Source organism: Campylobacter concisus (genome assembly GCF_003048875.2).
Lineage (GTDB): Bacteria > Campylobacterota > Campylobacteria > Campylobacterales > Campylobacteraceae > Campylobacter_A > Campylobacter_A concisus_AU.
This window is the reverse complement of the sequence record NZ_CP049264.1, coordinates 746,250-802,897: the sequence shown is the minus strand read 5'-3', so window position 1 is coordinate 802,897 and position 56,648 is coordinate 746,250. Positions and strand designations below refer to the sequence as shown.

Below are 56,648 nucleotides of genomic sequence, written 5' to 3'. Positions count from 1 at the left end.
TCCGCATCATGCTCCATTAGATAGTCTAGCACCTCTTTTGCAGCCTTGCCGCTTATCGTGCCATCTTCTATACGTTTTAGTAAATTTATCATCTTGGCGCTGCTAACTGGGCTTGTCTCGATCGTTACGCCGTTATTTAAGCGACCAAGAAGCTCGACTATGAGCCATGTAGTAGCAAGCTTTGGCTGAATTCCAGCAGCGATCAGCTCTTCAAAATATCTAGCCATCTCAACGCTTTGGGTTAAATTTAAAGCATCACTCTCTTTTACGCCTAGCTCGCTAACATATCTTGCGACCTTTTGCTCGGCAAGCTCTGGGATTTTTATAGCTTCGTTATACATCTCTTCTGGCACTTCAACAGGGAGCAAGTCAGGGTCAGGAAAGTACCTGTACTCCGCGCTATCCTCTTTGCCACGCATCGATCTTGTCACTAAATTTGTCGTGTCAAACAGCCTTGTCTCTTGATAGACCTCTTCGTCATATTTGCCATCTTCCCACGCTGCACTTTGGCGTTCTACTTCGTAGTCGATCGCTTTTTGGATAAATTTAAATGAATTTAGGTTTTTTATCTCAACCCTTGTGTAAAGCTTGGTATCGCCTTTTGGACGGATAGAAACGTTTGCGTCGCAGCGGAAGCTACCTTCTTGCATATTTGCGTCGCTGATGTTTAAAAAGCGAAGGATCGAGTGTAGTTTTTTAAGATAAGCCACCGCCTCGTCGCTACTTCTAAGGTCTGGCTCGCTAACTATCTCAAGAAGCGGCGTGCCGGCCCTGTTTAGATCGACTAAGCTCTCGTTTTCTTCGTGGATGTTCTTGCCAGCGTCCTCTTCAAGGTGTGCTCTAGTTACGCCGATGCGTTTTTTAGTGCCGTTTACGTCGATGATGAGCTCGCCACCTTCCACGATAGGTATCTCAAACTGTGAAATTTGATAGGCCTTTGGAAGGTCTGGGTAGAAGTAGTTTTTTCTATTAAAGACTGATTTTTTATTTATCTTAGCGTTTATCGCCGTGCCAAAGCTGATCGCCTTTTTGACCGCCTCTTTATTTAGCACAGGTAGCGCTCCAGGTAGAGCTAGGCAGGTCGGACAAACGTGAGTATTCGCTTCGTCGCCAAAGCTAGTAGAGCAAGAGCAAAAAATTTTAGTTTTTGTATTAAGCTGAGTATGGACTTCTAAACCGATAACGACTTCAAACATATTTTTACCTTTAAATTTATGCAAATTTTTAGTGCGTATTTTAGCGATACTTTCTTTTAAAATATCTAAAGGGGAGCTTTGGTGATATATTTATATAGGTTAAAAAGGTTTTTGGAGAATAAATTTAAAAAGAGAAAAGCCATATAAAAATATGGCTTTAAATTTTAATGCTCGTGCTCGCTAATAGCGACTGCGCCAGCTAGATAAACGTAAGTTAGCATCATGAAGATAAATGTTTGCAAAACAGCCATAAGTGTTAGAAGTGCAAAGGCTGGAAGTGGAGCAAACCAAGGTGCAAGTGTAAGCATCGCAAGTAAGAACAAGTCATCGCCCTTGATGTTACCAAAAAGACGGAAAGATAGCGAAACTACACGTGAAAGATGTGAGATGACTTCAACTGGAAACATTATCGGAGCTAGAAATTTGTTTGGTCCCATGAAGTGTCCAAAGTATTTGAAAAAGCCATTTTCTCTAATGCCCTCAAAGTTGTAGTAAATAAATACAACCAAAGCCAAAACTAGAGTTAAATTTAAGCTTGAGCTTGGTGACTCAAAGCCAGGGATGATACCGATAACGTTTGAGAAAAATACGATAAAGCCGATAGTTGCGACAAGTGGAAGGTATTTTCTAGCTAGCTTTTCGCTACCTAAAGTATCCTTGCCCATAGAGATAACACCCTCTAAATAAGCCTCAACTATGTTTTGAAGGCCTCTTGGCACAAGCTGCATTTTACTCCTTGCGATGTAAGCAACGATGAGGATGATCAAAGCTACAAGGCAAAAGTGAAACGCATAGACAAAGGCATGTGAATGGTTTAGCAAATTTGAGAATAGAAACAAATCTTTCATTGATTTACCTTAGATTTAGAATTTTGCGTGATTGTAACAAAATTATTGTTAAAACATTTTTAATTTTAAGCTTTGAAGTAGTCAAAAAGTAGTTTGCAAATGGTCGCTGCGACAACTATCAAAAACATCGTTCTAATAAATTTAACCTCTTTTTTGATGACTAAATTTGAGCCAAAATATGCTCCTAAAATTTGTCCCACAGCCATCAAAAAGCCAACTAGCCAAAGTATCTGCCCGCCAGCTATAAAAACGCCAAGTGCTACGATGTTGCTGGTAAAATTTAAAGCTTTCGTGTGAGCGACCGCCTTTTTTAAATTTAGCCCGATAAGTGCCACCATCGCAAACATCCAAAATGATCCTGCTCCTGGGCCAAAAAAGCCATCATAAAAGCCAAGAATTAGTCCAAAAACGACATAAAATAGCCTCTCATTCATCTTTGCAGCCCTGTCGCTCTCGCCTATTTTTGGCATAAAAAGCGTATAGATAAAGATGGCGATTAGCAAAAATGGGATGATTATTTTTAAGAAATTTGCATTTAAAAATAAGATGAGCGTTGCGCCGATGAGGGCTCCAATAAATGTAAAAACTATGCCAACAAAGCACTCTTTGTAATTAATCAGCCCTTTTTTAGTGAAATTTAGCGTTGCCGTGAAGCTGCCAAATACGCCTTGAAGCTTGTTTGTGCCAAGGGCTAGATGAGGTGGCACGCCCATAGCCATGATGGCTGGCAAAGTGATCAGTCCGCCGCCTCCTGCGATCGCGTCGATAAAACCACCCAAAAACGCGGCGACAAAAAAGACAGAGTAGCTAAGTAGGTCAAATTCCATTTTTGTTCTTTGTAAATTTAAGTTAAAAAGCGGATTGTAGTTTAAAATTTTGAAATTTCATCTTAGAAACGGGGGTTAAATTTGAGCGCTAAATTTAAAAAAGCCTTTAAACATATAAATTTAAAGGCTTTTTGTGAGGCTTTATTACTTAATAACGCCGCAAAGCATTCTAGCACCGCCACCGCCAAGTGCTTTTGGCTGGTCGCTGTGGTTGTCGCCACCGACATGAACCATTAGTGAGTGACCTTTTAGCTCGTCAAGGTTTTTTATCTTTGGAGCTAGCACTGGGTAGTTTGCATTGCCCTCAGCATCTACGTAAAGCGCTGGTAGATCGCCTTTGTGACCCTTATCATCCCATGCAAATGAGTGCATCTTTGTCTCAGCTGGATCCCAGTGGCCGCCTGCTTTCATACCAAGACCTTTTTCAGTCGCGCCACAATCGGCATTTTGATGAACGTGGAAGCCATGAAGTCCTGCAGGAAGACCTTTTAAATTTGGAAAAAATGCAACACCGTAGTTTGTCTTAACAGCTACTACTTCGCCAACGCTCTTATCGCCCTTTTCGCTTAGCTCATTAACAGGTATGGCTAGATGCTCGCCAGCCTTTGGATCAAAGTGATGACCATCGTGAGCAAAAAGCAAAGTTCCTAAAACTGCACTTAGTAAAACGATTTTTTTCATACAAGCTCCTTATGGATAAAATTGTATGGTAAGTCTATCCTAAATTTAAAAATTTAGCAATAATTTTTATTTTTTAAGATTTTTTACGATAGTTTCAAGCTCTTTGCTCTGCCCTATCCTGTAAAGTGCAAAGTCGTATTTTATCGGGTCTAGCTCGTCAAATTCTCTAAGTTTTTTTGTAAGCTCCATGACCGCTTTAAAATCATAGCTCTTTCTATTTATAAGCCCTAAATTTAATGAAACCCTATGTGTATGCACATCAAGTGGCATCAAAAGTCTATCTTTTGGCAAATTTTTAAATAGTCCAAGGTCGATGTCGCTATCTCGCACCATCCAGCGAAGGTACATATTATAGCGTTTATATGGACTTTGTGGCTCCCTCTCAAAACTCTTGCCAAAGAAAAACTCATATCCGTCCGAGCGGTAAGAATTTAGCCCATAAATAAATTTAATAAGCTCATTTACGCCCTCTATCATCTCGCCGTTTTTTGCCAGACCTTGGCGCAAAATTTCTTCTATGTTAGCCTCTTTTTTCAAGCGTGAAAGCGTGATGAAAATTTCTCTCACATCATTTTCATTTTGAAAGCGGTACTTGAAATTTGATAGATTTTTCTTGATATTTTGCTCGCTCTCATCAAGCAGTCTAAATTCAAGCGAATTTAGAAATTTCACTATCATTTTTGCGTTGCCATAGGCAAATAACGCACAAATGAGTGCTATGTTTGGCTCTTTAAATTTAGTAGCTACTTGAAGAGGATCTGGGGCGTCAAATAGCCCCGAATTTGTATTTTTGCTAAGTACGTGTGCGTCTAAAAGGCTCTTTAGTTCGCTCATTGTTTTAGTGAAAGAAGGGTGTCAAGCATCTGATCAACGGTCGTGATGATCTTTGCTGCTGCGCCGTAGCTTGCTTGAAAGCGGATCAAATTTGTAAGCTCTTCGTTGGTATCTACGCCGCTTGTTGATTGAAATTCCTCTTCAGCAGTCCTTTGCAAAGATGTATTTGTGTCGTGGATAGTGTTGTTCGCCTCGGTATCGCTCGCCATATCGGTCGTAAAATATCGGTAATATCCCTCGATCGTCTCATCTCTATCAAGCGCAGTGCCACTTGAGTAAAATGTCTGCTTTTGGTACTGAAGCTGGATCATCTTGTTTGCAACTTCGTTGTTTCCCACGACTGGCTTTGAGTAGGCACGAAGCTTTGTGTGATCTTGGGTAAAATTTTGATTGATGCCGATTGTATTTGAGTTTGTGCCAGAGAAAAATCTGTTAATACCAACAACACCTGGGAAATTTGTGCCGTGATCGACTATTGAGATACTATAAAGCCCTTGAGCTTGCTTTGGTATGAGCGCAAATGTGCCTTGGTGCGTGTTTTTATCATAAAAATACGACGCTTCAAAAAAGTCATCGACGTCATTTAGCATGTTGTTGTCGTTATTATCGTCTGAATTTGAGTTAAAATCCTGCACAACAGAGTTGCCGTATTTTGTATCATTCATCGTCGTTGTGCCGTTTATCTCGATAGTCTTTTTAGCTACGACGTTACCCTTGTTGTCATAAACGATAGCATCAAAACTGCCGTTTCTTATGCTGTTGTCGTGGTTCATCAGCGTCTTGTCATTTTCTAGGTAGCTGATCGGATCTGAGTTTGAAATTTCAACTGCAGACTCGGCATAGACATTGTTTGTGCTAGTTATTAAAGTTTTTGAAAATGTATTTAGATTGTCGATATATTTTTGGATGATACCATCGCTAAATTTATCATTGTCTGGCTCGTAGTTGCGACCTCTAAGATCAAGCGCAGCGCCTATCTTGCCATTTGTGATCTTCTCCTCCATAGGGATGCGTCTGCCATCTTCTCTTTCATAATAAATTTTCGTGTATTGACCACTCTCGGTTGAGCTCATAGAAATTTCATGAAAATTTACGCCATCAACGATGCTCACACCGCCGATATTTAAGTTGTAGTATCTTCCTTGATCGCTTATGCCTGTATCTATCCTTGACTCGCTTTTTAGATCGCTTTTATAAACAGCTGTATTTACTAGCTTTGACATAGCAAGCTCTAGCTCATCGCGCTTGTCGCGAAGATCGTTTGCATTTATCTTGATGCCAGCGTCTGCGCCAGATTCAACTCTTTGAATTTGCTTATTGATGTTTGCTATTTGCTTGCCAAGTGAGTTTATCTCGTTTATATTTATCTTTATGGTCTCATCTATCTGCGTGTGCATATCATAAAGCATCTTTGATGAGCGGTTGATGCTAGCTGTTAAAACGCTAGCTTTGTTTATCAAATTTACCTTTTGAGCGCCCTCGTCTGGGTTTGAAGCAAAGTTGTTCCACGCAGCAAAATACTCCTGTATATCTTTTACCATGCCGTTATCTTTTAGGTCTGGGAAGTATTTTGTCGCCTCTTGTAAAATTCTTTGCTTATAGCCTGTATTTTCTAAATTTGATGATGAATATTTTAATCTTGAATAGGCAAACTCGTCGTGAAGTCTTGTCACAGTATCTACTTGTGTGCCTGTGCCAACTCCGCCAGGGACTGTGTTCATCGCTGGAGATGCTGACTGGACTACACGCTGCCTTGTGTAGTAGTTACTATCGGCGTTTGTGATGTTGTTTCCAGTTGTGCTTATTTGCACTTGGGCTGCATTTAGCCCTGAAACGCCTGTGCCTAATGACATAAAGATATTAGCCATTTGTTAAACCCTTGATTTGTAAAAATTATTATCTGTGCCGCTGCCGTCTTGGCCGTATTCATTAGTTTGAGTACCAAAGACTTTTTTGCTAAGTGAGTCAAAAAACTCCTTCACAACAACGACGTGTCTTGCATATTCTTTATTTACTTTATGCAAAATTTCGAGCTTTGAACGCATAAGCACTAGCTTTGACTTCACTTCATCATCTAAAACATTTGCAAGTGTCGTAGTGCCACTCTCTTTTGAGACCCTTAGTAGCTCTTTATCCAAAGCTCTTTTGGTATCTTCAAAAGCGCGCACGAGAGCATTTTTCTTCTTCACGCTCTCATCAACGCTTGAGTGCTTCGCCTCTTTTATGTTGGCGATATCTTGCATCGTTAAATTTATAAGCTCGTCTAGCTCGCCTATGGCCTCGTCCAAAAGCTTCTTTATCATTTAAATTCCTTTAAATTTAGAGCAACGCATCAGCCACAGCTTTTGCTGTTTTAGAGATATCTACCTGATAGGTGCCATTTGCTATTGCATCAGCTATCTCTTTTACCTTTGCGTTTTCGTTTGTTTTTACTTCTTTGTTTTCATTTTCAACTCTAGCATCGCTATTTTTATTTAGCGTATTTGCCTGGTAGTTTGGTCTTTGGTTCAAAGGAGTTATCATATCCATACCTCTTAAAATAAAATGTTTATATCACTACATCGGCAAAATATAAATTTACTTAAGAGTCTCTCTTCAAAAAATCGTATAAAAGTTCTGAAAAACCTAAATTTCCACTCAAAGCTTTGCTCATAGCGTCGTTATACATAGACCTGTAAATATCGCTGCCAGCGGCTTTTGGATAGAGTGAGTTCTTATCATCTTCTTTTAAAGCGATATCAAGAACAGCTTTTACCATAAATGCTTCAAAAGCATCAGTTTGCTCTTTCAAAAGTGCATCTTGTTTGGCATTTGCATTTTTTATCTTGTTTGCTGAGATGTCACTATATGAATTTAGTGCTAAGGTGTTGTCTATTTGCATTATATTATCTCCAGATCGACTTGTATCGCACCAACTCGTTTTAAATTTTCAAGTATCGAGATGATGTCGCTTGGTGTTGCTCCAAGCTTGTTTAGCGCTCTTGTTACGTTTGCAACGGTTGTTTTCTCACCTGAAATTTTAAGTAAATTTTGACTAGGAGCCACCGAGGTGTCGCTACCTATATTTACATCATTTTGCGCCGCCTCTTCGTAGCTATTTGGCTCTATCTTTATAGTTATGGCGCCATGAGTTATCACAACTGGACTAACTACCGCGTTTATACCGCTAACTATCGTGCCAGTTCTCTCATCAACTACGATCTTTTCATCTGGCTTATACTCGACATCAAGATCAAGCACAGCGCTTGCAAGCTCGATGATGCTAACATCATCTGGCTTTTTGACGATAACCGTTCTTGGATCGATCGCCTTTGCGGTGTCGTCTGAAATGTTTGCATTTATAGCGTTTTGGATATCAAGAGCGGTTTTAAAATTTGTATCTTTTAGGCTTAGTTTTATGCTATCTTGATTGTAGATATCGTAAGTGACCTCGCGCTCCACAAGGGCACCATTTAGGATAGTACCAACGGTTGGGTGGTTGCCGCCACTTCTGCCTACGCTCTTGCCACCGATACTTAGAGGTCCTTGAGCCAAAGCGTAGATATCGCCATCAACGCCTTTTAGCGGAGTCATAAGAAGGGTGCCACCTTGCAAGCTTTTTGCATCGCCGATAGATGAGATCTCGATATCAAGCTTGTCGCCATGCCTTGCAAATGCAGGTAATTTTGCCGTCACCATAACAGCAGCTGCGTTTTTAGACTTGATATCATCTGGATTTATCTTGACATTTACGCCTTGAAGCATGTTTGATAGCGACTGGATCGTAAATTTTGACGTTGAGCCATCCCCTGTGCCGTTTAGTCCGACGACTAAACCATAGCCTATTAGCTGGTTATCCCTTACGCCAACGATGTTTGCAAGCTCTTTTATCTGCGTAGCAAAGGCTGAAGTAGCTATCACTGAAGCTGCTACAAAAGATAAAATTTTTTTCATATTTTTTCCTAAAATTTAGCTATTTTAGGTTTTTAAAGCAAAAGATGTTCCAAATTTTACTGAAAATAAGAGAGAGAAGTGGCTCCAAATTTTTTAAATTTAACAAGCTTGTATGCAGAAATTTCATCGCCAAATTTAAAGTCGCTGTTATGCTCAAAAACTATCATATAAATTTTCTCTTTTTTTAGCTTCGAGATCAAATTTACAAGCTTTTCGTAGATATCATCAAAGCCAGCTCTTATGTCAAATGGCGGATCAAGATATAGTAAAACCTTGCCATTTTGCGAATTTACAAGGTCAGGCAAAAGCGCAAAACTGTCGCCATTTATCGCTTTTAAATTTGTACACTCCAGGCTTGCAAGGTTGCTTTGCGTGATCTTAAAAGCGGCTCTATCTTTTTCGATAGCGATGGCCTCGTGCGCTCCGTTGCCAACAGCCTCGCTTGCCATCACGCCGCTTCCGCCAAAGCCCTCTATAAATGTAAGCGAGTAAATTTCATCTCTAATGACGTTGAAAAAGGACTCTTTTACGATGCTTTTTGTGCTTCTTGTCGTGCTTAGACTTGGTAGCTCAAGCCTTTTACCTTTAAATTTACCACTTGAAATTTTGGTGTAGAGCTTCACTGATTTGCCCTTAAAATTTCAAGCAGATCAGCTTTAAATTTATCTATTAAAAGTGATACTTTTTGCTCCAAACTCTTTTCATTTACTATCTGATCTGGCTCTTTTGCCTTTGAAATTTGCGTGGCTGAGTAAAACTCCTCGAGTGTATCAAGAAGAGTGGCTCTTGTGAATGGATGAGAAAGATGAGCGTTCTTACCTATTATAAATAGCGGTTTTTTTGTGACGATCTCACGGTCACTTACTACAAAATCACAATCCTTATGATGAGCGGCTAAATTTCCACAAAAAAGCAGCAAGGTCTTTTGCAGCAAAATGCAGTCGCATTCAAATGAAATTTTCATATCCCGTCCTATAAATTTTGCTAGATTTTAACCTAAATAATCAAAAATTTATATAAATACTAAAGGAATTTAAAATTTTACCGATGTAGGAGCTAGCGTAAGTTTTAAGGAGTAAAACTATGGAAATTTTCAAAGCAGCGGCAAATCAAACACTTGATGCAAACATGAGCACGTCGACTCAGCGTCAGATAGACAGCAGACCTATCGAGCACTCTGATGTCAAAGTAAATGCCGATAAAAACGGCAAATCAAAGGATGTTAACGAGCTTGACGGACTTAGCAACGAGGATCTTGCTAGAAAGACAAGAGAGGTCACTGATAGGCTAAACTATCAGATGCAGCAGCTCGATACTAATGTAAGATTTGCTTACAACGAGAAGTTAAATTTAATGGTAGTGCAAGTAAAAGACGCCAAAACAGGCGAAGAGATAACACAGCTTCCGAGCAAAGAAGCTATAAAAATTAGCGAGTATTTCAAAGAAAGTATCGGAATACTTTTTGACAAGGAGAGTTAAAAATGGCAGTAGGTAACGTAACAAATTTAGGCATCGGTACAAAAAATAGCGGCCTAAACGATGAGCTTATCAAAAAACTAAAAGAGGCTGATGAGGCTGGACAGATCAAACCACTTACAACAAGGCTGGAGAAAAACGAGCTTAAGCAAAAGGACCTTGCGGCTCTAAAAACTCTTGTTAGTAACGTAAACGTTAGTGGTAAAACACTTGGTGGCGAGGCACTTTATCTAAAAAGAAATACAAATAACGCCGGCAAAAGCGTCACAGCTTCTGCTGCAAACGGCGTTAGCGTGCAAAGCTTTAGTATCGATGTGCAAAAACTTGCTCAAAAAGATACATTTCAAAGCAAAAATTTCAAAAAAGCTTCAGAGATAGTGGGCGCAACAAGCACTGGCTCATTTGACGTTGAGATCGACGGACAAAAGTTCTCTATCGGCGTGACAAGATCGACAACATATCAAGATATCGTTGATAAGATAAATGACGTAAGCGGTGGCAAGTTGCAAGCTAGAATTTTAAATGTTGGTGGCGATAAACCAAATCAAATAATGCTTCAATCAGGCAGCACTGGCGCTACACAGACTATCAAATTTTCAAACGACACAGCTGGCATCTTAGACAAGCTTGGCTGGGATGATACGCAGTTTCAAGACACAGACGAGCACGGCACAGCGCTAACAAATCCTGATGGCTCGCCAAAGATGACATCAAATTTGGAGAAAAATAGAATTCTAAAAGCGCAAGATGCAGAATTTACATATAACGGCGTAAATATCAAAAGAAGCAAAAACAGCTTTGATGATCTAAGACCTGGTATAAATATCACTCTAAATGAGACTGGTAGGACAAATGTCAGCGTCTCTCAAAACACTGAAGAGGTTGTGAAAGCGGTTGAAGAGTTTATAAAAGACTACAACCTAATGACCATGAACCTTGAGATCGCTACAAAGTATGACGAAGAAAAAGGCGCTGGCACTTTTCAAGGTGTGAGTGAAATTTCAAGCCTTAGATCAAACATCGGACGTCTAGTCAATGGTCAAGATAGCGAAGGCAAAGCGCTAAGTAAATTTGGCATAGTGCCAGATAAAGACGGTCAGCTTCAGCTTGATCTAAATAAATTTAACGCAGCTCTTAGCAAAGATCCAGAAGAAATTCAGAAATTTTTTATGGGTTCAAGCAAGACTGAGCCGATAAGCTACATGGGTAACTCAACCGTTAGCGCAGGTGCGTTAAATATCCAAGCTGGCGATCTAACGATAAATGGCAAGTCAGTTATATTTTCAACCGCAGCTGGCGGGACAGCTGAGGATAACGCTCTAAAACTTCAACAAGCTATCAATGACGCTGGTATCGACGGAGTCACAGCTAGCCTTGATCAAAGCGGCAAGAGGATCATCTTAAAAAGAAGTGATGGCGAAAATATCGAAGTAAAAGGCAAGGCTTCTGCACTAGCAACTCTTGGTATGAGTGAAGCCACTGTAAATCCAGTGACTAAAAAAACTGATGGTCTATTTACAAAGCTAGCTAAGATGCTTGATGGTGCTGTTGGCAAGAAAGGCACTATGATAGCTATGCAAAATCAGCTAAAAGACGAGAGTGAGTCTATCACTAAAAATAAAGAGAGCACTCAAAAGCTTTTAGATGAGAAATATACAACGATGCAAGAGCGCTTTATCAAGTACAACGCTATCATCGCAAGTTTAGAAAATCAGTTCTCAACTCTAAAATCAATGATAGATGCTGAGATAAACAGTAGAAAATAAGAGAGAAAAATGAATCAAAGTGCATATAGTGCATACGCACAGTCGAGTTTCGGGGGCATCGAGTCCCCGACTAAATTAATAGAAATGCTTTATGACGGAATTTTGAAATTTATATTTCGCACAAAAAAAGCGATCGAAGCTGGAGATATAGAGAAAAAAGTCTATTATATAAACAGAGCAAACGCTATCTTTGTCGAGCTTTTAAACTCGCTTGATTATTCTCAAGGCGACGTGGCTCACTACCTTAGCGGACTTTATACAAGACAGATGCAGCTTCTTGCTATGGCAAATATCCAAAACGATATAGCAGCGCTAAATGAAGTAACAAATGTCGTAAAGCAGTTATCAGAAGCATGGAGGGAGGTAACATCAGGTGAATAGCTGGATCAATGAATTTAAGCTAGCGTTAATAAACGAAGATACAAGAAAGCTAGCTGCACTATCACAAAGCTTTAGCGAAGATATGTTTAAAAGCTTAGCTTCAGCTCAAGAAGCACAAGCGCTAATCGGCGGTGCGATAGAGCTTTTTAAAACTAAATCTTCACACATCCAAAACGAGCTTACAAAACTGCAAAAAGCTCAAAAATACGTAAAAAATTAATCTAATCTCAAACTTTCAAGGCATGGCAAATTTGCCGGTTTTGTCTTGAAAATCTTTTAAATTTACCAACTGCTTACTACTTGAAATTTACTCTAAATTTAAGCGAAGGCACGGCGTTAAGCCGAGTTCTGTCTTGAGCGATCATTTATCTACTCTTGCTTTTACAAACAAGCTCTAGCGAAGGGTTTTAATATAAGACCAAAACCATCCCTTCTTGCTGCAAGTTGGGTTTATATGGCCGCGCAAGTTACCAAGCGCGCCGGTGGGCTCTTACTCCGCCGTTTCACCTTTACCGCCGAAGCGGAAGTTTGCTTTCTGTTACACTATCCCTTAGGTTTCCCTAGCCATCCGTTAGATGGAACTTTGTCTTATCGCAGCTCGGACTTTCCTCTTTTGCAAGATGCAAAAGCGACCGCTTACCGTGCCAGAGCGTGATTATATTTAAAAATATATAAATTTACCCTGCGACCAAATTTCTCATCAAAATTTTGCAAATTTATCTATGAAATTTTTTGATTTTTGAGCCTAAATTTTGTCACAACTTGGTATGAAATTAATTTTTTTATTTAATCTTTTTAAAATTTCTTCACAAAATCAAGAGTAAAACACTCCAAATTTCACTTTTTTGTTATTTTGCTTTGAAGCTTAAACCAATCTAATAAAATAGACAATAAATCAACAAAACGATACAAATTTAAATTTTAATCCCTCAAAAGCGCAAATTTCTTGCTTTTGCCAAACTATAAATTTTACTTAAAAAGCTAAATTTAAATAGCAATTTTTTATAAATTTTTACTCCAGTTTCATAAAAGTTATAATTATAAATACAAAGCAAACAAAAATTTAAAATTCGTTATTTTTCCCCTAAATTCTATATGTTTTACGAGAAAAAATTTGTATAATAAACCCTTAAAATCTAAACCAAGGAGGATATAGATGAATTTGCGTAGCATCTTAGTCAAGGTCTCAGCGATCATCGCTTTAGTTCTTGCCATTTGTATGGCTTGCTTTGTATTTTTTATATCACATGTCTTAGAGCGTGAGATCAAGGAGGGAGTAGAAACAACTATCCAGCAAAACGTTGCGCTTGCGATGGACACAGTTGAGCTATTTGATGAAGACAACGAAAAAAATGCAGTACTCTCTATGCATATCTTAAAAGAGGCTTTAGGCAACATAAGAGCCACTAACCAAACCATAAAAACAGAAAATGACGATGCTGTAGAGCTTATCTCAGACAAAATGGGCGTGCTAAACAACGACCATGGGATATCTGATAAGATCAAAAAGCTAACAAACGGTGGCATCCCAACTATCTTTGCAAAATCAGGCAATGAATTTGCTGCTGTCTCTACTTCACTTTTACTAGATGATGGCAGTAGAGCGCTTGGTATGCTAAATAAAACGATCTATCCAAAGATGATGAACAAAGAGACATATATAGGAGCCATCAATATTTTTGGCAGAAACTATATGTGTGTTTATGAGCCAGTCGTTCAAAACGGCGAGGTTGTAGCTGTTTTATTTATAGGTTACGACTTCACTGAAGGCTTAGAAGATCTTCAAAAGACAATGGCACAAATGAAGCTAGGCGAGCGTGGATACTTCTCTATCTTTAATACAAAGACAAATGTCTATGACATCCACCCAAGACTAGCTGGCAAAGCACCAGAAGGTCAGCTAAAAGATATAGTTGATGACATAGTAAAAACTAAAGAAGGTGTCAAACTCATAAATACTGACGGAGTTGAGAGAGTGGTTGCTTTTGAGCCATTTGACAAGCTAAACTGGATCGTGCTTGGCTCAGCTGTTACTGATGACTTCTTGACACCTCAAAAAGTAGTTAGCAAAAACTTCATCATCGCAAGCATTATAGTTACATTGCTTCTTATCATAGTATCTATCTTCTTGCTTAAAAAGCTAGTTGCAAATCCTATCGATAGACTAGGAGCAAATTTAAATGCTATAACATCTGACTTTACACTTAAAATCCCAATCTACGGCAAAGACGAGATAGCTAAAATAAGCAATGATATAAATAACTTTATCGAAAGAATAAGAGTGCTTATAAGCGACACTAAGAACCTCTCAAGTGAAAACAGCTCAGTCGCAAATGAGCTAAGCTCTACCTCACTTCAAACAGGCAAACGCGTAGAAGAATCAACCCAGATCGTTGAAGAGACAAATCAAAGATGCAAGTCTATGCAAGAAAGCATGAAAGAGTCACTTTCAATAGCTCAAGCTGGTAAAGACGACCTTCAAAAGGCAAGCACTCATATAAAAACAGCAACTGAGGCTATCAGAGCCCTATCATCTCAGATCATAGACTCTGCTAATGTAGAAAATCAAATGGCTGGCAAGATCGAGCAGCTTAGCCGTGATGCTGAGCAGGTTAAATCAGTCCTTGTTGTTATAAATGACATCGCTGATCAGACAAATTTACTAGCACTTAACGCTGCAATAGAAGCAGCTCGTGCAGGCGAGCATGGACGTGGCTTTGCAGTCGTGGCTGATGAAGTTAGACAACTAGCTGAGAGAACTCAAAAGTCTCTAACAGAGATAAACGCAACTATCAACGTTATCGTTCAAGCGATCAATGATAGCAGCGAGCAAATGGGCATCAACTCTAAACAAATTCAAGAGCTAACCCATGTAGCAAGCGATGTTGAAAAGACTATAAATGATATGAGCGCAACGATGAATAACGCCATAGCGATGTCTGATAAGACTATGCAAGACTACATCGCAACTGGTAAAAACGTAAATGAGATCATGGATGGCATCTCAGAGATCAATCAAATTTCATCTGAAAATGCTAGAAGCGTCGAAGAGATAGCTTCTGCGGCTGAACATCTAAATAAGATGACAGATGCGCTAAATACTAAACTTAGCGTCTTTAGAACTTAAGTTTTTACCTCTTAAATTTAATCTTTTAGGTCTAGCTTTGGCTAGACCCTTTTAAATTTAAACTGGCTAAATTTAGCCAGCCACCCTTTTAAATCTATCCTTAAATTTACACTACTCAAATATATTTTTATGCAAAATTTCTTCTAGCACAACTGTGGCGTATGAGCCCTTTTGAAGTGTGAAATTTAAGCTAAAATGAGCGTTTTCTTCGTTGTATTTGTAGCTTGTATTTTCAAGATACGCCCAGTTAAAGCGCCTTGAGCCAGCGATCTTTGAAGTAAGCGAAACCGCCTCAGCGAAAATTTCATCCTCAAGCTCTTTTGCCAAGCCGCTTGCTTCATAGGCCTTTGCACCGACAATGAGACCAAGGCTTGTGATATCACGCCTAGCAAATCTTTGCGCCTCTTGATCTAAATTTTCACACAAAAAGAGCTTGCCAAATGGATAGTGTCCCAAGACCTCTCCAGGAAGCAGCTTAAAAAAGCTCTCCTGCGCCTTCATCGCCTTTAGATCATCTTTGCTAAATTTTTTATAAATTTCGCCTAGCTCATTTAGGCTAAAGTCACTTACAAACCTTGAAATTTCGACCCTTTTACTAAGGTAGCGGTTAAAAAGATCACTTTGATAGGCTGAGATCAAAAAGTCATTTAGCTTTACGTTTTTGCTCTTTTTGCCATTTATCGTGCCGTTTTTAAGAAGTTCTAGCCCGGTTGCTGCGTTGTCGCCAAATTTACCAAAACGCTGATAGCCAAAGTAGTTTGCATAGCCCATTTTATCGATATTAGTAAATGCCTGCTCGAGCTTTTTAGCGCTACTTGGCAGCACCTTTTTTAGGCGGATGAAAAAGCTATTGCCTTTTAGATGTCCGATGCGAAGCTTGTTTTTATGCACGTTTAAATTTAAAATTTTCATCTTTTCATGGCTAAAGTTTGCAAGCGCGCTCTCAAATTTACGAGGCATTGATATAAACTGCGTAGTCATCCCCTGCTTGTCCTTTAGCCCAGCATAGCCAAAGTCGCGCATCTTTGCCCCTGTAACCTCGCTTAAAGCGTGCAAAGCGTCGCTTGTCGTCATATCTTTTTTAGAAATTTCAACGATCAAGTGCTCGCCGTCGCCGCTAAATTCATAAAGCGGTATCTCGCGCACGACAAAATCATCTGAATTTTTAGAAAAATATGCCTCAATGGGCGCATGAGTGAGCGCATAGAGTGACTTAAAAGTGGTGGCTTCTTGCATTTTGTCTTAACCTTTTGTGTGAAATTTTGGCAAAAATCGTGATCTTTGTCCTAGTTTTTGCAGCGATCCTTTTAATAGCGCTTAAATTTTTAGGGCTAAAGGTAAATAAAACCTCATACTCCTCGCCGCTACTAAGCTCAAATTTGCTTAGCTTTTTTGTAAATTTAGCTCCCTTTTTACTAGCCTTTAAAAGCTTGCCAAGGTCGGTTTTTAGCCCGTCTGAGATATCCATGGCAGAGTTTATAAGATGAGCTGCTTTGTAAAAAAATTTATCTCTTAAGATAGGTCTTTTAAATCGTGAGTTTTTAGAAATTTGAGCCAGTCTTAGAAGCGAGTTTAGCCCCTTTTGGCTGCCTCCAAGCTTGCCTGTAAATGCGACTAGATCGCCAAATTTAGCATTTTTTCTAAGCACAGCCCTGCCCTTTAGCTCGCCGATCACGCTAACGCTTATGTTTAAAATGGAGCTACTTATCGTGTCACCACCGATTATCTTTACGCCAAACTCCTCGCACGCCCTATTTATGCCCCTACTTAGCTCGCTGATCTGGCGCGGCGTGAAGCTCTTTGGCAGACTAAGCCCAAGAAGAGCAAATTTAGGCTTAGCGTTCATCACGACCGTGTCTGAGAAATTTACGATCATCGCCTTGTAGCCGATCTCTGCAAGGCTTAGCCAGCCAAGCTTAAAGTGCGAATTTTGTGCAAAAATATCCTTGCTAAAGACCATTTTGCCGGCAACCGCCGCATCATCGCCGATATATGCGTTACTAAAGCGTTCAATCGTGAAATTTTCTTTATCCATTGAGCTATTATAATGAAACTCCTTTTAAATTTAGGATAAAATAAGCCCAAAAAAAGGATAGAGATGCAAAGAGTTGAGATTTTTAGATTTGACGCAAAAAGAGATGTTTTGGCATATTTTAAGCCCTATTTTTTAGAGATTTCAGACTTTGCAAACTTAAACGAGCTTTTTGCCCACGTAAAGAGCATAGACCCCTACTTTAGCCCATTTGAAGGCTTTGTCAAGGTAAATGACGTCGTAGTTAGCACCGCCCAGCCACTTGCAAATTTAGCTCAAAAACTTGGTAGCGAGCTTTGCATAGCCCCGCTTGATGAAAAAAGAGTGGTTTTAGATCTTGCTATAAACGATGATGACTTTTGGGCGAAATTTGAGCCATTTGCTAGCTTTTGCAAAAGGGCCGACAAAGAGCTTTACGCTAGCTTTAAGCCCTATTTTTACGCTGATTTTGTAAAAGACTACGAGCCAAATTTTATAGGAGCTGCCGCGATAATGCTAGCTCATCATCTTTACAAAAATGAGAAAAACGATGAAATTTTAAAGCTTATTAGCGGTAAAAACGGCGTTTTGATAGCCTGTGAGCTTGATGATCTACTCTTTGAAGGTAGCGAAATTTATAGCGAGGCGATTAGATTTTTCAAAGAAATTTTAGGCATAAAAGTTGCGCCAAAATATGAAAACGAGCTTGAAAAGATAGAAAAACTTAATAAATTTAAAGAGTTTAAGATAGCCATAAAAGGCAAGCTGCCAGCAAATTTAAGCGCATACAAGACAAATTTTATAGAGCTAAACGCCAAAACGTCTTGTGGATATGATCTTTTAAAGACCGATGAAGAGCTAGCTTGCAAGCTTGCTAGTAAGATAGTTTTTGCTGCATTTGACAGTGGGGCTGACTTTTTGCTAGCTAGCAATGAGGCCGAGTTTCATATCTTTGACACACTAGCAAAAAAGCTTGAGAAGTCTGCTAATAGAAGCTTGCAAAACTTTTACGTCCTAAGAGCGAGCGAGCTAATGGCGTTTGAAAATGGCGAGATACCAAGCGGACTAAAAGAGCATGTTTTAAAAGTAGGCCTAGTAAATTTGTGAGCTAAATTTACTAAGTCAAATTTAAAGCATTATGGCACTCGTGCGATTTTAAATCTTGTATTTAGGGTGTATAATTTTTCTAAAAAAAATAAGCTATTTTAAACGCTTGATTTACCAAAGCTGGCATAGCATATCTTTTTTTAAAAAACACACCTGTAATCTGCTAACTTTATTAAATTGAAAAGTTTTGACGCTTCTAGTTATTTAAATTTAAAAGTTTTTACACTTCTGATCTTTTGAATTTAGATGTTTTATGCTCGCATAACAGATCAAATTTAATTTTCACTTGTCTCTTACTCCAAATTTTATCTCTCACAAGGCAAAATCATATTATTTTACGTAAATTTTTACATATTATTTTTAGTATTTTAAGAAATTTGAAGTGTTAAATTTAAAAATATGTAGTTACAGGTGTAATTTTCAAGCCAACCAAGAAAAACAGATAAATTTAACTAAAAATTTTCATAAAAATGGCAAGAAATTTATGCCAAAGTATAAAAATAGCCTTAAGTTAAGCCATTTTTAAGCACAAAAACCAATCTTTTAAATTTAAAAGCAATTTTAACAAGCCAAAAAGCTAAATCAAATTTAAAGCTTAATGATCAAGAGCTTTGCCTATACTACCAAGAGCGAACTTGAGCGATCACTGGCTTTATGCGCCAATCGAGCCATTTTTAGCGATGGATACGGCCAGCAAACAGGGGCCAACATTTCACACGACTGCGACCGGCAAGTAACCGCTTGAAAATAACTATATGGGTTAAAAAAGGGGGTGGGTGGGTGGGCAGCTGAGCGCATCTTTCGCCACTTTTGCGCACGAGCGTGCAAAGCCACTATGCTACGACCCTACCCAAATATTTCAAATTTATGAAATAGCTCTGACTCATCTTTTACTACGCCACGCTTCACAAGCTCAGCCACCACTTCGCGATCGCAATCAGTTTGCATAGGCCAACCACGCGTGTAGCCCTCAAGCTCACTCTTGCTCGTCGCATCCACGCAGAAATTTTCACCATCTATGTAGATATCACGCAAAGCATCTATGTTATTTGTCACGCGCCAAAGCAGCATATATGGGTTTTCTAGGTAGTTTTGCATATCCACTACGACCAAAAGCTTGAAAAACTCCCTAAATTCTAAAAGCTTATAAAATAACTCTTTTACAGGGCGATCTTTTTCAAATTTAATCACGCAAATAGGCGTTTTACTCTTTTTTTTAAACTGCCTAAGCTCCTTAACATTTGGCGCAACGCTTTGAAATTTAGCCAAAAGTTCATCATCGCTTAATACTGCAGGGCTAAATTTACAAAAGTCTTGCGTCGCGTCGATGCCTAGCTTACCGCCAAAGCACGAGTTTGGACTAGCATGATCGAGCTGGTCGCACACGCCTTGGCTTATCAGCACACTCTCACTGCCAAATTTATCAAGCACAAAGTCCGTAAATTTGTCGTATTCTTCTAGCTCTGGTGCATCGCTACCCACAAAGATCGCGTGCTTTACAAAGCTCATCTGCCCAACACCCCAAAACGCGTGCATCGCCTGCTTTGCGTGCGCTGGATAAAGGGCGTTGATCTTAGCTAGGATAAGGTTGTGAAAGACGCCATTTTCAGGCATATTGTAGTCTAGTAGCTCTGGCACGGTCGTTCGCAAAAGCGGCAAGAAAATGCGCTCAGTCGCCCAGCCCATGTACTTATCCTCAAGTGGCGGCTTGCCAACCACGGTCGCGTGAAAGACAGGGTCTTGCTTGCTCGTTATCGCCGTGACCTCCATCACTGGAAACGGCTCAACCGGCGTGTAAAAGCCAGTGTGATCGCCAAATGGCCCCTCAAACTCGCTCTTAGCAGTATCCACAAAGCCCTCTATCACGTAGTCGGCGTCGTGCGGGACGTAAATTTCATTAGTGAGCGACTTTACAAGCTTGGCTGGCTCTTTGCGGATAAAGCCGTAAAGTAGCAGCTCAAAGACGCCCTTTGGCAGTGGCGCCTGACCGCACCAGATATAAAGCGGATCGCCGCCGATCGCCACAGAGACTGGCATCTTACGGCCTGCGCGCTTATACTCATGAAAGAAATTTGCGCCGTCTTTGTGGATCTGCCAGTGCATGCCAAGGCGATTTTTATCATAAATTTGCAGTCTGTACATGCCTAAATTTTGCAGCGCGCCATCAAGACTTTGCGTATAGACCTGCCCCATCGTGATAAAAGCACCTCCGTCATGCGGCCATGTCTTTAGCGCAGGCAGGCTCAAAAGATCGGCCTGCTCGCCCATAAATTTGACCTGCTGGCACTCGCCCTCGCCCTTTAGCCTTTTGGTAAAAATCTTTCTCATGCTAAAAAGATAGGCTAAAAAGTCAAGCTTTTCTTTAAAATTCTCAGGTTTTTTGGGCTTTAAAAGCTTCTCTATCTCAGCCGCGATCTCATCAGGTTGCACACCAAATATCAGCTCAAGCGCCCTTTTTGAGCCGTAGATATTTGTAAGCACTGGGGCAAATTTACGCCCAGTTTTTTTGCAGACTGGGTTTGTAAAAAGAAGTGCCTGTGAGCCCTCGCGCTTGACCTCGATGTAGCTAGCGTGCGCGATCTCCAGGTCGATATCCACTGGCTCCTCGATCACCCTAAGTAGGCCATTATCTTTTAAAAGCTTGATGTAGTCCATATTTTTCCCTTAAATTTTTAAAGATGATAGCTAAAATTTGATAAAAAAGGCGATGCTAATATTTTGTTATTGCACGCAAAGGAAGTTTGTGTGGCGTTTAGTTTTTTTATATTTTTATCGCAAAGATAATAAATTTATAAACTATCATCGTGGCTAAAAAAATGGCAGCAAAGCAGGCAAATTATTAAATTTGAAACTACTCTAGCAGCGCGCCAAATATCTCTTTGCAGTATTTCATAAAGCGCTCATTAAGCTTTACACCCTCGGTATCTACGCAAATGAGACTATCTTGCACCTCAAAAATGATGCTCTTATCAGTGATCTTTACTCGTTTGCAAGCGTTGTAGCAAACGTCGCCATTGCACTCTGCATATAGGCCGTTTATCTCGGCGTTTTCGTCGTCGCCCTTTTTTAGTTTGATCGGTCTTTGAAAGATTATGTAGTTTTTGTAGTTATATTTGTCGTCCGCAAGACCGATCATATAGTAGTTGTCTTTGCTATTTTTGGTGGCGTTTATGGCTTTTGCTTTAAAATTTAGCTCAAACACGCTTATGCCATCTCTTCAGCGCGCCTTAAAAGCTCTTTCGCCCCTTTTTCTATAAATTTATGCGCTAGCTCCTTGCCGATGCTTTGAAATTTATCTTTGCTAGTCTTTAAGCTATCTTTTATATACTCGCTTCCATCAGGCAGACCAACGATCGCATCGATAGAAATTTCATCGCCTTTTAGCCTTGCGCTTATGCCTATTGGCACTTGGCAGCCACCCTCCAAAACACTTACAAAGTCACGCTCTATGGTCGTTTCTATGACTGCATTTTCATCGTTTAAAAAAGAGATCTCATCTAAAATTTGCTTCTCATCTCTAGCTTCTATACCAAGAGCGCCCTGACCCATCGCAGGTATCATCTCGTCAAAGCCAAATGTGTAGATGTGCGCCACTTCAGCCTTTAAATTTAGGCGGTTTATGCCAGCCATCGCCAAAATGATCGCGTCAAATTCGCCCTCTTTTAGCTTTCTAAGTCTAGTTTGCACATTACCTCGAAGCGAGATGATCTCAAGATCAGGCCTCATGATAAGTAGCTGCATCTTACGGCGTAGGCTCGTTGTGCCAACCTTTGCCCCGTGCGGTAGGTCGCTAAATTTAGCAAATTTCTCACTTATCATCGCATCTCTAGTATCCTCACGTGAGCAAATGGCCGCTAGTTTAAGCCCTTTTGGAAAGACTACTGGCACGTCTTTTAGGCTATGCACGGCGATGTCGGTCTCGCCTTTTAGCATGCTATCTTCAAGCTCTTTTGTAAAAAGCCCCTTACCGCCGATCTTGGCTAGTGGCGTGTCAAGGATCACGTCGCCCTTTGTCTTCATGCCCTCAAGCACGACCTTCACGCCCTTGTGCTGCGCCTCGATCCTAGCCTTGATATGCTCGCTTTGCCAAAGCGCTAAGATACTCTTTCTAGTTGCTATTTTTATCTCTTTCATCATCTCTCCTAATTTACTCTTTTTGGCTCTTCGATGACCTCAACGTCGATGATCTCGCCATCATCTTTTTTACTTCCCTGCTCGCTAAAGTTTTGAAATTTAAACTCCTGATAGCTCTCATTTTTCGATGCATTTTTCTTAAAGACTAAAGAAAAAACGACCACGGCGATACCAAAAATATCTGTCAAAATCCCTGGTAAAAAGAGTAGCGCTCCGCCAAAGCTAAGTCCTAGCTGACTAAATAAATTTCCACCAAGAAAGCTCTTAAACGCTACTTGAGGCGAATTTAAACTAGAAAATCCAGCATTAAAAAGAAGTGCGATGCCAACAAATCCAGAGACCAGCACCTCAAGAAAGTAGTTTAAAAAGCCAAATTTATCTACAAAAAGATAGATAAATACCGCTTCGATCAAAAAAAACAAAAATGCAAAAAATCTCATAAGCTTTCTTTTATCTTTCTAAAGGCATCGTTTGCCTCTATCGCCTCTTTGCTTAGCCCATCTCTTGTGATAAACTCGACCTTGCCATTTGCAAATTCTTTACCCACGAGCAGCGCGTAAGGAAAGCCGATAAGCTCAAAGTCATTCATCTTAACGCCAAATCTCTCGTTTCTATCATCGATGATGACGCTAACGCCAGCTTTTTTAAGGCTCTCATAAAGCTCAAATGCAAATTTCACGCCCGCTTCATCTTTTAAATTTGAGATGATGATCTCCACATCAAACGGCGCGCACTCTTTTTTCCAGATGCAGCCCTTCTCATCGTGGCTAGCTTCTATCATCACAGCGATAAGCCTGCTGATACCAATGCCGTAGCAGCCCATCAAAAATGGCTTTGCCTTGCCGTTTTCATCAAGATATGTCGCGTTCATCGCAGCTGAATATTTATCGCCTAGCTGAAAGATATGACCGACTTCTATGCCCTTGCTAAGCTTTAAATTTCCGCCACAAACTGGGCATTTATCGCCCTCTTTTACCTTTACAAGGTCCTTAAATCTCTCTTCGTTAAATCCGCTAACACTAACGCCGACAAAGTGATAGTCTTTTTCGTTAGCGCCGCATATCATGTTATTTGCGCCCCTTAGCTCGTTATCTATGAAAAATTTAACATCCTTTAGCCCAACTGGCCCGCAAAATCCAGCCACAAGCCCAGCTTTAGCCACGTCAGCCTCGCTAGCATCGACAAGCTCTAGCGCCTTGCAAGCATTTTGCGCCTTTGTCTCTTGAAGCTCGTCATCGCCCCTTACGAAAAAGACCACGACCTCCTCTTTATCCTCATAAATCGCCTTTTTCATAACAGCTTTTATGCAGTAAAACTCGCTAACTTTGAAAAACTCCGCCACATCTTTTATAGTTTTTGCATTTGGCGTTAGAAATTTAGCCGCGTCCGCCTCTGGCGCCTCAGCCTCGCTAACTCTTGGTTTGCGTCTTGCAGCCTCAACGTTTGCAGCGTATCTGCAAGACTCACAGCAAAGTATGTCGTCCTCTCCGTTACTTGCAAGCACCATAAATTCTTTACTTCCGCTACCGCCAATGGCTCCGCTATCAGCCTCAACAGCTCTAAAATTTAGCCCCAAGCGGGTAAAAATCTTACTATAAGTTGCCTCCATAAGGTCAAACTCACGCTTTAGATCCTCTTTGCTCGAGTGAAAGCTATAACCATCTTTCATCGTAAATTCGCGCCCTCTTAGCAAGCCAAAGCGTGGTCTTGCCTCGTCACGAAATTTGGTGTTTATCTGGTATAAATTTAGTGGTAGCTGCTTGTAGCTAGTCACCTTGCCACGCACCAAAGCAACGGCTGCCTCTTCGTTTGTCGGGCTTATGACAAAGTCATTATCCTTTCTATCTTTAAAGCGCAAAAGCTCCTTGCCAAAGACGTTGTAACGACCACTTTGCTTCCAAAGCTCGCCTGAAGTGACCACGCTAAAGCTCACCTCTAGCGCGCCAGCCTCGTTCATCTCCTCTTTTACCACGCGTGAAATTTTATCGTGCATGATCTTTCCAAGCGGCAGATAGTTATAAAGCCCAGAGCCGATCTGTTCGACAAAGCCACCCCTTATCAAAAACTGATGGCTTGGTAAAGATGCATCTTTTGGCGCTTCTTTGGTCGTTGGGGCGTAAAATTTACTAAATTTCATCTATATCTCCTGCTTGAAAATTTTGTTCATCTTTTATATCAAATAAAAATTTAACTCCGTTTGAAAGCTCACTAGCTCTCTCTTCGTCTGCAAGCCCTTTTAGCTTCATCGTTGGCTGGTGTAAAAAAGCTTTAAAGACCTGATGGATGAGCTTTTGTGCCTCATCGTAATCGCTATGCTTTAAATAGCCCTTTTTTATCGCCTTTTCTAGCTCGTTTTTAGCGCAAATTTCAGCTTGTTTGCGGATTGATTTTATAAGAGGCACGCTCATATCTTCTTTTAAAGTCTTTAAAAACTCGCTCGTATCTTGACCGACGATCGAGTAGGCCTTTTGCGCCTGCTCCTCTCTTAGGGCTAAATTTTTACGCACGATCTCCTCCAAGCTATCGACCGTATAGACGCTGATAAGCTCTGTGTTTAAAAGATCGATATCTCTTGGCACGGCGATATCAAAAAAGTATCTGTGAAATTCTCTTGGCTCGATGATCTCGCCTGTGATGATGGCGTGCGGGGCTGCGGTGCTTGAAAAGATGAGATCGTAGTTATTTACATACTCTTTTAACTTCAAAATGCTATCCCAGCTCGCGTTATCTCCTAGGCTATCAACTAGCTGCTCGACGCGCTCGGAGCTTCTGTTTATGATGATGACCTCTGCGCCACTTGATATGAGGTGCTTTGCTGCTAGCTCGCCCATCTCGCCAGCGCCCACGACGATAGCCGTTTTACCTTCAAGCGTGCCAAAAATTTCTTTTGCCTTTGCCACGGCGACGCTTGAAACTGAGATCGGGTTTTTAGAAATTTGAGTTTCGTTTCTAACCTTGGCAGCGCACTTACATGCGTAGTGTATGATCTTGCTGATATCTTCGCCACATGAGTTGTTATCATAGGCAAATTTAAAGGCATTTTTTAGCTGGCCAACTATCTGCGTTTCGCCAACTACTAGGCTATCAAGCGAGCTTGCCACGGCAAATAGGTGGTGCACAGCTCCGCTATCCTCGTAGATATCGGCTCTTTCAAAAAGCTCATCTTCAAAAACACCCGAAAATATCGACATACACCTAATAGCATGCGCGGTTGCGCCCTTTAGCTCACTAACACTTGCGATGATCTCGACGCGGTTGCAGGTGTTTAACACCATGCACTCCTCTATGTTTTTGTTTGATCTTAGTAGCTTTAAAATTTGCTCTTTTTTCTCGTCACTATCAAATGCAAGCTTTTCTCTGACCGAAATATCAGTGTTTTTATATGTAAAACTTATGTCCAAATAGTGCATCAAAATTCCCTATCTATCATGCTTTTTATGATCCCTTCAAGCTCAGCGTTTTTATACTCTTTTATCGCTTCTATCGCTTCATTGCCAAGCCTTTTTGCCTCGTTTATAGCCTTGCTAACTGAGCTAGTTTTGGCAAAATTTTCTTTTAACCACGAAATTTCGCTCTCGTCAAGCCTCTTTGTCCAAAGCGATCTAAGCTTTGCTTTATTAGCCTCGTCTAGGCTCTTATAAAGATATATGTATGGAAGTGTTGTTTTACCCTCGACAAAGTCATTTAGTGCTGGTTTGCCAAGTGTTTTTTCATCTTGAGTGATGTCTAAGATATCATCAACGATCTGAAATGCAAGACCTAAATTTTTGCCATAAATTCCAAATTTCTCACTATCTTTGCCAGCTAGCTTTGCCCCGCAAATAGCCGTGGCTTCTATCAAAACAGCTGTTTTATAATAAATCATCTTTAGGTATTCTTGCTCGTTTTCATTAAAATTTTCAGCCATTTTCACGTCCATCATCTCGCCGATGCTTAGTTTGCTGACCGCGTCTGAGATGACAGCTGCGATGCTTGGATCAAATTTTGTAAGCTCAAAATAGGCCTTTGAGTAGAGAATATCGCCTAGCATGACTGAGTTTTTACTGCCAAAAAGTGCGTTTATGCTTGGTTTGCCGCGCCTTATATTTGCCTCGTCTATGACGTCGTCGTGCAATAAGCTTGCAAGGTGGATGAGCTCGATGATAGCGCAAAGCTTAAGAGAAATTTCACTCTCTCCTGCGATTTTTAAAAGAAGTTTTGAGCGTAGCTTCTTGCCAGAGCTTATCTTTAAAAACATCTCAAACGCCTCTTTGTAGCCAAGCTCGCTTATAAATTTGCTCATTATTTCATCGATTTTATCCATTTTTATCCTTCTATTTATCCTCGTGCGGATCTCTAAAACCCACATCCACACGCTTGCTCTCATCTAGCAGCGCCACCCTAAAATGCGCCTTTTTATCCTTAAAATCAATAAATGATATATAAAGGCTCACGCTCTCGTTTGGCGGCATCATAAAATCAGGCAAAACTCGCTGCATGTAGGTGTTTTGTCCTTGTCTTAGCGAAAAGACCATCTGCCTTGGATAGCGCCTAAAAAAGCTTTGCACAGTGATATTTGTACTATCAAATAGCGTCCAGCGAAAGTCAAACGTTTCAACTCTTTGAGTTTTTTTCTCGGTTATAAAGACCCTCGCCCACTCATCTTTTTTAAGCTCAAATGTATGTACCGAACTTGGGTCAAAATTTGGCTCTTTTGCAAAGACAAGAGCGGCTAGCAAAGCAATGAGCGCAAAAATTCTACTCATTTTGGCTTAAAATTTCTCCGCTAAGCTCGATATATAGGTCATTTACTCCGTTATAAACTTTATCTTGCTCTGAGGCTATAAAATTTCTGATCTCATCCTCATTAACGCCATGCTTTTCGCAAAGCTCGCTCATAGCCACAAATTTCTCAAAAATTTTATCTATCTCGTTTTTAACTAAAACGGCATTTGCGTTAAACAAAATGTCATAAAATTTATCCCTCACACTGCCCTCAAATATATCTATCATCGCTGTTTCTTTGAAAATTTCTTAAGATTATAGCCAATTAAAACTAAGTTAAAAATTTAATATTATCTCCCAAGCCTCGCCAACATTTTTGGCATTATACGTGGCTGTTTTGCTCTCCTCGCCAAATCCCCAACAAACTTGCACGTAAGGCATATTTGCGTTTTTGGCGGCTAGCTCGTCTTTTAGGCTATCTCCTATAAATATCGCCTTGCTAGCCCCAGTTTTACTAACAGCTAAGTAAAGCATCGCAGGATCTGGCTTTTGCGGTATCTCCTTGCTAGCGCCGATGACCTCGTCAAATAGCTCATAAATTTCATTTTTCTTTAAAATTTTCTCTAGCGTATCGTGCGGTGCATTGCTTGCCAAAACGACCTTATAGTGAGCCTCTTTGCACTTTTGCAAAAGCTCTTTTACGCCCTCATAGGTAGTCGCACACTCATCGTAAAATTTCTTAAATTTCTCTTCAAAGCCCTCTTTTAAGCTCCTGCTTGGCGTGTCGATGCCGTAAAACTCAAGGGCCAAATTTCTACCTGGCTCGTTGATCGCTTTTATAATAAATTCCTTTTCAAGTGGTGGCAAATTTAGCTCATCTCTTACTTCATTTACCGTTTTATATATCGCCTCGCCACTATCGATCACCGTGCCATCCATATCAAAAATAACTACTTTCAATCCTCATCCTTAAATTTATTTTTATGCTTCTCTTTTTTATATGTCTTTTGATTTTTTAGCTTATCAAGTAGATTTGCCGCCTTTAAAAGCTCCTCTTTTGGGGCATTTTTGATAAGCAAATTTATAAAATTTTCTAGCGCCTTTGAATATGGCTGATCAAGATAAACAGCCTCTACTTTTTCGATGACTTTCGCGTTTTTCTCCACTCTTTGACGAAACTCAGTCTCGTCAAAGTCATCTCTTTTTAGCCCGTTTATCGCTGATTTTGCAAATTTTTCTAGCGCACGAAGATATTTTACACGCTTAAATTTGTCCGTGACTTGGTTCAAATTTTTCCTTTTTTTTGGCAAATTATATCAAAATTTGATTTTATCCCCTAAATTTTGGCTTTGCTAATGTATAATTTACGCCAAAATTACTTAAACAAGGAGCAAAAATGAGGCAAGAAACCGCTGCGATCCACGTAGGCTACGACACAAACGAGGGCTTTGGCACGATGGCTGTGCCTATTTTTCAAAGCACAGCTTATGACTTTGGAAGTGCCGAGACAGCAGCTGCTAGGTTTGATCTAAAAGATAGTGGTTACATCTACACAAGACTTAGCAATCCAACAACAGATATCTTTGAAAAAAGGGTCGCTGCACTTGAGGGTGGAGCCGCTGCAATAGCGACTGCAAGCGGTCAGTCAGCTTTGTTTTACAGCATCATAAATTTAGCCCAAGCAGGCGATAATATCATCATCGCTAAGAAAATTTATGGCGGCACGACAGTGCTTTTTACGCACACGCTAAAAAGATTTGGCATAGAAGCTAGAGTCTTTGACAGCGACACAGCTGATGATCTGGAGAGTTTGATAGACGAAAAAACTAGGGCTATATTTTTTGAAACGCTTTCAAATCCGCAAATTTCTATCCCAAATATCGAAAAAATCGTAGAAATCGCAAACAAATATGGCATCATCAGCATCACTGATAATACCGTGCCAACGCCTATCATCTTTCAGCCACTTCGCCACGGCGTCGATGTTTGCGTGCATAGCGCTAGCAAATATATGAGCGGTCAGGGCCTTAGCCTAGCAGGCGTGGTCGTCAGCGCAAATCACCTAAACGAAAAACTAAAAGGCAACAAGAGATATGAGCACTTTAACGTGCCAGACGCGAGCTATCACGACATTGTCTATGCTGATATGACGGATCGTTTTGATATCTACACGCTAAGAATGAGGCTTGCCATCGTGCGCGACATCGGCGCTGTGATCTCTCCATTTAACTCTTGGCAGCTCATACAAGGACTTGAAACGCTCGCTGTTAGGGTTGAAAGACACTCGCAAAACGCGCTAAAAGTGGCTAAATTTCTAAACTCTCACAAACATATAAAAAGCGTGGCTTATCCTGGGCTTGCCGACAACGTAGATCACGCAAAGGCTCAAAAATACTTTAAAGACGGCATGGCAAATGGACTATTTTGCTTTGAGACTGATAGCTTTGAGCGCGCAAAAAAGATGCTAGAGCGCGTAAAACTCTTTAAGATCGTTGTAAATATCGGCGATACAAAGTCGCTCATCACGCACCCAGCCTCGACAACTCACCAGCAGCTAAGCAGCGAAGAGCTCATCAAAGCCGGCATAACAAAAGAGCTGATAAGAGTTAGCATAGGTCTTGAAAATGCCGAGGATCTGATAGCTGATCTGGCTCAAGCCTTAGAATAAACAAATTTCTAGCTCATTTTGGGCTAGAAATTTAAAATTTACTCAAGCTTGCCACATGTCCTCTCGCACTCTTTTGCATGCCTTAGAAATTTTATAACGATATAGATGACAAGTAGCGGCACGCTTATATACCAAAATGCAAAAAAAGCGAGTATAAAAAACAAAAATAAGAATGTTGCAAAATATACCAAGACTGCAAGGATGATAATATCAAGCATTTTGCCTCCCATTTTGCTAGTGTTTTGGTGATTTTATAAAAAGCAAAATAAAATGATACTGAACGGATTTGTTTTGGCTCTAAAATTTGAGCTAAGCTATAAACGAAGCCAAATTTTAGTAGGTAATTCTTAGGGGTGAATGGAATTTTAAAATTTATAAATTAAAGTTTTTAAAAATTTAAAGTTTTGTTTCTTTGTTAAGGGGGAAGAGGCTTGAATTACGAAGTCGCTCCCTTCCCACTTAACAATCCCCTAACCCCGACGACGTTAGAGGTGCATGCCTCAGTGCTTCGCACTGCATGCGTTTTATTGAAATTCTAGTAAATTTTAAAATTTATGAGCGAGCATATCACGGCTCTAAATTTAGTGCTAAACGAAGTGTAGCCTAAATTTAGTAGCCTGCTAAGGCAAGCGAGTAAAGTTTTAAAATTTACAAAGAGAAATGAAATGTGGCAAGTTTTATCAAAATTTTAATAAGTCAAATACTTAATCGTATCTTGATAAAGCACTTGATTTTCGCATTGTATCAGTAATAGGTCATTTTCTTCAAAGATTGTTGAGCCAGTTGGCTTTTGATACTCGTTTTTACGCTTTATTAGGATTATTAAAAACTCAGTTGGAAGCTCAAGCTGAGCCAAATCTTTGCCAATTAGTTTTGAGCCATAGTGGATGGTATGCTGGTGAAGCGTATAGCTTAAGATCGGCGAGTTTTCTACTGCCTTAACATCCTCTTGCTCACTCTCTTTGACCTTAAATTTATCAGCTGCAAAGCCAAGCGACATGCCCTGTATCAAAATCGAAATCAAAACCATAAAAAATATAATGTTAAAAATCATATCTGCATCACGCATGCCATCGACATAAACATAGGTAGCTAGCACGACTGGCACAACGCCTCTTAGCCCAACCCAAGAGATAAAAATTTGCTCATTTATCTTAAATTTTGAAAATGCAAGCGATGCAAAAACACCAAGTGGTCTTGCAAAAAACATAAGCCACAAGGCCAAAACAAGCGCTAACAGCGAAGTTGCAGGAAGTTGTGATGGATTTACCAAAAGACCAAGTGTTAAAAAGACCACTATCTGCATCGTCCAAGCGATACCGTCGTGAAAACCGACTAAATTTTTCTTGTGAGAAAACTCTTTTTTATTTATAAAAATTCCAGCAATATAAACAGCCAAATAGCCATTGCCACCGATTTTAAAGCAAAGCGTATATAAAAGCAATATCCAAGCGATAGAAAAAACCGGATAAAGGCCCCAGCTTTTTAGGCGAAGTCTATTAAAGATGGCTGGCAAAGCAACGCCAAATAAATAGCCCATAGCGATACCTATGCTAAACTGCTTAACAAGTGTGATCGCCCACTCCGACACACTTGGAGTGCTATTTAGTGAGATCATTTGAATGATCGTCATAGTTAAAAATATCGCCATTGGATCGTTTGAGCCAGATTCAAGTTCAAGCAATGGCGCAATGCTATTTCTAAGTGAAATTTTCTTGGCTCTTAGTATGGCAAATACCGCTGCTGCGTCTGTTGAAGAGATAATGGAGCCTAGCAAAAAGGCCTCCGCCCAGGTAAAATCAAGCAGATATTTTGCTACTGGAGCGATAGCTAGCGCGGTTAAGAAAACACCAAGTGTAGCAAGCGCTAAACCTCTAACAAAGATAGGTTTAATCGCTGCAAAATCAGTATCTAGCCCACCAGCATAAAGTATAAAAATAAGTGCTAGCATGCCGACATTTTGAGCGATCATTTGATCATCAAAATTTACGCCCAGCAAGCCATCTGAGCCAGCCAGCATGCCAACGCCTAAAAATATTATTAAAGATGGAATTCCAAATTTATCAGAGATCTTACTTAAAAGAATGCTAGTTATAAGCAAAACTGCAAAAAAATAGTAGTAAATTCTCCAAATAAACTCCACAAAATTATATTAAATTATACTTTCAAAAACTTCAAATTTATCTTGATTTACAAGCATCTCAAGCAAGACACCGTAGTTATCTTTTATCTCATCTTGAAGTTTTATAGCAAGCTCTTTTGCGTCTTTTCCATCTTTTGGATAGGTAACTACTAGATCGATCGGCTCAGCGTTTAAAAACTCTTGTATGCCAGTTAGTAGCTCGCTAGCGCCTCTTTCGTTTGTGCCGTGAAGCACGACTACGTAGTGTTCATTTTCTCTTATGACAACGTCTGTTTGTCTTAGGATTTTTTCAAAAATTTCGCCATATTCTTTACTATTTGGCAAAGAAAAATATATCAGAGATAAATTTTTCGCATAGTCCTTTACGTTTTTGTATCGCTTTATAAAAGCTATCTCAAGATCGATTATTGATAAAATATCAACTGCTGAGAAGATTTTTGCCGCCATTTTTACACTCCTTTTTTTGCGGTTTTGATTTTACGCCACTATTATATCTTGTAAATTTTCAAAAATAAAGACATTCATTCCATTTTTGTATTCATAGCCAAATTTTAGTCCATGAGCCTCAAGGATGTTGCTAACTATATATAAACCTAGACCAAAGCTCTTTTGCGCATCCTCGCCTTTGATAAATGGCTGGATGTAAAAGTCAAGGTCGTTTTTTAGCTTCTCGCCTTGGGTTATAAATTTCATATGATCCTTGCTAACCATGATATTTACGTGCTTATCGGTTGAATACTTTATACCATTATCTATCATATTTTTTATAGCGACTGAAAATAGCTTAAAATCAACCATCACCCTAACCTCATCAAGCTCGCTGATACCAACATGCTCCTTTTCAACCATCGCTATATCGATAGCCTCATCGATGAGATCTCTCATAAGATAAGGTGTTTTATTGGTAAGTCCTATCTTTGAAGTGATCTGCTCGATCGCTGCAAGCTCGTTTATCAAATTTTCAAGCTTATGAAAGACAGAGATGAGCCTCTCTTGGTTCTTACTTTTTTCTATCATTTGAGCAGCGATCAGCCCCTTTGTGATAGGCGTTTTTAGCTCGTGCATGATATTTCTTAAGAAAAGATGCCTTGAGTCATTTAGTGCTTTGATCTGACAAACAGCCTCATAAAATGCCTCTGAAACTTCAGAAATTTCATCCTTACCGTTGCCGACATTTTGTACGCCGTCAAGCTCGCCATTTGCAAATTTCACGATCTGGCGTTTTAGCTTTCTTAGCGGCTTTATCTTGTAAATTACAAAAATATAAGCAGCCAGCAAGATGACTGCAACTACGGCAAACACAGCCTTTATCACCTCGTATCTATAAGGCTGAAATTCCTTATCCATCAAAAGCTTTAGCTCATCTAAGTGCTCGATCTTTAGGTAGTGATGCTTATCATAAAGCAAGATAGCACTTGATCCTAGATCGCTTGAAATTTCTTCTAAAACGGCTGCATTTTTTAAAATTTCTTCTTTTTCGTTTTTGGCAGTGATCTCTGGCATATCGATGTTTGAGAGCTGACGGTCGTACTGAGCTTTGTTTATGATGCCACCCATGTAGAGTAAATTTGTCCTAGCGACGTTTGAGTATTTGTTGTTTAGCTCTCTTGTGTAGTTTTGTTTATCAAAACCCATGAGCCACAAAAAGGCTAGAAATATCGAAACAAGCGCGAGCCCAAAGATAAATGTTATCGTGATAAATATAGAAGATCTTGGCATCAAAGGACCAACTTATAGCCGATGCCGCGGATCGCGTGGATGTATTTTGGCTCTTTTGGATTTTCATTTAGTTTTTGGCGAATTCTGCCGATGATGACGTCGATACTTTTGTTTGAGCTATCTTCATTTATGCTCTCGCAGTTGTAGATGAGCTCCTCTCTAGTGACCGCCCCGCCCTCTTTTTGAAGCAGATATTTTAAGATGTCATACTCCGCTGCGGTTAAATTTAGCACGCTGCCTTTAAATAAAATTTCACGCTCAAATTCTTTTAAAACCAAGTCTTTGTTTAAATTTCTTGCCTCATTTGCAGGAGCTATGCTCTGCCTTCTTAGATGGCTTTTTATGCGAGCAAGAAGCTCTTGTGGGTCATAAGGCTTTGGCAGATAGTCGTCCGCGCCATTATCTAGGGCATTTACTTTGTCCGTTATATCGTGCCTTGCGCTTGAGATGATTATAGGGATGTTGTGTTTTTTCCTTATCTCTTTGCACACCTCTAGTCCGTCCATGCCAGGGAGCGTAAGATCAAGGATAACTAGGTCAAATTCACTTGTGTTTAAAGTAGATAGTCCGATATATGGCTCCTCGGCCGTCGTTACTTTTATGTCGTAGTTTTCTAGGTATTCAGTTAAAATTTCAGCAAGCTCCATATCATCTTCTATCATTAAAATTCTAGTCATGATCTTTCCTGATGTAAATTTATTTTTAAGGATTATAGCAGATAAAGGTTTTAAAAATTTAAAAGAGTTAAGAGCTGAAATTTCAGCTCTTAAGTAGTTATTTTATAACAAGGCCTTGCATGATGCCACCGCGGTTTACCCACACTAGCGTCTTTTTGCCTTTTGCGTTTTTGACTGTATTCGAAAATGTCTGAAGGTCTTTTATGCTCTCTTCGCCAACTTGAACTATCACGTCGCCCTTTTCAAAGCCAAAGTCTTCAGCTTTTGAGCCAGATTTTACGTCAGTTACAAGCACGCCTTGAGTATCTGGGCTGATCTTATATTTAAATCTTATCTCATCGCTTAGATTACTAACGCTAAGACCTTCGATGATAACGCTTTTTGTAGCATCTTTTGCGTTGTGATCCATATTTACAAGCTTGATTTTTGTATTCATAACTTTATTTGATCGCTCATAAGTTATATCAACGCTGCTATTTGGAGTTAGTGAGCCGATGAAATTTTTAAGATCATTTGCGTTTTTGATAGCTTTGCCGTTTGCTGAAATAACCAAGTCGCCTCTTTTTAGCCCTGCTTCATCTGCTGGCATGCCCTGCTCTACGCCGCTTATTAGCGCGCCCTCTTTATTTGTATAAAGCTCTTTTTGCTCATCGGTTAAATTTGCGATCGTAACGCCGATAAATCCACGCTCGATCTTGCCGTCAGTTATCAGCTTTTTAGCGATATCTTTTACCATATTTGATGGTATGGCAAAGCCTATGCCGTTGTTGCCGCCACTTTTTGAAAGTATGGCTGAGTTTATACCGACTAAATAGCCCCTGCTATCAACCAAAGCGCCACCTGAGTTGCCAGGGTTTATAGAGGCGTCTGTTTGGATGAAATTTTCATATTGATTAAGTCCGATATCATCTTTATTTAGCCCTGAAACGATGCCTTGAGTGATACTCTCGCCTACGCCAAAAGGATTGCCTATAGCAAAGACGACATCTGCATCAAGCAGCTTTGATGAGTCGGCAAATGTGATCGCATTTAGCCCATTTGCATCTATCTTTATAACGGCTAGATCAGTCTTTGGATCGCTACCTATTAGCTTTGCTTTATACTCTTTGCCACCCTTTGCCAAGGTCACAACGATCTGGTCGCTATCTTCGATGACGTGGTTGTTTGTAACGATGTAGCCGTCATTTGAGATGATAACGCCAGAGCCAAGAGAGGTTGTCTTTTCTTTCTCTTTTGGCTTTGCAAAGTTAAATCCAAAAAATTCATTAAAAAACGGGTCGTTAAACATCTGCTCGATGCCTGCGTTGCTTACTGTTTTTGTAGTTGAGATATTTACAACTGAAAGTTTTGCCTGAGCGATAGAGTCATAGTATGAAAGCACACTATTTTTATCGCTTAACGGCGAAACTCTAGTTACATCTTGGTTTGCTTCGTTAAATTTAATATCAGCTCCCATTAGCAAAGAAGCCGCTGCTAATGAAATTAGCATAAATTTTTTCATTTTTTTCCTTTAAATTGAAAATGTCTTGAAATTATAAATAGAGCTTAAAAATAAAATCTTAACGCTTTTTTTCTCCTTTGTAAATAAAAATAAACTTGACTTGCATAGACTAAAGTTTTGTGATATAATCCGTGTCAAAAAACATAAGGAGAATATATGAGCGAAAGCTTATATGAAACTTTAGGAGTTTCAAAAGGCGCATCAAGCGACGAGATAAAAAAAGCTTATAGAAAACTTGCTAGAAAGTACCACCCAGACATCAACAAAGACCCTGGAGCAGAGGATAAATTTAAAGAGATAAACGCTGCTTATGAAATTTTAAGTGACGAGAAAAAACGTGCCCAGTATGATCAATACGGCGATAATATGTTTGGCGGTCAAAATTTCCACGACTTTGCCAGAGGTTCAGCCGATATGGGCGATCTAAACGATATCTTGAAAAATATCTTCTCAGGCGGATTTGGCGGAGGCGGCGCTAAATTTAGCGGTGGCTTTGGCGGAGGTTTTGAGGGATTTGAAGGCTTTGGCGGAGGTGGATTTGGCTTTGGCGGAGCTGATCTAGATGTAAATGCTAAAATTTCTATACCATTTGACGTGGCTGTAACTGGCGGCGAACATAAGATAAATTTTAATGGCGAAAGCATCAAGATAAAGATCCCAAGCGGCATAGAAGGCGGCGAAAAACTTCGCATAAAAGGCAAAGGCAAGAGTGCTGGCGGTCAAACTGGCGATCTTATACTTGCCATTAGCGTTGAGCCAAGTGACGAGTACGAAAGAGTCGGAGATGATCTATATAAAGATGTAGAAATTCCACTAAAAACTATGCTCTTTGGCGGCAAGATAAATGTACATACATATAAAAAAGATGTAACCATCAAAATCGCTGAGAACTCAAAAACAGGCACAAAGATCCGCTTGAAAGGATACGGCGTGCAAAACAGAAAGAGCGGAATTTATGGCGATCTTTACTTAAAAGCTAGGGTAAAACTTCCAAATATCAGTGAGCTTGACGAGGGCTTAGTAAAAGAGTTAAAAGAAAAATTACCGGAGTAAAAAATGCAAAATTATGAAGAACCACTTTTTTTAATAAGCGTTGTAGCAAAGGTTTTAAGCATACATCCACAAACTTTAAGACAATACGAAAGAGAGGGACTAGTTGAACCCTCAAGAACAGATGGCAAGATGAGGCTCTACTCGCAAAAAGACGTTGATCGTGTAAAAACCATACTAAATTTGACCCGTGAGCTTGGCGTAAATTTAGCAGGTGTTGATGTGATACTTCAGCTAAAAGAGAAAATTGACGATTTAGAAGCAACTATTGATGATTTAAATAAAAAATTACACGAAGCTACCAGTCAAACTAGCACCAAAAGATCGCTAGTAAAGAGAAAAAGTAGCTTTGATCTTGTATTTTACGAAGGCAAAAAATAATATATGGAACAAATTTTAGAAGGCTTCTTGCTTGTCGCTGCTATCTCAGTCGCGTTAAATGTCATTTTTAAGAAATTTCAGATACCAACCATCATCGGCTACATCGTAACCGGCACGCTTATATCAGAATTTTTCAACCTAAAAAGCAACGATGAAATTTCTCATATCGCGGAATTTGGTATCGCATTTTTGATGTTTACGATCGGACTTGAGTTTAGCTTTAAGCACCTGATGAGCATGAAAAAAGAGGTCTTTCTAAATGGCGGTCTGCAAGTTTGCTTAAGCGGCTTTGTGATGGGCGTGATGCTTTACTACGCGCTTCATCTAAAGGACGAGACAGCGCTTATCGCTGGTCTTGCCTTTGCTCTATCATCAACTGCGATCGTGCTAAAAACACTAAATGACAATGGCGATGTGAGTAAAATTTATGGTAGAAAGGCGCTTGGAATTTTGCTATTTCAAGATATCGCCGTCATCCCTATTTTGCTTATGATAGATATGTTTAGCTCGCAAGATGCCTCTATAAATGAGCTTTTGCTAAAAACATTTACGAGTGCGGTTATCCTTATCGTTGTGCTATTTTTGCTCGGCAAATACGTCATCAACTGGATATTTTACAAAGTCGTTCAGACAAACTCTCAAGAGGTCTTTATAGCCACGATCCTATTTTTAGTCGTTGGTGCTAGCACGCTAGCTCACTTCTTTGGCTTTTCATACTCACTTGGCGCATTTTTAGCTGGCATGATGATGGCTGAGACGCAGTATAAGCACCAGATCGAGGTCGATCTCATACCTTTTAGAGATCTGCTTCTTGGACTATTTTTCATAACTGTTGGCATGCAGATAAATTTTGTAGTCGTGCTCTCAAATATCTGGCTAGTTTTAGGTCTAGTCTTTAGCATAATGGTCGTAAAAGCCATCGTCGTTTTTGCCGTTTTAAATATCTACTTAAAACGCAGGGTCGCTGCTAAGACCGCACTTAGCGTCTGTCAGATCGGCGAATTTGCACTGGCTGTCTTTGGGCTGATGACTACAAGAAATTTACTTGATGTCCAAACAGCTCAAATTTTCATCGCAGCCTCTGTTATATCGATGTTTGCAACACCTTTTATACTTAAAAAGCTTGATGTCTTAGCTGATCTTGTAGAGCGTGAGGTGGTAGTTGAGTCAAACGAGACCTTAAAGCCACAAAAACTAAAAAATCACATCGTGGTCTTTGGCTATGATAGGCTCGGTCAAGAGGTGGTTTTAAGGTTAAAAGAGACAAAGCTTTTATACATCGTGCTTGATAATGATATCAGTCTAGTCGAGCTTGGTAGGAGCCGTGGGGAAAATGTATTTTTAGGAAACGTGCTTCAAAGCAACACTCTTGAAAACGCTTGCTTAGACGATGCAGCCGCTGTCATCATAACTGTAAATAACGAGCAAAGAGTTGAGCTGATCGCGCAAAAGATCAAAGACTACGGAGCAAATATCCAAACGATCATCAAAGCAAATGGCGAGGGCAACAAAGATATCTTTGGCGAGCTAGGTGCAAATTTCCACCTTATAAGTGAGGAGCGCGTCATGGCAAAAACACTTGTTCATGAAGCCCTTCAGTGCAAGATCGACCACGATGTAAGAGCGTAGTAAATTTATACGAAAAACTATGCATTGTAATTATTTATAAATACAATCTATGATATTATAATTGCAAAAAGGATAAACAATGGCACAAATTTGCTTAAGAGTAGAAGATAATATTAAAAAATCAGCCGAGGCGATCTGCAAAGAGATGGGGCTTTCTATGTCGTCAGCTGTTAATATCTTTCTTACAAAGCTAGTCTCTGAAAGAGCTATCCCTTTTGAGGTTTCAGCTCCAGATCCATTTTATAAAGACGAAAACATAGCCTATCTTGAGAAAAAGATGAAAGACTTTAAAGAAGGAAAGCTAAATTTTAAAGAGCAGGAACTACTAAGCTAACAATGAGTAGAGATATAAAATGGGATTTTGACGCTTGGCAGGACTATCTATCTTGGCAAAATCAAGACAAAAATACATTAAAAAGGATAAATGAACTCATAAAAGATATGGCAAGAGATCCTTTTGATGGTATAGGCAAGCCCGAAGCGCTAAAAGGAAATTTATCTGGTTTTTATAGCAGAAGGATAAATAGCGAACACCGCTTGGTCTATGCAGTTGATATGACTACGATCTACATAATAGCCTGCAAAGGACATTATAATTAATATTTTTTTCTCAACATCTTTTCATAAGTCTTTTTAAAATATAACTTTATTATAATCACATTGTTTTTATCAAATTTAAAAAGGATATATATGAAAAGATCAATTTTAGTTGCAGCACTTTCTGCTTTATTGATCGGAGTTTTATCTGGATGCGGTGGCGAAGCAGTAAAAAAGGTTGAAGAGCCAAAAACTGCTAAATATTACAAAGAGCACATTGATGAAACAATTAAGATATATGCTGATTGTGTAAAAAATAACCATTATAGAGATGAGGGTTACAACAGCGTTAAGGTCAAAAATTGTAAAAATGCAAGCATTGCTTTAGACCAAAAAGGAATGTTGGATGAAATTTATCAAAAAGTAAAGTAATAAATACACTCAAAGAGCTTTCACAAATAACTAGACAATTTTATATACAACATACAAATTAAAACAAAAAGCATATCAGCCAATAATATGCTTTTAAAAATCAAATTTAAAGCCTAGCTTTGCCAGGCTTTACTCATTTCTCAAAGTTTGAAGGACATTTACCTCAGTGGCTTTTTTGGCTGGATAGTAAGACGAGATAGCCACGATAAACACAGCGCCAACTACGATAAGCACAAGATCAAGAGTTGAGAGTTCAAGCGGTAGTTTGCTTGAGCCATAAACATCAGCTGGCAGGTCTATGATGTTGAAATTTCCAAGTAAAAATAGCCCCAAAAAGCCAAGCACCAAGCCAAATATAATGCCACCTCCGCCGATAACTAGCCCTTGATAAAAGAAGCTTCTTTTTATCTCGCCTTTGCTAGCTCCAAGTGCTAGAAGCAAGGCGATCTCCTGCCTACGGTTCATCACGGTCATTAGTAGTGAGCTTATTATATTTAGCGACGCCACAAGGATAATAAGCATCAAAACTATAAAAAGTGCTCTTTTTTCAAGTGCAAGCGCTGAGAAAAAGTTGCCATTTTGCTCCCACCAGCCTATGGCAACCGTGCCTGCTGGAAGCCCCTCGCGCACTCTTTTTATATCATCAAATGGCTTACTTGAAAAGATGTGAATTCCATCATAAACGCCTTTTGGATAGTCTAAAATTTTTCTCAAAGCCTCGACCGAAGTATATGAAAATGCCTTGTCATAGGCGATTAGCCCAGATGTGAATGAACCGCCGATGTCAAAGCGCTTCATCTTTGGCGTTAGTGAAAAGCCGGCTGGATCGGCCTTTGTAAAGATAAGCGTTAGTTTTTCATCATCTCTTAGTCTAAACTCACTCGTTATGCCGCTTCCCACAAGTATCTCAAAGCCCTCTAGCTCTTTGTCTTTTAAAGCCTCATTTACAACTGAGTTTATCTGCTTTTCATCTTTAAAATTTACGCCATAAATTAGCCCACCCTCAAGCGCATTTGCCGAGCGGTAGATGACCTGCGTGCTGATATATGGACTAAATTTAAGGTCGCTAAATTTAGCCTTTAGCTCATCTACAAAGCCATCATCGATCGATCCTTTAAAAGCGCTTTGAACGGTTATAGGATAGTTCATCGTAAAAAGTTTGCGCTCAAATTCTTTGTCAAATCCGTTCATAATAGCCATCGCAACGATCAAAACCATAAGTCCGATGCTAACACCAAGAAAGGCGAGCAAGGCGCTTAGAGCGATAAATGGCTGAGTTTTATCAAATCTTAAATATTTAAAAAGTAGATACTTTGGTAAGCTTGTCATCAAATAGCCTTTAAAAGATTAAGGCGCTTTGGCGCCTTAAAAGTAGAAATTTTAAGCAAATATGCCTTTTTTAGGGCCACTTTTGCCGTGGCAATCTTTATATTTTTTACCGCTTCCGCAAGGGCATGGAGCGTTTCTCGGTATCTTTTTTTCTGGCGTGAAATTTTCATCTTCGCCTTGGTTGTTGTAGCTTAAATTTTCATCTTCAGCATTTTGGCTAGCTTCAAGCATCATCCTAGCTTGCTCTTCTTGCTCCTCACGGCTCTTAAATCTAACGATTTGAAGCGTTTTAACGCTCTCAGTTTTTAGTCTGCCAACTAGCTCCATAAAGAGGTTGTAGCTCTCTTTTTTATATTCAACTAGCGGATCTTTTTGGTTATATCCTCTAAGGCCGATGCCAGTTTTTAGGATATCCATCTGATAAAGGTGCTCTCTCCACGCATTATCAAGCACTTGAAGGTATAAAATTTTCTCTATATCTTTTCTTTGCTCTTCATTTAGCACGCTCATCTTTTCGTTATATCTAACCTCTAAAATTTGCGCTATTTTTTCTACTAGTTCGTTATACTCTAGCCCTTTTAGTTCGTTCTCGTCGATCTCTTCGCCACAATCTGCAAGGATGATAGAGCATAAATTTTTAATGTCATAATCATCTTTCAAGCCGCCATGGAAAATTTCAGCCGTATCAAGTAAATTTGTAGCGTATTCAACTCTATTTTGAGCTATCTTTTCGCTCATATCGTAGCTCTTATCAAGTAGCTCGTCGCGGTATTTATAGATAGTCTTTCTTTGCTCATTTGCCACGTCGTCATACTCGAGCAAGTGTTTTCTAGCCTCAAAGTGCAAGCTCTCGACTTTCTTTTGAGCATTTTCAACAGCTCTTGTCACCATGCGGCTCTCGATGCTTTCGCCCTCGTCGATACCAAGCCTATCCATGATCGCTTTTATGCGGTCGCTACCAAAAATTCTTAAAAGATTGTCTTCTAAACTTAGATAAAATCTACTCATACCAGGGTCGCCCTGACGTCCAGCACGGCCACGCAGCTGATTATCTATCCTTCTACTCTCATGCCTTTCGGTGCCGATGATGTATAGACCACCAAGGTCTCTCACCTCATCATTTATCCTGATATCAACACCACGTCCAGCCATGTTTGTAGCGATAGTCACAGCGCCTTTTACGCCAGCTTGTGCGATGATCTCGGCCTCTTTTTCGTGGTTTTTAGCATTTAGTACAGAGTGTGGGATACCAACTTTTTTAAGCATCTCGTGAAGCACCTCACTGCGCTCGATACTTGCAGTTCCCACAAGTACTGGCTGACCTTTTTCGTGAGCCTTTTTGACTTCGTCGATGACCGCTTTAAATTTCTCGTTTTGAGTTTTATAGATAAGGTCGTTTTGATCGATCCTCTTAACTGGCACGTTTGTCGGGATCGAGATAACTTCAAGGTTGTAAATTTGAGAAAACTCAGTAGCCTCAGTCTGAGCCGTACCAGTCATACCTGCAAGCTTTTTATACATCCTAAAATAGTTTTGATATGTTGTATCGGCAAGAGTTTGGCTCTCTTCTTGAATTTTCACGCCCTCTTTTGCCTCAAGCGCTTGGTGAAGCCCCTCGCTAAAGCGTCTGCCCTCGCTTAGACGTCCTGTAAATTCATCAACGATGACAACCTCACCATCTTTTACGACATAATGAACGTCTTTTTCAAAAAGATTGTGAGCTTTTAGAGCTTGATCTAAGTGGTGGCTTAGCACGGCATTTTCAAGGTTGTATAAATTTTCAACTCCAAAGAGCTTTTCAGCCTTGCTTATGCCAGCCTCTGTGATCATTATCGTTCTATTTTTTTCATCTACTATAAAATCCCCCGTTGGCTTTGAGCCTGGCACGTTTGGATCAGCTGGAGTGCCTCTAGTAAGCTGTTTTGCGACTTGATCAGCTCTTATGTAGCCATCAAGCGTGCGGTTTGTTGGACCAGAGATTATAAGTGGCGTTCTAGCCTCATCTATCAAGATACTATCGACCTCATCCACGATAACGAAGTTATGACCTCTTTGCACCTTTTGACCAGCTTCAAATTTCATATTGTCACGAAGGTAGTCAAAGCCAAATTCTGAGTTTGTGCCGTATGTTATGTCGGCGTTATAGGCAGCTTGCCTTACCTCGTCGTCGTATCCGCCACCTAGTATCACATCAACGCTCAAGCCTAAAAAGTTATAAAGCTCGCCCATTTGCATCGCGTCACGCTTTGCAAGGTAGTCATTTACGGTCACTACATGCACGCCCTTGCCACTCATCGCGTTTAATATAACTGGCAAAGTCGCAACCAAGGTCTTACCCTCGCCTGTCTTCATCTCAGCGATCCTGCCCTCGTTTAGCACCATACCGCCTATTAGCTGCACGTCAAAATGGCGCATCTTAAGCACCCTTTTACTAGCCTCTCTAACTAACGCAAAGACATCATTTAAAATTTGATCTAAAGTGACTTTCTCTTCGACGACTTGGGCTTTAAGCTCGTTAAATTTGATCTTAAGCTCATCGTCGCTCATCTTCTCATAAGTAGGCTCTAGCGTATTTATCTGCGCCACACGTTTTATATATTTTTTGACTTCTCTATCGTTTTTCGTGCCAAAAATCTTTCTAAATACCGATGAAATCATTACTTTACCTTCCTAAATTTTTAAACTTTGGATCTTAGCATAGTTTAACTATTTATTTAATTAAACTGGGCTAGAATACGCCAAAAAAGGATAAAAAATGAGAAAATTTTTAGTTGCATCTCTTGTTGCAGTTTGCTCATTTGGCGCTGGCTTAAATTTTAAAAGCCTGCAAAGTGACTTTACTCAAACTGTCTTTAGCGAGGGCAAGAGTGTAAATTATAAAGGGAGATTTTACGCTAAAAGCGACAACACTGCGCTTTGGATATATGAAAGTCCAACACCAAAGAGAATTTACTTTGACAAAGACAAGGTAGTCGTGATCGAGGATGAGCTTGAGCAAGCCATCATCTCAAGGCTAGATGATACGCCAAATTTGACGCAGGTCTTAGCTCACGCAGAGCAAATTCAGCCGACACTTTATAAGGCGATATATGACGGGGTTGAGTACTTTATAACGATCAAAAACACGCTTCCAACGACGATTGACTATAAAGACAAGCTCTCAAATAAGATAAAAATCACTCTAAGCAACCCTGTAAAAGACGCGCTCATCCCAAAAGAGACGCTAACTCCAGTCATCCCACAAGGTTACGACATCGTAAATCAATAAATTTGGCTAACTTTTAGCCAAATTTACTCACTTCTCTCCGAAGTCTTTTCCAAATTCTTGCACATTATTTAGATCGATCGGCTTTTGCACCACGTCATTTGGATCAGGTGCGACGATGATCTCGTTGCCTTTTTTCTTCTTTTCTGGCTTTGTCATCACATCTTCATTTACGCTTGGATCAGAGCATAAATTTTGGCTTTTTATCGCTTTTATGATCTCGCTTAGCTCTAGATTATTTATCACTTTGATGTTTAAAATAAGCACGTCATCGATATCAAGCGAGTGCTTTTTGGCTGCGTATTTCATAAAGAGCTCTTTAAATTTCTCTTTTCCCATTGAGGTGAGGATATCCTCTACGTAAAAGCTGCCAACCACGACGTTTAGCGCATCAAGCACGTAGGCTTCGTTCTCCTCCACATCACGTCCGACAACTTCAAGGTTCATGCTTATCTTTTTTGTTAAATTTTGTCCAGCTTTTGAGTAGATATCTGTTTGAAAGTCACTCACTTTTAGCACATCTGCAAATGCAAAAACGCCAAAAACAAGGCTTAAAAATAGCTTTTTCATAAACTCTCCTTAATATGCAAAAATACGTTTTCTTGGTAAAATTTCTTAACTTCGTCGTCAATTTTAACCACTTTTCTTAAATGCTGCCTAAAATCACTTTTCTTATCATAAAAAAGTTTTAAATTTTTAGGATTTACCGCGCGAGAAAGTGCGACGTAGAGCTGCCCTTTGGCAAAGATGTGGTTGATGTTGCAAATGAGCGAATTTATACTCATGCCTTGAGACTTATGGATAGTTAGCGCATAGGCAAGCTTAAATGGAAACTGATAAAGCGAAGCCTGCACGTTCTCCTCGATCTCGTCTTCGTTTAAATTTAGCGCGCAAAAGTTATAAGCGCACTTTTCTATCTCGCAGATCTCGCCGCTATCTTTTTGCACGATCACACTTGAAATGGCGCCATTTTCTTTTAAAATTTGCATGATCTTGCCCTGCTCGCCGTTGTAGTATTCGCCCCATTTATTTGAAGTAAAGATGATTTTTGCGCCTATTTTCATCTCCAAATTTCGTGAGATATTTAGCGTATTTGCCCACTTTTCAAACTCTTTTTTATCTAAATTTTCATCCATAACAAGCACGTCTGAGTTTGAAATTTCAAGCGGTGCATTAAGCGCAAGAAGTCTTTTTTGATTTAGCATCTCAGCCTCTGCATTTCTGCCAAAAAGCACACTAGTCTCGCTATCTGGCTCGATAGCTCCCACTCGCAAGCTCTCGATGTAGGCAATCATCTCATCATCTAGCTCGCCAACTCTAAGACGAGAGAGAATTTCATAAAATTTAAGATCATTTGTGCGTTTTGAGAGCAAAAGCTCAACATTTGTAAATTTCATATCCTCCCACGCACTGGAGTTAAAAGCGTATAAAAAGTTAAAAAGTTTGCTCTCATTTTGCTCTTTTTGCACGGGTGGCAGCTGATAAAAGTCGCCCACTATAAGCACCCTGCCTTTAAATTTAGATGTAAGCAAGCGGTATCTTATCATCTCCATAACATTTGAGCTAACCATCGAAATTTCGTCTATTACAAGCAGATCGCAAGCGTCTAGCATATTTCGTAGCTTGCTTAGCTTATCTTTTTGGCGGTAGTCAAGCCGTCTTAGCTCCTCGTAGTCCTTGCAGTAGCCAAATTTAAAAAAGCTATGCAAGCTCACGCCTCCAAGACTAACAGCGCTTATGCCAGTTGAGCCAAGGATGACGACATTTTTAAAATTTTCTTTGTAGTGTCTGATGATGGAGGCGGTTAGATAGCTCTTGCCAACACCGCCGCCGCCAGTTAAAAAGACATTTGAGCGAGATAAAATTTCTAAAATTTGATCTTTCATCTACTCAAACATCTCTGGGCGATACTCAAAATGCATCGTATCAAAGTGCTTCCAGCGTCCGCCCCAGATAAATTTATGCTTTTCAAATACTCGCACGATCTTTTCAGGGATCAAATTCTCATAGCTCTTGCTCCACTGCCAGTAGTGGCTCTTTTTTACATTTATATCGATCGCGATGCCGTAGCTGTGCGCGCTTAGGCGGTTTGTGCCAGCGATGATGCGCCACTTAAATGTCCCGCCTGGATCTTTTAGGTACAGAAGTAAATTTGGATCGCTCTTTACCATCTCGTTTAGCTCGTTGCTCACATCCTGCAAGGCAGCTGCGGCGCCATTTTTAGAGTTAAATTTTAAAGGCAAATTTAAAAAATCTTTTAGCCAGATGACATCTACTAAATTTGCCTTTACCGCGCTCTCGTTTGAGCCATAAATTTTGCCTAAAAGCTCGTAGTTTCTGCATCTACCAGCATCACTTAGTGCCGCGCTAAGTGGCGAAAACGCAGCGTAATCAAGCGCGTTCATATCCTCTATGTCAGCGCCAGTGCTGCACTCTTCATCTTTTTGTTTAAAATCATCATAGACTAAACTCGTGCCATCACTAAATTTAACCAAATTTTCTTCTATCTTTACGCCATAAGCTCGCTGCAAAGCCGACATCTTTCTAGCCTTATCTAGCATCCCTTGCTCAGGTCTCATCACATTTATAGAATCAACCTTAGAAATTAGCAAATTTGCACTTTGTATGTCGCTTCTGTTTTGTCCGATGTTTAGCGTAGTTATCGCAGTCGCTCCGATTAGCGCGCGGCCGTTGTTTGTAGTCTTTAGCCCCCAAGCATCATGCACGACATAGATATCATCGCCCTTATATCCAGCGTAGAGCATGATGTGGCCTGGCAGATGCACGAGCGTGAGATATGGCACGCCCTTTTCTTTTATCTCTTTGCTCTTTGCAGCGTTGCTAAGGCCTTTTAGATTGATCTTTTCTCCCATATTTGCCTGCGCCCTTGAGTTCCTAGGTAACCACACGCCAAAGCTTGCTAGCAAGTCTTTTGTAAAAAGCGAGCAGTCTCTTAGCTTATCCACCCCGCCCCAGCCATAAGGCTGAGTAAGAAGCGAACTAAGAATTGTTTTTAAATTTGAGTCATTAAATTTAAGTGGAAAAAGGGCGCTAAAAGACTTTGGGAGGACAAACTCCCTAAGCATATTTCTTACATAAATTTTGCCGTAGTAGTTTTTGTCATCTTGCGCCAAAACTGGCAGTATCGCGCCGACACGTGAGTAAAACAAGAAGTTTCCGCCCTTGTCATAAACTGGCATCTTGTCGGTTTTTATCGTTACAAAGCTTGATTTTTGATAGGCAAGCGCCTCTTCATCGCTTATAAATTTGATATCCTCAACCTTCACCCAGCCCCAAACCGCATCATCACTCACAAACGCCCATGCCCTATCTTTTGAGAGGTGCGATACAAAGAGCGGATGAGCGATGCTTAGGGTTGATTCTTGCAAATAATCAAACGGATAGCCCTCGCCTGGAGTTTGCGGGTTTAAAAATATCGGCTCGTCGGTTGGGAAATTTCTTACAGCTGTGTTTGCTGAAGTTAGAGCGTAAGCTGAAATTTGCAAAAAACCAGCGAAATTTGCATTCTCCTTTTGTGCGTCAAACCAGCTTTGAGGTATCTGCCTAAAATTTGAGCCAAAATACTTTCTCTTCTCGCTTGGTTTATATACATTAAACGCCCAAAAAGCGTCGTTTGGGTTAAATTTCACGCCTCTTAAAGTAAAAACTTTAAACCTTCTTTTTAAAATTTCATCTTGAGCAAAGCTCGCACTTTGCATATTTTGAGGTAGCGACGAGGCGTCTTGTTTTACTTCAAATTCAAGCAGGCTGATGCGCTCATTTGGCTTATAGACATTTTCGTCTGGCAGGGCATTTTGCTGCTTGTTTGGCTCTGGTTTTGTTGTCTGCGAACAACCCAAAAACAAAGCAACGCTAAGTGCTAAAAATATACCTTTTTTCAAATTTCTTCCTTATCCTTAAATATAGCTTCGACGATCAAAACAAAGATATAAAACATCTTTTCATCGTTGTTTTTGCAAATTTGCTTCATCGTCTCGTTTTGATCCTTGACCTTTATATCGTTTGATCTTAAAATTTCTGCAATATCTGAGCCAAATTTCTTTGAAAGCTCGCCAACTTTGACATCATTTAGCGCGTTTAAAAACCTTGTCGTGTTGCAGTCCATCTGCACTGGCTTATGCTTTAAGATATTTTTAAACTCAAGGCTTAGCTTTTTTAGCTTTTTCTTTTTAACATAGCTGTGGATTATGGTGAGGACAACCAAGCTAAAGCCAAAGAAAATGTGCAAATTTAGCGAATTTTCGCTCATCTCTCCCTTTAAAAAGAGCACACCGCTTGCAAAAAGCCCCACCACGCAGGCAAAAAATAGCAGTAAGATGATGTATTTAAAGATCACTTCGAGCATGACGTTATCTTTTAGCCTCTCAAACATCAAGCCGTCCCATCTCATCTTCGCTAAAAACTAAAATACCATTTTCTTTTAGCAGTTTTGCCGCTACGCCGTCGCCTAAAATGAGCTTTTTAGTGAAGCTTCCATCATAAATTTGCCCGCTCCCGCAGCTTGGACTTCTTGCTTTTAAAATAGCCTTTTTGCAGCCATTTAGCTTAGCTATCTTTAGGCAAATCTCAGCCCCAAATTTAAAATTTTCGCTCACATCTTTAGCTGTTTTTGTGACGACTAAGCCATCTTTCATCTCAGCTGGCTCTCTTGGCGTGCTAAGTCCGCCAAAAACCTCTGGACAGATAAAAAGCAGATGATATTTTTTTGAAATTTCATCTAAAATGCCACTACCCAAAAGGTTATTTTCGCCGTTAAATTTGCAGTTTATGCCAGCCAGACAAGCGCTTATTAAGACCTTTTCTCTCAAAGCCCAGCTTCTTTTAAAAGCTCGCTAGCATAAATTTCACGAAGTTTGCTTGAGATTTCACCCACTTTTGCGCCGTTTATCGCCTTGCCATCAGCATAGATGACTGGCAAAAGGATGAGCGTAGCAGCCGAGATAAAGACTTCATCAGCCGCGTAAACCTCGTCCATGCTAAATTTGCGCTCCTCTATCTTTAGTCCGATATCTTTAGCGATCCTTAAAAGCCTCATACGGCGGATCCCTGGTAAAATTTCATTTGAAAGTGGCTTGGTGATGAGAGTTTTATCCTTGATGATAAAAGCGCTCGAGCTACAGCCCTCTGTGACAAAGCCGTTTTCTACCATAAATCCCTCGTCCGCGCCCTTTTTGTGAGCCTCATTTTTAGCGTAGCACTGAGCTAGAAGCGAGATCGACTTTATGTCGCGCCTCTTCCACCTGATGTCCTCGACGCTTACCACTTTTATGCCAGTTTTTGCAGCTGGGTTGTTTAAAATTTCACTCTCGTAGCAAAAGATAAAGACGCTTGGAGTTAAATTTTCCATAAAATAGAAATTTCTAAACGCCACGCCTCTTGTTACTTGCATGTAAATTCCACCCTCTTTTAAGGCGTTTTTGGCGATCATCTCATTTAAGATCGCTTCAAATTTATCTTTTTCGTAAGGCAGGCTTATATCTATCTCATTTAAGCTTCTCTCAAACCTCGACCAAAAGCCCTCTTTATCGACCATTTTTGAATTTATCACAGGCACTACTTCATAAATTCCATCACCAAATATAAATCCCCTATCAAACGCACTAACTTTTGCCTCATCTTTTGGCACAAACTCGCCATTTACAAAGACGATATCCAAAGCTTTATCTGCCATTTTTAGCTCCTTAAATTTTAGGCAAATTGTATCTAATTTTGTTTGAATTTATAGATTTTTAGATACAATGAGCTGAAATTTTTAAGGTAAAAAGTCTATAAAAAATGAAAGAAAATCTAAGAAACACTATCATTAAAAATATTTTTTTCGTCTCAAAACAGCCAGTTTTATTTAGAGATTTACTTGAAGCAAATGCCCTTTTTAACGAAGGTATGCTAGTTGATGGCGCAAAGCTAAATTTTAGATTTAACCACGTGAAGCTCTATCAAATTTACGCACTTATCTGCTTTGTAGTCTTGTTTCCGCTTCTTATCATCACGCACCACTTTTTAGCAAAGGCTGACGCGCACATCTCGATAATAGCAACCACCATCGTCACTTCAGCTGTTTTTATCGGCTTTGATATGTTTAAGGTTTGGGCAAGAAGAGAGATAAGTTTGGAGCTCATAAAAAAGGCTTGGAGCGTGCATTTTCCATATTTTGGATATGAAAAATACTCAAGCAAGGTTGAAGAAATTTACAACACCGCTCTTAAAAATGACGTTTCAAAAAAAGATTTAGAACAATATATATATGAAAAGCTAATCTCTCAAAAAGAGAGCGCTGAGTAAATTTCATTTTGTTTTAAAGCAACTCGTAAAATTAGCTTTTTAACGTTTTCATCTTTGCAAAGCAGCTTCGCTTCTATCTCGCTTATGAAATAATATGGAAGTTTTTTGATCTTTTTATCTAGCATCAAAAACCTATCTGAGATGATTTTTATATCATTTTGCAAGGCGTTTTTCTCTTTTGGCTCGTCTAAATTTAGATAATTTCTAAGCTTAACCAGATCGCTATTTATATCATCAAGCTTACTAGCTATAAATTTTGCATTTTTCATATTATCATCGTCTAAATTTTTACTAACTTTTATAGCGTAGTTTAGCTCATTTATCGAGCCTAAAACCCCTTTTTCATCCGTGCTAAAAGCATCTTTGTTTGACTCATTTAGAGAAATTTGCACTAAATTTCTAAAACCTATCAAGGCACTGCTTAAGCTATTTTTTATCGCTGTATAGTCATTTTTCTTAGTTAGCAGATATGTGACAAAAACTATCACAAAGCCAGCTGCCACATCAAGCAGTCTATCGACCATAAGGGCTAAAAAATCTCTTTTTATAAGCGAAAAAATAGCTGTAAATTCAAACATAAAAGCCGTTGCAAAGACGATTTGTTTGTATGATTTTAGATAATAAACCAAAAACATACCGATAAAGACAACCACGTAAAATGCGTATGATTCACCCATAAATTTCACAAAAGCAAGCGCGATAAAAAAGCCGATAACTCCGCCAAGAAGGCTATCTCTGCCAGCATTTTTTAAAGCATCTTCGTCGCTTTTGTTTAGGCTCATCACGGCAATTGCGATCCAAATTCCATGATTTATATGCATCGCCTGCGCTATAAAAATGGCTATCGACATGCAAATGGCAAGCCTTAAAGACTCTTTTAATACTTCATTTTTTAAATTTAGCTTTTTAAACGCCTCTTTTAGCGTGATCTTTTTTGTGTTGTTAAACGAGAGTTTGTCCTCGCCGCCCTCTTTTATAAGCAAAAATTTATCATAAAGCACGCCAAGCGAGCTTGCAAAAATTTTAAAATTTGAGTTTTTAGCTAAATTTAGCGCATCAAATTTTAGCTTTGGAGTTTGATTTTTGAAAATTTTTTTAAGCTCAAAAAGGTTGTAAGCGATCTCATTTTTTACCTCATTTAAAAGCGCTTTGTCATCGATCCTTTCAAACGAAGCGCCCAATGTTCGAAGCAAAAGAGCGATCTCTTCAACTTTATAAAAATAAAATAGTGCTTTGGCTTGATTTCTAACTAGCTTAACATCTTTTATCTTTAGGCTTTTGTTTGCGAAAATTTCTTTTGATTTATCAATCGAGCTCATCAAATCTGCGATACTTGCGTAAAAATGGCTCGTGCCAAGCGCCTTGCTCGATAAGATGGCGTTATCTAGTAAAAAGCCGATGCTTTTTTTAGTAAATTTGCCGTATTTTCCAAAATTTTCAAATTTTATGATGATGCTTAGCACGCCAGCCAAGATAAGTCCGCCGATACTATCAGGCACATTTAGCCCAACTGCGGCCTTTGTCACAAAGGCAACTAGCCCTGTTGCATTTACAGCGAGTAAAATTTTGTTTAAATTTGAGCTATAAATTTGGCTAATGCCCACCACAAATATCCAGACAAATACGATAAGCGAGAGCCAAACGCCAAGGCTGATAAATGGACCAACAAAGGGCATAAAAGCGCAAGAAAGCGCGATGTAAAGCAGCAAAAATGCAAATTTGCTCCTATCCTTGCACTCAAGCTCGCCAAGAAAAAATATACCCATCGTGATATTTACAGCCATGATAGCGCCACTTAGATGAAAGAAGTAAAAGCACAAAAAGCAGTTAAAAGCGATGGTTGTAGCAGCTTTTAGCGAGTAGATGAGCTGGAAATTTGCAGGGTCGTAGTAGCGGATAAAGCTTTTAAATTTCTTAATTATTTCCATTGACGCTCTTGCATATTGTTTAAAATTTGATTTTTATAACGCAAATTTTCAAGCTTTATGCTAAGAGCTCTGTTTTCTTCAAGGAGCATATCTCGTTTGCCGCTGATGTCGGCGATATCTCTACTTATATAATAAATTTGATTTGCTATATAAATTTTTGGCAAAAATAGAGCCAGCGCTATAAAAACCGCCAGATAGACCATCACTAGCGTCTTAAAGCTTAAATTTACCTCACGTTTTTGCTCCTCGTCGTGAAGTGTTAGCAGCTCTTCTTTTTCTTGCATCTTTATCCTTTTATCTTAAAAACACGCAGTTTTGCGCTCTTGCTTCGTGAGTTTTGCGCTAGCTCACTTTGGCTTGCTGTTAGTGGCTTTTTGGTTAAAATTTCGCCCAGCTCGTGGTTGTTTCCGCACTCACATCGGTAGATGCCAGGCGGACAGATACAGCTGTTTGCCCACTTTTTGAAGCGCTCTTTTACGATCCTATCTTCAAGCGAGTGAAATGTTATGATCGCCACCAAGCAATCTTTAAAACCGCCCTTTTCTATGCTATCAAGCAAATTTGTTAGCTCATCTAGCTCGCCATTTACCTCTATCCTGATCGCCTGAAAGGCAAGGATCGCAGGGCTAACACCACGCCCTTTTATCTGAGCTGTGCCTATTATGTTTGCAAGCTCTTTTGCGCTTGTTATCTTGCCTAAATTTCTAGCATTTATTATCTTATTTGCGATCCCAGAGGCATTTTTTAGCTCGCCATAATCCCTAAAAATCCTAACTAACTCATCAAACGAGTAGCCATTTACCACGTCATAGGCACTAAAACCTCGCTCTTTATCCATGCGCATATCAAGCGTGCTTGAGCCAAGACTAAAGCCCCTATCATCTTTATCTATCTGTAAAGAGCTAACGCCAATGTCAGCTAAAATCCCTCTAACATTTGAAATTTCATCGCTGCTAAGTTTGCTAATAAGCTCAGAGAAATTGCTCTTATAAATTTTCACTCTACTGCCAAATGGCTCAAGTTTTTTGAGCGAGAAATTTATAGCTTCGATGTCTTTGTCGCAAGCGATCAAATTTAAATTTGCATTTTGAGACAAAATGGCACTAGAATGTCCAGCATATCCAAGCGTGCAATCTATAAAATTTCCACGCAGGTCTTTAAAAAATGATAAAACTTCGTCAAGTAAAACGCTAATATGCGGACTTTGCAACACTGCCTCTTTAATGAAATTAGTGTGAAAATTTATCGAATTTTTACTTAAAAAGCTATCATTACATAAAATTTTACACAAATTTTAAGATAGCTTAAATATAATCACCCAAACATAGGAGAAAAAATGGACTTATTGCACTCAACAAATGAGATAAAAAAGATATCTCTTTCGATGTTTAGAAAGAATTTTTTTGGTGTTTTTCATGGTTCTATCTCAGCAAGAGTAGAAAAAAATCAATTCATCATCAACAAGCAAAGTGCCATTTTTGACGACTTGCAAGATAGTGATCTAACACTTCTCTCATCAAAAAAAGACTACCGATGGAATGATGCAAGCTTAGATGCTGATATACACTTAAATATCTACAAAAACATAAATGAAGCAAAATTTGTCTGCTACGCCATGCCTCCATACGTGACAGCTTATGCAATGAAACATGAAAAGATCGCACCAAAAGACTATTTTGGATGCATGAGATTTAATGAAATTTTAGTCTATGATCCAAAGCAGTTTGACGACTGGTATGAGCGTGCTGAGACAGAAATTTATAGAGCGATGATAGAGAAAAACACTAACGTCGTCGTGATCAAAGGATACGGCGTTTACGCGTATAGCAGGAGCCCTCAGCTACTTGCAAAAGATATAGCCTTGTTAGAAAATAGCTGCAAACTGCTTCATTTTACTGGTGATTACAGCGATTTTAGCATTTAAATTTTTGCTAACAAAGATAAAAAATGTTAGTAAAATTTAGCAAGAAACGTTTTTATAAAGCCCCATTTTAAGCTTATTTAAGCCAAATTTCTATAAAATATCGCACAAGCTTTGTTAGTATTTTAAAGGAAGAACTTAATGTTATCTTGGATGCAAAAACATAAAAAATACCTAGTCGTGACAATTTGGGTAAGCACGATAGCTTTTGTCGGTGCTGGTTTTGTCGGCTGGGGCGCATACGATCTAAACAGCAACAGAGCTACTTCAGTAGCTAAAGTAGGACATAGAAATATAAGCGTTCAAGAGTTGCAACAAAAATACGATAGGTTATATCAGTACTACAACAATGTATTTGAAGGCAAATTAACTCAAGAAAAAGCTGAAGAGTTAGGCTTAGAAAATGCTGCACTTCAAGCTGCGATTCAAGAAAATTTACTACTGAATTTTGCAGACGACATCGGTCTTAGCGTTAATAAAGACGATGTTTTAAAATATATAATCGTCGATCCAACATTTCAAAAAGACGGCGTTTTTGACAAAAATTTATACTACGATGTGCTAAGAAGAGCTAGGATAAACCCAACTGATTTTGAAGACAATCTAAAACTAACTATCTTACTAGATAAACTTAGAACTATTTTAAATTTACCTGCAAGCAAAGAAGATATCGCCATGATGGAAGCTAGCTTTTTCATGCAAGATAAATTAGCTGTGCAAGTAGTAAATGCTGATCAAAACGAGATCAAAGTAGATGAGAAAGAGCTAAAAGATCTTTGGGAGATAAATAAAAATAACTATATGACAAAGACACTTTATGGCATAGATACATACTTTGTCGAGTCAGAAAAAAGCGATGCAAACGAAAGCGTTTTAAAATCTTACTATAACGAGAACCAAGATAAATATAAGGGTTCTGATGACAAGATAAAACCTTTTAGCGAGGTAAAAGCTGAAGTTAATAAAGACTACAACATAGAGCAAAGTAAAACTAATGCTTTAGAAAAGTATGTCGCTGTTAAAAAAGCTGAACTTGCAACTAATGGTTTTATAAGTGTAAATGAAGACAACGCTACTTTTTCACTTGATGAGATAAAGGGTGCAAAAGTTGGTGAAGTGATAAAACCATTTATCTATAAAGATGGCTATTTAATAGCTAGAGTAAAAAGCATAACTCCTCCACAACCTATGAGTTTTGAGCAAGCAAGAGCCAATGTGCTTGAAATTTATAAAAGTAAAAAAGAAAAAGAAATTTTAACAGCAAAAGCAAAAGATACTCTACAAAACTTCAAAGGCACAGATGTTGGCTTTGTTAGCAGAGAGGTAAATGGCTCTATTGCGGGCTTAAATGAGAGCGATACAAGAGCTTTTGTATCTCAACTTTTTGACACTAACAACACAAAAGGCTATGTTATATTAGATGACAAAGCCGTAGTATACGATATTTTGGAACAAAGATTGCTTACTAACAATATAAATAACAACTATAAGCAAATAACACAACAAAATGTTGCGATGCTTAAAAACAACGAGTTAATAAAAGATTTAACAAATAAACTTCTAAAATATTATGAAGTTAAAGAATATGTCAAAAGGTAAAAATTTTGAGTACTAGAATTTTAGGCATAGATGTCGGATCATTTCAAATTTGCGCCGTTATAGCAGAGCAAAATGATGATGGCATAAAGATAATAGGAATAGGCACAGAAAAAGCACAAGGTATAAAAAAAGGTGCTATAAACAACATTGAACTAGCTGCAAAATCTATAAAAAACGCACTCATAGAAGCACAAAAAGTTGCGGGTACACACTACGAAAGAGTAGTAGTTTCGATATCTGGAAAATATACTAAAAGTGTAAATAGCAGTGGCGTAGTAAATATACCAAATCATGAAATAGGCATAAAAGAGATAGAGCGTGCCATGCAGATGGCAGATCACAATGCCGAGACTTCACCAGAATATGAAAAACTTCATGTCTTGCCTTACAACTTTAAGGTGGATGGACAAGAATTTATAGAAGATCCTATTGGCATGAATGGCACTAGACTTGAAGTGCAAACGCATATCATAAGTATTCAAAAATCACAACTAAGCAACCTAAGAAAGGCTGTAAATTTAGCAGGTGTGCAGGTTGATAA

At 39.4% G+C, this 56,648-nt stretch carries 59 protein-coding genes, 1 other RNA gene and 2 pseudogenes (2 of these 62 cut by a window edge); 19 read left to right on the top strand and 43 right to left on the bottom strand.

Features of this window, described 5'->3' with window-relative positions; translation table 11 throughout:
- The 12 genes from gatB to CVT07_RS04010 form a co-directional block, all read right to left on the bottom strand.
- A protein-coding gene (gatB, locus tag CVT07_RS04065; RefSeq protein WP_087582157.1) for an Asp-tRNA(Asn)/Glu-tRNA(Gln) amidotransferase subunit GatB crosses the window boundary here: on the bottom strand, positions 1–1,196 show its 5' portion. It extends 226 nt beyond the left edge of the window; only the first 1,196 of its 1,422 coding nucleotides appear in the window; it begins with the start codon at positions 1,194–1,196; its stop codon lies off the left edge, out of view.
- Between the two features lie 164 nt (positions 1,197–1,360).
- Complete coding sequence (locus CVT07_RS04060) at positions 1,361–2,044, bottom strand: F0F1 ATP synthase subunit A (protein ID WP_002942300.1); 684 nt, start codon at positions 2,042–2,044, stop codon at positions 1,361–1,363.
- Positions 2,045–2,109: 65 nt separating this feature from the next.
- Complete coding sequence (locus tag CVT07_RS04055; protein ID WP_103605389.1) at positions 2,110–2,871, bottom strand: TSUP family transporter; 762 nt, start codon at positions 2,869–2,871, stop codon at positions 2,110–2,112.
- Positions 2,872–3,015: 144 nt separating this feature from the next.
- On the bottom strand, positions 3,016–3,552 hold the full coding sequence (locus CVT07_RS04050; protein WP_103605390.1) for a superoxide dismutase family protein: 537 nt from the start codon (positions 3,550–3,552) through the stop codon (positions 3,016–3,018).
- A gap of 66 nt (positions 3,553–3,618) precedes the next feature.
- Positions 3,619–4,386 (bottom strand): TIGR02757 family protein, encoded by a 768-nt coding sequence (locus CVT07_RS04045; protein ID WP_103605391.1) that lies wholly within the window; start codon positions 4,384–4,386, stop codon positions 3,619–3,621.
- The gene (gene flgK, locus CVT07_RS04040; RefSeq protein ID WP_002942291.1) at positions 4,383–6,254 is read right to left on the bottom strand and encodes a flagellar hook-associated protein FlgK; all 1,872 of its coding nucleotides are present in this window, start codon (positions 6,252–6,254) and stop codon (positions 4,383–4,385) included. The genes CVT07_RS04045 and flgK overlap by 4 nt, the downstream gene beginning before the upstream one ends.
- A 3-nt stretch (positions 6,255–6,257) precedes the next feature.
- The gene (locus CVT07_RS04035; protein ID WP_012001657.1) at positions 6,258–6,689 is read right to left on the bottom strand and encodes a flagellar export chaperone FlgN; all 432 of its coding nucleotides are present in this window, start codon (positions 6,687–6,689) and stop codon (positions 6,258–6,260) included.
- A 16-nt stretch (positions 6,690–6,705) separates the two neighbouring features.
- A complete protein-coding gene (locus CVT07_RS04030; RefSeq protein ID WP_035142939.1) occupies positions 6,706–6,909 on the bottom strand; it encodes a flagellar biosynthesis anti-sigma factor FlgM in 204 nt (67 codons plus the stop codon).
- A gap of 58 nt (positions 6,910–6,967) precedes the next feature.
- Complete coding sequence (locus tag CVT07_RS04025; protein ID WP_012001656.1) at positions 6,968–7,267, bottom strand: rod-binding protein; 300 nt, start codon at positions 7,265–7,267, stop codon at positions 6,968–6,970.
- Positions 7,267–8,319: a flagellar basal body P-ring protein FlgI gene (locus tag CVT07_RS04020; RefSeq protein WP_107937675.1), complete on the bottom strand. Its 1,053-nt coding sequence runs from the start codon at positions 8,317–8,319 to the stop codon at positions 7,267–7,269. The genes CVT07_RS04025 and CVT07_RS04020 overlap by 1 nt, the downstream gene beginning before the upstream one ends.
- Positions 8,320–8,375: 56 nt before the next feature.
- A complete protein-coding gene (gene rsmD, locus CVT07_RS04015) occupies positions 8,376–8,942 on the bottom strand; it encodes a 16S rRNA (guanine(966)-N(2))-methyltransferase RsmD (RefSeq protein WP_107937677.1) in 567 nt (188 codons plus the stop codon).
- Positions 8,939–9,283 carry a hypothetical protein gene (locus CVT07_RS04010; protein WP_012001654.1) on the bottom strand — a complete coding sequence of 115 codons (345 nt, stop codon included), beginning with the start codon at positions 9,281–9,283 and terminating at the stop codon, positions 8,939–8,941. Before CVT07_RS04010 ends, rsmD begins: the two co-directional genes overlap by 4 nt.
- A 119-nt stretch (positions 9,284–9,402) precedes the next feature.
- On the opposite strand from CVT07_RS04010, the gene CVT07_RS04005 reads away from it, so the two are divergent.
- Genes CVT07_RS04005 through CVT07_RS03990 form a run of 4 tightly spaced genes read left to right on the top strand, consistent with a single transcriptional unit; the run spans position 9,403 to position 12,162 of the window.
- Positions 9,403–9,798: a FlaG family protein gene (locus tag CVT07_RS04005; protein WP_107937679.1), complete on the top strand. Its 396-nt coding sequence runs from the start codon at positions 9,403–9,405 to the stop codon at positions 9,796–9,798.
- Between the two features lie 2 nt (positions 9,799–9,800).
- Positions 9,801–11,561, top strand: coding sequence for a flagellar filament capping protein FliD (fliD, locus tag CVT07_RS04000; RefSeq protein ID WP_107937680.1), 1,761 nt, complete (start codon positions 9,801–9,803; stop codon positions 11,559–11,561).
- A 9-nt stretch (positions 11,562–11,570) separates the two neighbouring features.
- Positions 11,571–11,942, top strand: a complete 372-nt coding sequence (gene fliS / locus CVT07_RS03995; RefSeq protein WP_035143745.1) for a flagellar export chaperone FliS — start codon at positions 11,571–11,573, stop codon at positions 11,940–11,942.
- Positions 11,935–12,162, top strand: a complete 228-nt coding sequence (locus tag CVT07_RS03990; RefSeq protein ID WP_021085119.1) for a hypothetical protein — start codon at positions 11,935–11,937, stop codon at positions 12,160–12,162. Before fliS ends, CVT07_RS03990 begins: the two co-directional genes overlap by 8 nt.
- Positions 12,163–12,263: 101 nt before the next feature.
- Here CVT07_RS03990 and rnpB read toward each other — a convergent pair.
- Positions 12,264–12,590, bottom strand: an RNA gene (gene rnpB / locus CVT07_RS03985) — RNase P RNA component class A.
- Positions 12,591–13,098: 508 nt separating this feature from the next.
- Between rnpB and CVT07_RS10345 the strand changes: the two are divergent.
- Both CVT07_RS10345 and CVT07_RS10340 read left to right on the top strand, forming a co-directional pair.
- Positions 13,099–13,992, top strand: a pseudogene (locus CVT07_RS10345) (Cache 3/Cache 2 fusion domain-containing protein); the annotation flags it as partial.
- Positions 13,993–14,016: 24 nt separating this feature from the next.
- A pseudogene (locus CVT07_RS10340) lies at positions 14,017–15,069 on the top strand (methyl-accepting chemotaxis protein); the annotation flags it as partial.
- 111 nt (positions 15,070–15,180) lie between these two features.
- Here the strand turns inward: CVT07_RS10340 and truD are convergent.
- Positions 15,181–16,305: a tRNA pseudouridine(13) synthase TruD gene (gene truD, locus CVT07_RS03975; protein WP_107937684.1), complete on the bottom strand. Its 1,125-nt coding sequence runs from the start codon at positions 16,303–16,305 to the stop codon at positions 15,181–15,183.
- A complete protein-coding gene (locus CVT07_RS03970) occupies positions 16,283–17,104 on the bottom strand; it encodes a thiamine-phosphate kinase (RefSeq protein ID WP_107937686.1) in 822 nt (273 codons plus the stop codon). The genes truD and CVT07_RS03970 overlap by 23 nt, the downstream gene beginning before the upstream one ends.
- A 63-nt stretch (positions 17,105–17,167) precedes the next feature.
- Between CVT07_RS03970 and CVT07_RS03965 the strand changes: the two genes are divergently transcribed.
- Complete coding sequence (locus tag CVT07_RS03965; protein WP_107937688.1) at positions 17,168–18,187, top strand: hypothetical protein; 1,020 nt, start codon at positions 17,168–17,170, stop codon at positions 18,185–18,187.
- A gap of 846 nt (positions 18,188–19,033) precedes the next feature.
- On the opposite strand, the gene CVT07_RS03960 is transcribed toward CVT07_RS03965, so the two are convergent.
- The 11 genes from CVT07_RS03960 to CVT07_RS03910 form a co-directional block, all read right to left on the bottom strand.
- Entirely contained in the window at positions 19,034–20,842 is a 1,809-nt protein-coding gene (locus CVT07_RS03960; protein WP_107937128.1) for a menaquinone biosynthesis decarboxylase, read from the bottom strand.
- A gap of 196 nt (positions 20,843–21,038) precedes the next feature.
- The gene (locus tag CVT07_RS03955; protein WP_107937126.1) at positions 21,039–21,389 is read right to left on the bottom strand and encodes an Imm10 family immunity protein; all 351 of its coding nucleotides are present in this window, start codon (positions 21,387–21,389) and stop codon (positions 21,039–21,041) included.
- Between the two features lie 2 nt (positions 21,390–21,391).
- Complete coding sequence (hemC, locus tag CVT07_RS03950; protein WP_107937124.1) at positions 21,392–22,321, bottom strand: hydroxymethylbilane synthase; 930 nt, start codon at positions 22,319–22,321, stop codon at positions 21,392–21,394.
- Positions 22,322–22,329: 8 nt separating this feature from the next.
- Positions 22,330–22,761, bottom strand: a complete 432-nt coding sequence (locus CVT07_RS03945; RefSeq protein WP_107937122.1) for an FxsA family protein — start codon at positions 22,759–22,761, stop codon at positions 22,330–22,332.
- The gene (locus CVT07_RS03940; protein ID WP_107937120.1) at positions 22,758–24,458 is read right to left on the bottom strand and encodes a proline--tRNA ligase; all 1,701 of its coding nucleotides are present in this window, start codon (positions 24,456–24,458) and stop codon (positions 22,758–22,760) included. Before CVT07_RS03940 ends, CVT07_RS03945 begins: the two co-directional genes overlap by 4 nt.
- On the bottom strand, positions 24,448–25,731 hold the full coding sequence (hemA, locus tag CVT07_RS03935) for a glutamyl-tRNA reductase (protein ID WP_107937118.1): 1,284 nt from the start codon (positions 25,729–25,731) through the stop codon (positions 24,448–24,450). The genes CVT07_RS03940 and hemA overlap by 11 nt, the downstream gene beginning before the upstream one ends.
- Positions 25,731–26,624: a polyprenyl synthetase family protein gene (locus tag CVT07_RS03930; RefSeq protein ID WP_107937116.1), complete on the bottom strand. Its 894-nt coding sequence runs from the start codon at positions 26,622–26,624 to the stop codon at positions 25,731–25,733. The genes hemA and CVT07_RS03930 overlap by 1 nt, the downstream gene beginning before the upstream one ends.
- A gap of 10 nt (positions 26,625–26,634) precedes the next feature.
- Positions 26,635–27,066 carry a hypothetical protein gene (locus CVT07_RS03925; protein ID WP_103569808.1) on the bottom strand — a complete coding sequence of 144 codons (432 nt, stop codon included), beginning with the start codon at positions 27,064–27,066 and terminating at the stop codon, positions 26,635–26,637.
- Positions 27,059–27,313 carry a DUF2018 family protein gene (locus CVT07_RS03920; protein ID WP_107937114.1) on the bottom strand — a complete coding sequence of 85 codons (255 nt, stop codon included), beginning with the start codon at positions 27,311–27,313 and terminating at the stop codon, positions 27,059–27,061. The genes CVT07_RS03925 and CVT07_RS03920 overlap by 8 nt, the downstream gene beginning before the upstream one ends.
- 48 nt (positions 27,314–27,361) lie before the next feature.
- Positions 27,362–27,985: an HAD family hydrolase gene (locus tag CVT07_RS03915; protein ID WP_107937112.1), complete on the bottom strand. Its 624-nt coding sequence runs from the start codon at positions 27,983–27,985 to the stop codon at positions 27,362–27,364.
- Positions 27,982–28,314 (bottom strand): hypothetical protein, encoded by a 333-nt coding sequence (locus CVT07_RS03910; RefSeq protein ID WP_002940272.1) that lies wholly within the window; start codon positions 28,312–28,314, stop codon positions 27,982–27,984. Before CVT07_RS03910 ends, CVT07_RS03915 begins: the two co-directional genes overlap by 4 nt.
- Positions 28,315–28,421: 107 nt before the next feature.
- On the opposite strand from CVT07_RS03910, the gene CVT07_RS03905 reads away from it, so the two are divergent.
- Positions 28,422–29,693, top strand: coding sequence for an O-acetylhomoserine aminocarboxypropyltransferase/cysteine synthase family protein (locus tag CVT07_RS03905; protein ID WP_103575128.1), 1,272 nt, complete (start codon positions 28,422–28,424; stop codon positions 29,691–29,693).
- 38 nt (positions 29,694–29,731) lie between these two features.
- On the opposite strand, the gene CVT07_RS03900 is transcribed toward CVT07_RS03905, so the two are convergent.
- The 6 genes from CVT07_RS03900 to CVT07_RS03875 form a co-directional block, all read right to left on the bottom strand.
- Positions 29,732–29,911 carry a transformation system protein gene (locus CVT07_RS03900; protein ID WP_107937110.1) on the bottom strand — a complete coding sequence of 60 codons (180 nt, stop codon included), beginning with the start codon at positions 29,909–29,911 and terminating at the stop codon, positions 29,732–29,734.
- Between the two features lie 470 nt (positions 29,912–30,381).
- The gene (locus CVT07_RS03895) at positions 30,382–31,836 is read right to left on the bottom strand and encodes a potassium/proton antiporter (protein ID WP_230855738.1); all 1,455 of its coding nucleotides are present in this window, start codon (positions 31,834–31,836) and stop codon (positions 30,382–30,384) included.
- Positions 31,837–31,845: 9 nt separating this feature from the next.
- Positions 31,846–32,283, bottom strand: coding sequence for a pyridoxal-5'-phosphate-dependent protein (locus CVT07_RS03890; RefSeq protein ID WP_002940300.1), 438 nt, complete (start codon positions 32,281–32,283; stop codon positions 31,846–31,848).
- Between the two features lie 30 nt (positions 32,284–32,313).
- Positions 32,314–33,555: an ArsS family sensor histidine kinase gene (locus tag CVT07_RS03885; RefSeq protein ID WP_107937132.1), complete on the bottom strand. Its 1,242-nt coding sequence runs from the start codon at positions 33,553–33,555 to the stop codon at positions 32,314–32,316.
- Entirely contained in the window at positions 33,555–34,232 is a 678-nt protein-coding gene (locus CVT07_RS03880) for a response regulator transcription factor (protein WP_002940190.1), read from the bottom strand. Before CVT07_RS03880 ends, CVT07_RS03885 begins: the two co-directional genes overlap by 1 nt.
- 97 nt (positions 34,233–34,329) lie before the next feature.
- Positions 34,330–35,733 carry a Do family serine endopeptidase gene (locus CVT07_RS03875; RefSeq protein WP_107937108.1) on the bottom strand — a complete coding sequence of 468 codons (1,404 nt, stop codon included), beginning with the start codon at positions 35,731–35,733 and terminating at the stop codon, positions 34,330–34,332.
- Positions 35,734–35,889: 156 nt separating this feature from the next.
- Between CVT07_RS03875 and CVT07_RS03870 the strand changes: the two genes are divergently transcribed.
- The 6 genes from CVT07_RS03870 (at position 35,890) to CVT07_RS03845 (ending at position 39,762) form a co-directional block, all read left to right on the top strand.
- Positions 35,890–36,786: a DnaJ family protein gene (locus tag CVT07_RS03870; RefSeq protein ID WP_009293707.1), complete on the top strand. Its 897-nt coding sequence runs from the start codon at positions 35,890–35,892 to the stop codon at positions 36,784–36,786.
- Positions 36,787–36,789: 3 nt separating this feature from the next.
- Positions 36,790–37,164, top strand: coding sequence for a heat shock protein transcriptional repressor HspR (locus CVT07_RS03865; protein ID WP_002940240.1), 375 nt, complete (start codon positions 36,790–36,792; stop codon positions 37,162–37,164).
- Positions 37,165–37,167: 3 nt separating this feature from the next.
- Entirely contained in the window at positions 37,168–38,793 is a 1,626-nt protein-coding gene (locus tag CVT07_RS03860; RefSeq protein WP_021093067.1) for a cation:proton antiporter, read from the top strand.
- A gap of 79 nt (positions 38,794–38,872) precedes the next feature.
- On the top strand, positions 38,873–39,127 hold the full coding sequence (locus CVT07_RS03855; protein WP_087583131.1) for a type II toxin-antitoxin system RelB/DinJ family antitoxin: 255 nt from the start codon (positions 38,873–38,875) through the stop codon (positions 39,125–39,127).
- 2 nt (positions 39,128–39,129) lie between these two features.
- Positions 39,130–39,393, top strand: coding sequence for a Txe/YoeB family addiction module toxin (locus tag CVT07_RS03850; protein WP_012001624.1), 264 nt, complete (start codon positions 39,130–39,132; stop codon positions 39,391–39,393).
- A gap of 90 nt (positions 39,394–39,483) precedes the next feature.
- The gene (locus CVT07_RS03845) at positions 39,484–39,762 is read left to right on the top strand and encodes an EexN family lipoprotein (protein WP_107937106.1); all 279 of its coding nucleotides are present in this window, start codon (positions 39,484–39,486) and stop codon (positions 39,760–39,762) included.
- A gap of 129 nt (positions 39,763–39,891) precedes the next feature.
- On the opposite strand, the gene CVT07_RS03840 is transcribed toward CVT07_RS03845, so the two are convergent.
- Together CVT07_RS03840 and secA are read right to left on the bottom strand one after the other, a co-directional pair.
- Positions 39,892–41,091, bottom strand: a complete 1,200-nt coding sequence (locus CVT07_RS03840) for an ABC transporter permease (protein ID WP_107937104.1) — start codon at positions 41,089–41,091, stop codon at positions 39,892–39,894.
- 51 nt (positions 41,092–41,142) lie between these two features.
- Positions 41,143–43,749, bottom strand: coding sequence for a preprotein translocase subunit SecA (gene secA, locus CVT07_RS03835; protein ID WP_107937102.1), 2,607 nt, complete (start codon positions 43,747–43,749; stop codon positions 41,143–41,145).
- Positions 43,750–43,846: 97 nt separating this feature from the next.
- On the opposite strand from secA, the gene lolA reads away from it, so the two are divergent.
- Complete coding sequence (gene lolA, locus CVT07_RS03830) at positions 43,847–44,359, top strand: LolA-like outer membrane lipoprotein chaperone (protein ID WP_012001621.1); 513 nt, start codon at positions 43,847–43,849, stop codon at positions 44,357–44,359.
- Between the two features lie 27 nt (positions 44,360–44,386).
- Here the strand turns inward: lolA and CVT07_RS03825 are convergent, their stop codons facing one another.
- Genes CVT07_RS03825 through CVT07_RS03800 form a run of 6 tightly spaced genes read right to left on the bottom strand, consistent with a single transcriptional unit; the run spans position 44,387 to position 50,048 of the window.
- Positions 44,387–44,926: a hypothetical protein gene (locus CVT07_RS03825; protein WP_009293697.1), complete on the bottom strand. Its 540-nt coding sequence runs from the start codon at positions 44,924–44,926 to the stop codon at positions 44,387–44,389.
- A complete protein-coding gene (locus CVT07_RS03820) occupies positions 44,923–46,242 on the bottom strand; it encodes an ATP-dependent DNA helicase (protein WP_107937100.1) in 1,320 nt (439 codons plus the stop codon). Before CVT07_RS03820 ends, CVT07_RS03825 begins: the two co-directional genes overlap by 4 nt.
- Entirely contained in the window at positions 46,243–48,258 is a 2,016-nt protein-coding gene (locus CVT07_RS03815; RefSeq protein ID WP_107937098.1) for an SH3 domain-containing protein, read from the bottom strand.
- The gene (locus CVT07_RS03810; protein WP_107937096.1) at positions 48,255–48,749 is read right to left on the bottom strand and encodes a chemotaxis protein; all 495 of its coding nucleotides are present in this window, start codon (positions 48,747–48,749) and stop codon (positions 48,255–48,257) included. Before CVT07_RS03810 ends, CVT07_RS03815 begins: the two co-directional genes overlap by 4 nt.
- Positions 48,742–49,185, bottom strand: a complete 444-nt coding sequence (locus tag CVT07_RS03805) for a DUF523 domain-containing protein (RefSeq protein ID WP_107937094.1) — start codon at positions 49,183–49,185, stop codon at positions 48,742–48,744. The genes CVT07_RS03810 and CVT07_RS03805 overlap by 8 nt, the downstream gene beginning before the upstream one ends.
- Complete coding sequence (locus tag CVT07_RS03800; protein WP_107937092.1) at positions 49,182–50,048, bottom strand: D-amino acid aminotransferase; 867 nt, start codon at positions 50,046–50,048, stop codon at positions 49,182–49,184. The genes CVT07_RS03805 and CVT07_RS03800 overlap by 4 nt, the downstream gene beginning before the upstream one ends.
- 104 nt (positions 50,049–50,152) lie before the next feature.
- On the opposite strand from CVT07_RS03800, the gene CVT07_RS03795 reads away from it, so the two are divergent.
- Positions 50,153–50,659, top strand: coding sequence for a hypothetical protein (locus tag CVT07_RS03795; protein ID WP_087581839.1), 507 nt, complete (start codon positions 50,153–50,155; stop codon positions 50,657–50,659).
- On the opposite strand, the gene CVT07_RS03790 is transcribed toward CVT07_RS03795, so the two are convergent.
- From CVT07_RS03790 to rsmH, 3 genes are read right to left on the bottom strand one after another with little or no spacing between them, the layout of a single operon-like run.
- A complete protein-coding gene (locus tag CVT07_RS03790) occupies positions 50,638–52,587 on the bottom strand; it encodes an FUSC family protein (RefSeq protein ID WP_107937090.1) in 1,950 nt (649 codons plus the stop codon). The genes CVT07_RS03795 and CVT07_RS03790 overlap by 22 nt on opposite strands.
- Positions 52,578–52,871 carry a hypothetical protein gene (locus CVT07_RS03785; RefSeq protein ID WP_002940285.1) on the bottom strand — a complete coding sequence of 98 codons (294 nt, stop codon included), beginning with the start codon at positions 52,869–52,871 and terminating at the stop codon, positions 52,578–52,580. The genes CVT07_RS03790 and CVT07_RS03785 overlap by 10 nt, the downstream gene beginning before the upstream one ends.
- Positions 52,872–52,873: 2 nt before the next feature.
- Positions 52,874–53,797: a 16S rRNA (cytosine(1402)-N(4))-methyltransferase RsmH gene (rsmH, locus tag CVT07_RS03780; protein ID WP_107937088.1), complete on the bottom strand. Its 924-nt coding sequence runs from the start codon at positions 53,795–53,797 to the stop codon at positions 52,874–52,876.
- Positions 53,798–53,923: 126 nt separating this feature from the next.
- Here rsmH and CVT07_RS03775 point away from each other — a divergent pair, with 126 nt between their 5' ends.
- The 3 genes from CVT07_RS03775 to ftsA form a co-directional block, all read left to right on the top strand.
- Positions 53,924–54,511, top strand: coding sequence for a class II aldolase and adducin N-terminal domain-containing protein (locus CVT07_RS03775; protein WP_002940326.1), 588 nt, complete (start codon positions 53,924–53,926; stop codon positions 54,509–54,511).
- A gap of 138 nt (positions 54,512–54,649) precedes the next feature.
- The gene (locus tag CVT07_RS03770; RefSeq protein ID WP_107937086.1) at positions 54,650–56,107 is read left to right on the top strand and encodes a peptidylprolyl isomerase; all 1,458 of its coding nucleotides are present in this window, start codon (positions 54,650–54,652) and stop codon (positions 56,105–56,107) included.
- Between the two features lie 5 nt (positions 56,108–56,112).
- Positions 56,113–56,648, top strand: the start of a protein-coding gene (gene ftsA / locus CVT07_RS03765) for a cell division protein FtsA (RefSeq protein WP_107937084.1). The gene runs 883 nt beyond the window's last position; the window shows 536 of its 1,419 coding nt (coding positions 1–536); the start codon lies at positions 56,113–56,115; the stop codon falls past the right edge of the window.

Coding starts and splice junctions, on each gene's coding strand:
- CVT07_RS03885 (WP_107937132.1), bottom strand. CDS start 33,555: ATGCCAAGATCTTCTATATTTATCACGATAACATTTATCTTTGGGCTC.
- CVT07_RS03850 (WP_012001624.1), top strand. CDS start 39,130: ATGAGTAGAGATATAAAATGGGATTTTGACGCTTGGCAGGACTATCTA.
- truD (WP_107937684.1), bottom strand. CDS start 16,305: ATGCAAGAAGCCACCACTTTTAAGTCACTCTATGCGCTCACTCATGCG.
- hemC (WP_107937124.1), bottom strand. CDS start 22,321: ATGAAAGAGATAAAAATAGCAACTAGAAAGAGTATCTTAGCGCTTTGG.
- CVT07_RS04045 (WP_103605391.1), bottom strand. CDS start 4,386: ATGAGCGAACTAAAGAGCCTTTTAGACGCACACGTACTTAGCAAAAAT.
- CVT07_RS03820 (WP_107937100.1), bottom strand. CDS start 46,242: ATGAAAGATCAAATTTTAGAAATTTTATCTCGCTCAAATGTCTTTTTA.
- CVT07_RS03770 (WP_107937086.1), top strand. CDS start 54,650: ATGTTATCTTGGATGCAAAAACATAAAAAATACCTAGTCGTGACAATT.
- CVT07_RS03870 (WP_009293707.1), top strand. CDS start 35,890: ATGAGCGAAAGCTTATATGAAACTTTAGGAGTTTCAAAAGGCGCATCA.
- CVT07_RS04010 (WP_012001654.1), bottom strand. CDS start 9,283: ATGAAAATTTCATTTGAATGCGACTGCATTTTGCTGCAAAAGACCTTG.
- CVT07_RS03810 (WP_107937096.1), bottom strand. CDS start 48,749: ATGTTTGAGAGGCTAAAAGATAACGTCATGCTCGAAGTGATCTTTAAA.
- fliS (WP_035143745.1), top strand. CDS start 11,571: ATGAATCAAAGTGCATATAGTGCATACGCACAGTCGAGTTTCGGGGGC.
- CVT07_RS03875 (WP_107937108.1), bottom strand. CDS start 35,733: ATGAAAAAATTTATGCTAATTTCATTAGCAGCGGCTTCTTTGCTAATG.
- CVT07_RS03785 (WP_002940285.1), bottom strand. CDS start 52,871: ATGCAAGAAAAAGAAGAGCTGCTAACACTTCACGACGAGGAGCAAAAA.
- CVT07_RS03970 (WP_107937686.1), bottom strand. CDS start 17,104: ATGGATAAAGAAAATTTCACGATTGAACGCTTTAGTAACGCATATATC.
- CVT07_RS03900 (WP_107937110.1), bottom strand. CDS start 29,911: ATGCTTGATATTATCATCCTTGCAGTCTTGGTATATTTTGCAACATTC.
- CVT07_RS03965 (WP_107937688.1), top strand. CDS start 17,168: ATGCAAAGAGTTGAGATTTTTAGATTTGACGCAAAAAGAGATGTTTTG.
- CVT07_RS03860 (WP_021093067.1), top strand. CDS start 37,168: ATGGAACAAATTTTAGAAGGCTTCTTGCTTGTCGCTGCTATCTCAGTC.
- CVT07_RS03865 (WP_002940240.1), top strand. CDS start 36,790: ATGCAAAATTATGAAGAACCACTTTTTTTAATAAGCGTTGTAGCAAAG.
- CVT07_RS03855 (WP_087583131.1), top strand. CDS start 38,873: ATGGCACAAATTTGCTTAAGAGTAGAAGATAATATTAAAAAATCAGCC.
- CVT07_RS04005 (WP_107937679.1), top strand. CDS start 9,403: ATGGAAATTTTCAAAGCAGCGGCAAATCAAACACTTGATGCAAACATG.
- CVT07_RS04035 (WP_012001657.1), bottom strand. CDS start 6,689: ATGATAAAGAAGCTTTTGGACGAGGCCATAGGCGAGCTAGACGAGCTT.
- CVT07_RS03775 (WP_002940326.1), top strand. CDS start 53,924: ATGGACTTATTGCACTCAACAAATGAGATAAAAAAGATATCTCTTTCG.
- CVT07_RS04030 (WP_035142939.1), bottom strand. CDS start 6,909: ATGATAACTCCTTTGAACCAAAGACCAAACTACCAGGCAAATACGCTA.
- CVT07_RS03930 (WP_107937116.1), bottom strand. CDS start 26,624: ATGGATAAAATCGATGAAATAATGAGCAAATTTATAAGCGAGCTTGGC.
- CVT07_RS03845 (WP_107937106.1), top strand. CDS start 39,484: ATGAAAAGATCAATTTTAGTTGCAGCACTTTCTGCTTTATTGATCGGA.
- CVT07_RS03890 (WP_002940300.1), bottom strand. CDS start 32,283: ATGGCGGCAAAAATCTTCTCAGCAGTTGATATTTTATCAATAATCGAT.
- CVT07_RS03795 (WP_087581839.1), top strand. CDS start 50,153: ATGAAAGAAAATCTAAGAAACACTATCATTAAAAATATTTTTTTCGTC.
- CVT07_RS03840 (WP_107937104.1), bottom strand. CDS start 41,091: ATGACAAGCTTACCAAAGTATCTACTTTTTAAATATTTAAGATTTGAT.
- CVT07_RS03800 (WP_107937092.1), bottom strand. CDS start 50,048: ATGGCAGATAAAGCTTTGGATATCGTCTTTGTAAATGGCGAGTTTGTG.
- CVT07_RS03880 (WP_002940190.1), bottom strand. CDS start 34,232: ATGACTAGAATTTTAATGATAGAAGATGATATGGAGCTTGCTGAAATT.
- lolA (WP_012001621.1), top strand. CDS start 43,847: ATGAGAAAATTTTTAGTTGCATCTCTTGTTGCAGTTTGCTCATTTGGC.
- CVT07_RS04055 (WP_103605389.1), bottom strand. CDS start 2,871: ATGGAATTTGACCTACTTAGCTACTCTGTCTTTTTTGTCGCCGCGTTT.
- CVT07_RS04060 (WP_002942300.1), bottom strand. CDS start 2,044: ATGAAAGATTTGTTTCTATTCTCAAATTTGCTAAACCATTCACATGCC.
- CVT07_RS03920 (WP_107937114.1), bottom strand. CDS start 27,313: ATGATAGATATATTTGAGGGCAGTGTGAGGGATAAATTTTATGACATT.
- CVT07_RS03940 (WP_107937120.1), bottom strand. CDS start 24,458: ATGAAATTTAGTAAATTTTACGCCCCAACGACCAAAGAAGCGCCAAAA.
- CVT07_RS03925 (WP_103569808.1), bottom strand. CDS start 27,066: ATGAGTAGAATTTTTGCGCTCATTGCTTTGCTAGCCGCTCTTGTCTTT.
- flgK (WP_002942291.1), bottom strand. CDS start 6,254: ATGGCTAATATCTTTATGTCATTAGGCACAGGCGTTTCAGGGCTAAAT.
- hemA (WP_107937118.1), bottom strand. CDS start 25,731: ATGCACTATTTGGACATAAGTTTTACATATAAAAACACTGATATTTCG.
- CVT07_RS03905 (WP_103575128.1), top strand. CDS start 28,422: ATGAGGCAAGAAACCGCTGCGATCCACGTAGGCTACGACACAAACGAG.
- CVT07_RS04025 (WP_012001656.1), bottom strand. CDS start 7,267: ATGCAAATAGACAACACCTTAGCACTAAATTCATATAGTGACATCTCA.
- CVT07_RS03790 (WP_107937090.1), bottom strand. CDS start 52,587: ATGGAAATAATTAAGAAATTTAAAAGCTTTATCCGCTACTACGACCCT.
- CVT07_RS03960 (WP_107937128.1), bottom strand. CDS start 20,842: ATGGACTACATCAAGCTTTTAAAAGATAATGGCCTACTTAGGGTGATC.
- CVT07_RS03945 (WP_107937122.1), bottom strand. CDS start 22,761: ATGAGATTTTTTGCATTTTTGTTTTTTTTGATCGAAGCGGTATTTATC.
- CVT07_RS04050 (WP_103605390.1), bottom strand. CDS start 3,552: ATGAAAAAAATCGTTTTACTAAGTGCAGTTTTAGGAACTTTGCTTTTT.
- CVT07_RS04020 (WP_107937675.1), bottom strand. CDS start 8,319: ATGAAAAAAATTTTATCTTTTGTAGCAGCTTCAGTGATAGCTACTTCA.
- secA (WP_107937102.1), bottom strand. CDS start 43,749: ATGATTTCATCGGTATTTAGAAAGATTTTTGGCACGAAAAACGATAGA.
- CVT07_RS03825 (WP_009293697.1), bottom strand. CDS start 44,926: ATGAAAAAGCTATTTTTAAGCCTTGTTTTTGGCGTTTTTGCATTTGCA.
- fliD (WP_107937680.1), top strand. CDS start 9,801: ATGGCAGTAGGTAACGTAACAAATTTAGGCATCGGTACAAAAAATAGC.